Annotated in this window: 32 protein-coding genes, 6 tRNA genes and 1 rRNA gene (1 of these 39 cut by a window edge); 23 read left to right on the top strand and 16 right to left on the bottom strand. The window is 40.0% G+C overall.

What is annotated here, in order from left to right; all coding sequences use genetic code 11:
• Positions 1–53 precede the first annotated feature (53 nt).
• Together F8B77_RS13320 and rrf are read left to right on the top strand one after the other, a co-directional pair.
• Positions 54–130 (top strand) — tRNA-Thr (locus tag F8B77_RS13320).
• Positions 131–147: 17 nt separating this feature from the next.
• Positions 148–263: ribosomal RNA gene (rrf, locus tag F8B77_RS13315) — 5S ribosomal RNA — on the top strand.
• Between the two features lie 49 nt (positions 264–312).
• On the opposite strand, the gene ilvY is transcribed toward rrf, so the two are convergent.
• Positions 313–1,197: an HTH-type transcriptional activator IlvY gene (gene ilvY / locus F8B77_RS13310; protein ID WP_151655733.1), complete on the bottom strand. Its 885-nt coding sequence runs from the start codon at positions 1,195–1,197 to the stop codon at positions 313–315.
• 127 nt (positions 1,198–1,324) lie between these two features.
• On the opposite strand from ilvY, the gene ilvC reads away from it, so the two are divergent.
• The gene (gene ilvC, locus F8B77_RS13305) at positions 1,325–2,809 is read left to right on the top strand and encodes a ketol-acid reductoisomerase (RefSeq protein ID WP_151655730.1); all 1,485 of its coding nucleotides are present in this window, start codon (positions 1,325–1,327) and stop codon (positions 2,807–2,809) included.
• A 61-nt stretch (positions 2,810–2,870) separates the two neighbouring features.
• Here ilvC and ubiK read toward each other — a convergent pair whose 3' ends face one another.
• The 4 genes from ubiK to F8B77_RS13285 form a co-directional block, all read right to left on the bottom strand.
• A complete protein-coding gene (gene ubiK / locus F8B77_RS13300) occupies positions 2,871–3,122 on the bottom strand; it encodes a ubiquinone biosynthesis accessory factor UbiK (RefSeq protein ID WP_151655728.1) in 252 nt (83 codons plus the stop codon).
• A gap of 111 nt (positions 3,123–3,233) precedes the next feature.
• On the bottom strand, positions 3,234–6,305 hold the full coding sequence (locus tag F8B77_RS13295) for a multidrug efflux RND transporter permease subunit (protein WP_151655726.1): 3,072 nt from the start codon (positions 6,303–6,305) through the stop codon (positions 3,234–3,236).
• An 11-nt stretch (positions 6,306–6,316) separates the two neighbouring features.
• Positions 6,317–7,423 (bottom strand): efflux RND transporter periplasmic adaptor subunit, encoded by a 1,107-nt coding sequence (locus F8B77_RS13290; RefSeq protein ID WP_151655724.1) that lies wholly within the window; start codon positions 7,421–7,423, stop codon positions 6,317–6,319.
• A gap of 18 nt (positions 7,424–7,441) precedes the next feature.
• On the bottom strand, positions 7,442–8,008 hold the full coding sequence (locus F8B77_RS13285) for a TetR/AcrR family transcriptional regulator (RefSeq protein ID WP_130048598.1): 567 nt from the start codon (positions 8,006–8,008) through the stop codon (positions 7,442–7,444).
• 186 nt (positions 8,009–8,194) lie between these two features.
• On the opposite strand from F8B77_RS13285, the gene rep reads away from it, so the two are divergent.
• Positions 8,195–10,210: a DNA helicase Rep gene (gene rep / locus F8B77_RS13280; RefSeq protein ID WP_130048597.1), complete on the top strand. Its 2,016-nt coding sequence runs from the start codon at positions 8,195–8,197 to the stop codon at positions 10,208–10,210.
• A 74-nt stretch (positions 10,211–10,284) separates the two neighbouring features.
• Here the strand turns inward: rep and F8B77_RS13275 are convergent, their stop codons facing one another.
• On the bottom strand, positions 10,285–10,692 hold the full coding sequence (locus tag F8B77_RS13275; RefSeq protein ID WP_151655722.1) for a c-type cytochrome: 408 nt from the start codon (positions 10,690–10,692) through the stop codon (positions 10,285–10,287).
• 277 nt (positions 10,693–10,969) lie between these two features.
• Between F8B77_RS13275 and F8B77_RS13270 the strand changes: the two genes are divergently transcribed.
• From F8B77_RS13270 to F8B77_RS13225, 10 genes are all read left to right on the top strand, one after another.
• Positions 10,970–11,046 (top strand) — tRNA-Arg (locus F8B77_RS13270).
• A 34-nt stretch (positions 11,047–11,080) separates the two neighbouring features.
• Positions 11,081–11,156 (top strand) — tRNA-His (locus F8B77_RS13265).
• Positions 11,157–11,227: 71 nt separating this feature from the next.
• Positions 11,228–11,304: transfer RNA gene (locus tag F8B77_RS13260), tRNA-Pro, on the top strand.
• Positions 11,305–11,347: 43 nt separating this feature from the next.
• Positions 11,348–11,423 (top strand) — tRNA-His (locus F8B77_RS13255).
• Between the two features lie 71 nt (positions 11,424–11,494).
• Positions 11,495–11,571, top strand: a tRNA-Pro gene (locus tag F8B77_RS13250).
• Positions 11,572–12,131: 560 nt separating this feature from the next.
• On the top strand, positions 12,132–13,847 hold the full coding sequence (locus F8B77_RS13245; RefSeq protein ID WP_165371230.1) for a dipeptide ABC transporter ATP-binding protein: 1,716 nt from the start codon (positions 12,132–12,134) through the stop codon (positions 13,845–13,847).
• Between the two features lie 64 nt (positions 13,848–13,911).
• Positions 13,912–15,465 carry an ABC transporter substrate-binding protein gene (locus F8B77_RS13240; RefSeq protein ID WP_151655718.1) on the top strand — a complete coding sequence of 518 codons (1,554 nt, stop codon included), beginning with the start codon at positions 13,912–13,914 and terminating at the stop codon, positions 15,463–15,465.
• A gap of 142 nt (positions 15,466–15,607) precedes the next feature.
• Positions 15,608–16,585 carry an ABC transporter permease gene (locus F8B77_RS13235; protein ID WP_130045646.1) on the top strand — a complete coding sequence of 326 codons (978 nt, stop codon included), beginning with the start codon at positions 15,608–15,610 and terminating at the stop codon, positions 16,583–16,585.
• Positions 16,586–16,587: 2 nt separating this feature from the next.
• On the top strand, positions 16,588–17,529 hold the full coding sequence (locus F8B77_RS13230; protein WP_130048593.1) for an ABC transporter permease: 942 nt from the start codon (positions 16,588–16,590) through the stop codon (positions 17,527–17,529).
• Between the two features lie 238 nt (positions 17,530–17,767).
• A complete protein-coding gene (locus F8B77_RS13225) occupies positions 17,768–19,354 on the top strand; it encodes a BCCT family transporter (protein ID WP_151655716.1) in 1,587 nt (528 codons plus the stop codon).
• Positions 19,355–19,411: 57 nt separating this feature from the next.
• Here the strand turns inward: F8B77_RS13225 and F8B77_RS13220 are convergent, their stop codons facing one another.
• Positions 19,412–20,128 (bottom strand): 3'-5' exonuclease, encoded by a 717-nt coding sequence (locus F8B77_RS13220; protein WP_130048606.1) that lies wholly within the window; start codon positions 20,126–20,128, stop codon positions 19,412–19,414.
• Positions 20,129–20,137: 9 nt separating this feature from the next.
• Complete coding sequence (locus F8B77_RS13215) at positions 20,138–22,018, bottom strand: DUF294 nucleotidyltransferase-like domain-containing protein (protein WP_151655714.1); 1,881 nt, start codon at positions 22,016–22,018, stop codon at positions 20,138–20,140.
• Between the two features lie 241 nt (positions 22,019–22,259).
• On the opposite strand from F8B77_RS13215, the gene F8B77_RS13210 reads away from it, so the two are divergent.
• The gene (locus F8B77_RS13210) at positions 22,260–22,523 is read left to right on the top strand and encodes a hypothetical protein (RefSeq protein ID WP_151655712.1); all 264 of its coding nucleotides are present in this window, start codon (positions 22,260–22,262) and stop codon (positions 22,521–22,523) included.
• An 81-nt stretch (positions 22,524–22,604) separates the two neighbouring features.
• Here the strand turns inward: F8B77_RS13210 and F8B77_RS13205 are convergent, their stop codons facing one another.
• A complete protein-coding gene (locus tag F8B77_RS13205; protein WP_151655710.1) occupies positions 22,605–25,388 on the bottom strand; it encodes a hypothetical protein in 2,784 nt (927 codons plus the stop codon).
• A gap of 220 nt (positions 25,389–25,608) precedes the next feature.
• On the opposite strand from F8B77_RS13205, the gene F8B77_RS13200 reads away from it, so the two are divergent.
• On the top strand, positions 25,609–26,472 hold the full coding sequence (locus F8B77_RS13200; protein ID WP_151655708.1) for a hypothetical protein: 864 nt from the start codon (positions 25,609–25,611) through the stop codon (positions 26,470–26,472).
• 84 nt (positions 26,473–26,556) lie between these two features.
• Here the strand turns inward: F8B77_RS13200 and F8B77_RS13195 are convergent, their stop codons facing one another.
• Genes F8B77_RS13195 through F8B77_RS13180 form a run of 4 tightly spaced genes read right to left on the bottom strand, consistent with a single transcriptional unit; the run spans position 26,557 to position 31,494 of the window.
• On the bottom strand, positions 26,557–28,131 hold the full coding sequence (locus F8B77_RS13195; protein ID WP_151655706.1) for a hypothetical protein: 1,575 nt from the start codon (positions 28,129–28,131) through the stop codon (positions 26,557–26,559).
• 6 nt (positions 28,132–28,137) lie between these two features.
• Positions 28,138–28,704 (bottom strand): ECF-type sigma factor, encoded by a 567-nt coding sequence (locus tag F8B77_RS13190; protein ID WP_151655704.1) that lies wholly within the window; start codon positions 28,702–28,704, stop codon positions 28,138–28,140.
• Between the two features lie 13 nt (positions 28,705–28,717).
• On the bottom strand, positions 28,718–30,145 hold the full coding sequence (locus F8B77_RS13185; RefSeq protein WP_151655702.1) for a chromosome partitioning protein ParA: 1,428 nt from the start codon (positions 30,143–30,145) through the stop codon (positions 28,718–28,720).
• Complete coding sequence (locus F8B77_RS13180) at positions 30,145–31,494, bottom strand: serine/threonine-protein kinase (protein ID WP_151655700.1); 1,350 nt, start codon at positions 31,492–31,494, stop codon at positions 30,145–30,147. Before F8B77_RS13180 ends, F8B77_RS13185 begins: the two co-directional genes overlap by 1 nt.
• Before the next feature lie 264 nt (positions 31,495–31,758).
• Here F8B77_RS13180 and F8B77_RS13175 point away from each other — a divergent pair, with 264 nt between their 5' ends.
• From F8B77_RS13175 to F8B77_RS13155, 4 genes are all read left to right on the top strand, one after another.
• On the top strand, positions 31,759–32,349 hold the full coding sequence (locus F8B77_RS13175; protein ID WP_151655698.1) for a hypothetical protein: 591 nt from the start codon (positions 31,759–31,761) through the stop codon (positions 32,347–32,349).
• 524 nt (positions 32,350–32,873) lie between these two features.
• Positions 32,874–34,970: a protein-disulfide reductase DsbD family protein gene (locus F8B77_RS13165; protein ID WP_151655694.1), complete on the top strand. Its 2,097-nt coding sequence runs from the start codon at positions 32,874–32,876 to the stop codon at positions 34,968–34,970.
• Positions 34,963–35,466, top strand: coding sequence for a protein disulfide oxidoreductase (locus F8B77_RS13160; RefSeq protein WP_167512820.1), 504 nt, complete (start codon positions 34,963–34,965; stop codon positions 35,464–35,466). The genes F8B77_RS13165 and F8B77_RS13160 overlap by 8 nt, the downstream gene beginning before the upstream one ends.
• A 24-nt stretch (positions 35,467–35,490) precedes the next feature.
• Entirely contained in the window at positions 35,491–36,219 is a 729-nt protein-coding gene (locus F8B77_RS13155; RefSeq protein WP_151655692.1) for a DsbA family protein, read from the top strand.
• Positions 36,220–36,321: 102 nt separating this feature from the next.
• On the opposite strand, the gene gorA is transcribed toward F8B77_RS13155, so the two are convergent.
• A complete protein-coding gene (gene gorA / locus F8B77_RS13150; protein ID WP_151655690.1) occupies positions 36,322–37,677 on the bottom strand; it encodes a glutathione-disulfide reductase in 1,356 nt (451 codons plus the stop codon).
• A gap of 230 nt (positions 37,678–37,907) precedes the next feature.
• Complete coding sequence (locus F8B77_RS13145) at positions 37,908–38,747, bottom strand: 23S rRNA (adenine(2030)-N(6))-methyltransferase RlmJ (protein WP_130048582.1); 840 nt, start codon at positions 38,745–38,747, stop codon at positions 37,908–37,910.
• A gap of 152 nt (positions 38,748–38,899) precedes the next feature.
• Between F8B77_RS13145 and prlC the strand changes: the two genes are divergently transcribed.
• On the top strand, positions 38,900–40,942 hold the full coding sequence (gene prlC, locus F8B77_RS13140; protein ID WP_151655688.1) for an oligopeptidase A: 2,043 nt from the start codon (positions 38,900–38,902) through the stop codon (positions 40,940–40,942).
• 173 nt (positions 40,943–41,115) lie between these two features.
• Here the strand turns inward: prlC and cyaY are convergent, their stop codons facing one another.
• Positions 41,116–41,430, bottom strand: coding sequence for an iron donor protein CyaY (gene cyaY / locus F8B77_RS13135; RefSeq protein WP_130045665.1), 315 nt, complete (start codon positions 41,428–41,430; stop codon positions 41,116–41,118).
• Between the two features lie 81 nt (positions 41,431–41,511).
• On the opposite strand from cyaY, the gene lptM reads away from it, so the two are divergent.
• Both lptM and lysA read left to right on the top strand, forming a co-directional pair.
• Positions 41,512–41,631, top strand: coding sequence for an LPS translocon maturation chaperone LptM (lptM, locus tag F8B77_RS13130; RefSeq protein ID WP_130087944.1), 120 nt, complete (start codon positions 41,512–41,514; stop codon positions 41,629–41,631).
• 69 nt (positions 41,632–41,700) lie between these two features.
• Positions 41,701–42,686 carry the 5' portion of a diaminopimelate decarboxylase gene (gene lysA, locus F8B77_RS13125; protein ID WP_130087943.1) on the top strand. It continues 268 nt past the right edge of the window, so 986 of the gene's 1,254 nt are visible here — the first part of the coding sequence; the start codon lies at positions 41,701–41,703; its stop codon lies beyond the right edge, outside the window.

Genomic DNA, 42,686 nt, shown 5'->3' with positions numbered 1-42,686 from the left:
TTAAAAAGCCATCTAAAGGATGGCTTTTTTCGATTACATAAGTAAATAATATTGCTGATATAGCTCAGCCCGGTAGAGCGCACCCTTGGTAAGGGTGAGGTCCCCAGTTCGAGTCTGGGTATCAGCACCATTTACTAACAGATTTTGCTTAGCGACCATAGCGTTATGGACCCACCTGATCCCATGCCGAACTCAGAAGTGAAACGTAATAGCGCCGATGGTAGTGTGGGGTTTCCCCATGTGAGAGTAGGACATCGCTAGGCTCAAATTCTAAAAGGCTTCCCATTGGGAAGCCTTTTTTCGTTTTAACCATCAAATAAATGTATTTTCGGCTACTTGCCATAGCGCCTGAATGACTGAGTCATTTAATTTTGACTTCTTACAGCATAAGCCCAATTTAAAAGGCGCTATTGGTGATATGTTTAAACGCTGAACCTTATCTTTTACTGGACTGTTATTGATTACTACGTCTGGTGCTATACCAATTCCACATCCTAATGCGACCATACTGACAATTGCTTCGTGTCCTGATACTTGTGCATAAATAGTTGGTTTAATCTTTTGATCTTTAAACCATTGATTTGCTCTATTTCTTGCAGTCCCTGATTCTGGAAGGATAAATGGCAATGATTTCCAGTTTGTTGTTTCTTTATTAATTTCACTAATAAAATGATTATTGCCTATTGGAGCGATGATGGAGAGTGGGATTTCACTAATAATTTCAAAAGCGAGTTTGTTTGATAGTTTTTCAGGTAGTGCAGAAATAGCAATATCAACCTCAGAGGATTCAATTTTATCAATTGCTTGAGCAGGATCTCCAGTAGATAACTTAATATCAATATGTGGATAGTTAACTTTAAAATCATTTAATAATTGAGGGAGGTGACTGTAGCTAGCTGTCACTGAACAGAATAAATTGAGTTGTCCTTTGAGGGTATTATTTACAAGATTGGAACTTGCTTTGTAGCCACTCCATTCTGAACAGATATTCAAAGCTACCGGAATGAGTTGTTTTGCCGCAGTAGTTAATTCAACACTTCGATTATCTCTAATAAATAAAGGGTGTCCAATTTCATCTTCTAGCTTTTGAACTTGTCGGCTTAATGCTGAAGGACTTAGGTGCATTGCTTTTGATGTCTGAGTAAAGCTATGACTTTCGCAAAGATGTAGGAATGTTTGTAAAAGTTTTATATTCATTTTGTGTTGTTATTTTTGCAATCATGTATTGCCAATATATCACTTTTGACAATGTTAATCTTTCGTTATTATCTTTTTATACACTAGATTATCCTAATGGATTAAATGATATTTATGGAGTTTTATCATGGCTAACTACTTTAATACGCTAAACTTACGTGAACAGCTGGATCAGCTAGGTCGTTGTCGCTTTATGGATCGCGCAGAATTTGCAACAGAGGCTGATTACCTTAAAGGTAAAAAGGTAGTTATTGTAGGTTGTGGCGCGCAAGGCCTTAACCAGGGTCTTAATATGCGAGATTCAGGTTTAGATGTAGCTTATGCATTGCGTCAAGCAGCAATTGATGAGCAGCGTCAGTCATATAAAAACGCGAAACAAAATAATTTTGTAGTAGATAGTTATGAAAATTTAATTCCTCAAGCGGATCTTGTTGTTAACCTAACTCCTGATAAGCAACATACAAATGTTGTTGAAACGGTTATGCCTTTAATGAAGGAGGGTGCTGCTCTGGGTTATTCTCATGGCTTTAATGTTGTTGAGGAGGGTATGCAAATCCGTAAAGACTTAACAGTAGTTATGGTGGCTCCTAAGTGTCCAGGAACAGAAGTTCGAGAAGAATATAAGCGTGGTTTTGGTGTTCCAACACTAATCGCTGTTCATCCTGAAAATGACCCTAAAGGTGAAGGTTGGGATATAGCGAAAGCTTGGGCTGCTGGTACTGGTGGTCACCGTGCAGGTTGTCTTGAGTCTTCTTTTGTTGCTGAAGTTAAGTCAGACTTAATGGGAGAGCAAACTATCCTGTGTGGTATGTTACAAGCTGGCTCTATCGTATCTTATGAAAAAATGATCGCTGATGGCATTGAACCAGGCTATGCCGGTAAACTTCTTCAGTACGGTTGGGAAACAATCACTGAAGCACTAAAGTTTGGTGGCGTAACTCATATGATGGATCGTTTATCAAACCCTGCAAAAGTAAAAGCATTTGAGCTTTCAGAAGAACTAAAAGACTTAATGCGTCCTCTTTATAACAAACACATGGATGACATCATCAAAGGTGAATTCTCTCGTACAATGATGGCTGATTGGGCTAATGATGACGTAAACCTACTAGGTTGGCGTGAAGAAACAGGCCAAACAGCATTTGAAAATTACCCAGAATCAGATGTGGAAATTTCAGAACAAGAATACTTTGATAATGGTATTCTTCTAGTTGCAATGGTTCGAGCTGGTGTTGAGCTTGCGTTCGAAGCAATGACAGCATCGGGTATTATTGATGAATCTGCTTACTATGAATCGCTACATGAATTGCCACTGATTGCAAATACAGTAGCACGTAAGCGTCTATATGAGATGAATGTTGTTATTTCGGATACTGCAGAATACGGTAACTATCTATTTGCTAATGTAGCGACACCATTACTTCGTGAGAAGTTCATGCCATCAGTGGAAACTAATGTAATTGGTCGTGGCTTAGGAGAGACATCAAATCAAGTTGATAATGCAACGCTAATCGCTGTTAATGAAGCAATTCGTAACCACCCTGTAGAATATATTGGTGAAGAGCTACGTAGTTATATGAGTGATATGAAGAGAATCGCAGTTGGCGGTTAATTAATACTAAATGAATATGAAAATGGCTTAACCATCACAGGTTAAGCCATTTTTTTATGTACTACTTTTCTGACAGTTTTTCTTCTAACTCAGCAAGCTTTTGTTCCATCACTGTTAGTTTTTGACGAGTGCGCAGTAGGACTTGGGTTTGAACATCAAATTCCTCTCTACTTACCACATCAAGTTTGTTTAGTTGCCCTTGGATAACCTGACGTACTTTTTGCTCAATATCGCTGCCTAGCTCTTTAACTGGTTGAGGCATTGAGTCATGAATTTGTTTTGCAACTTGCTCTAATTTTTTTGGATCAAACATCATTTACCCTTAATTGAATACTTTTCTTTATTCTAAGTAAAGCCTTGCCAATTGTCGCTAGTCAAATAAAAAAAAGGCTACAGAAGTAGCCTTTAATTTTTTAAATCGTCATTAAGACTCTTTAATGTCTTTACCTTCTTCAAAGACAGGTAATGGTTTATGTTCACTTGCTAAGTAGCTGTAGATGACAGGTAGTACGAATAATGTAAATAACGTACCAATTGCTAAGCCAGCAACGATAACAATACCTATACTGAAACGTTGAGCAGCGCCTGCACCTGAGGCATACATCAGTGGGATTAGACCTGCAATCATTGCCGCAGTCGTCATTAGGATTGGGCGTAGACGAACTTTAGCAGCTTCAGTTACGGCTTCCATTCGATTCTTGAGGTGATGAAGTTGTTCTTCTTTTGCTACTTCACAAATAAGAATACCATGCTTAGTAATCAATCCGACAAGAGTGATCAACCCAACCTGAGAGTAGATATTCATTGTCGCGGCACCCCACGCAAGAGCAATTAAAGCACCACAAATAGCGAGTGGAACAGAAACCATGATTACTAATGGATCTCGTACTGATTCAAATTGAATAGCAAGAACCAAGAAGATGATAGCTAATGCCAGACCAAACGTAGCGTACAGTGCGCTGCCTTCAGTTACGTATTGACGAGCTTCACCCATATAGTCATGGTTATAGCCACTTGGTAGTGTGCTAGTCGCCAAATCTTCAAACCATACAATCGCATCACCCATAGCGATACCTGGAGAGGGTACAGCACCAATAGTCGCTGAGTTTAATTGGTTGAAGTGAGGAAGTGACCTTGGTTCAGCCACAACATCAATAGAGATTAAACTGCCAAGAGGAACGGCTTCACCGCTGGTTGAACGGACATAGTAGTTGTTCATTGATTCAGGGTTAAGACGGTATTTACGCTCTACTTGAGGGATAACCTCATACGAACGTCCGCTAAGATCGATTCGGTTAACGTAACCATCTGCCATCATTGTACTTAGTGTAATACCAATGTCCTGCATGGTAATACCGTAAGCGCCCGCTTTATCTTTATCTATGTTGATCTTCATTGTTGCTGAATCAAAATTCAAATCAAGATCAGAGTAAACAAACAGTGGGCTACCTTTAACACTAGTCAGTACTTCTGTTGCTATTTGGAACAAGCTTTCAAAGCTATTTGGTGTCGTAATAACAAATTGAATTGGAAGACCAGAACCTGCACCTGGAAGTTCAGGCATTTGGAAAGCCGTTACTGCCATTCCTGGTACATCTTTAACTAGTTCACCAACACGTTTAGCAACCTCAGCTTGGCTTGTTGTTCGTTGGCTCCAAGGAACCATAGAAGCAATACCAAAGGCTTGGTTCGCATTAGGCACACCTGTAAATACCTGAGCAAAGGCAACTTCAGGTTGATTTGATAGGATCTTATTTACATCGTTCATCGTATTTTGCATATAATCAAGGTTTGCAGTTGAAGGGGCGGTACCCATCAACATGATTACACCTTTATCTTCTGATGGAGCAAGTTCACTTGGAATAAACTTAAACAGAAGCGGAAGAGTAGCAAAAACAATAACAGCAAAACCAATAATCACAGGGCGGCGAGTCATGATGGCATTTAGCATACGCTCATAACGATCACTCATATTATCTAAGATATGATGTACTTTTTTCTCAAAGCGATTTGGTTCTTCATTTGCAACGAGCATTTTTGAACACATCATTGGAGACAGTGTTAATGCTACGATACCGGAAACAAATACGGCACCAGCTAGCGTTAATGCAAACTCTTTAAATAGAGAACCGGTAATACCACCCATCATTGCAATTGGAGCATATACCGCACCAAGCGTTAATGTCATAGCAATAACAGGAACCGCAATTTCACGAGTACCTATAATAGCTGCTCGGAAAGGTGTTTCACCTAACTTGATATGACGGTCGACGTTTTCTAAAACAACGATAGCATCATCTACCACCAAGCCGATCGCAAGAACCATTGCTAATAGAGTCATCAAGTTCCAAGAGAATCCCATTACTTGCATTACCATTGCCACACCGATAAGTGATAATGGGATGGTTACAATTGGGATAATAACTGCTCGGAAAGAACCTAAGAATAAGGTAATTACGATCAGTACGATTAATGCTGCTTCAATGATGGTTTTGATTACTTCATGAATAGACTCATTAATCGCAATCGTAGAGTCATACATGATGTTCATCTTGATATTCGTTGGTAAGTTTTTCTCTAATTGAGGAAGAAGCTCAAGTACATCAGCGGCAATGTTAATCGGGTTAGCACTTGGAGCGGCATTTATCGCTGCAACAACGGCTTCTTGTCCGTTAGCACTTGCACGGTAAACGTCATGGCTCTTTTCAAGAGAAACTTTTGCTATATCGCTTAGGCGAACAATTTCTCCATCACTTGTTCTAATAACAAGGTTTTCTAATTCTTCAACATTAGAAACTTGAGTATCAGCACTGCCGTTATAAAGAACAAATTCGCCTGTAGCTTGACCTGCAGCAGATTGGAAGTTATTGGCACTTAAAACGCCCATAACATCCGTTGCTGTCATATCAATAGCAGCCATACGCGCAGGATCTAGCCAGATACGCAGTGCGTACTTCATACCACCATAAAGGTCTACTTTTGAAACGCCATTAACAGTAAATAGCTGAGGGTTAATGACTCGTTCTAAGTAATCGGTAATTTGGCTTGATACTAACTCATCACTCGTAAAACCAATGTAGAGAACAGCGGTTGTTGAGCCTGTAGACATAGTTACTGTTGGATCTTCAGATTCTTTTGGTAGCTGAGATCGTACAGAGTTTGTTTTAGCTAAAATATCAGACAAGGCTGCATTTGGGTCAGTATTTAACTTCATGGTGACTGTAATGGTAGATTTACCCATTACAGATTGTGACGTCATAAAGTCAATGTTATCGGCTTGAGCTACCGCTTGCTCTAAGGGTTGAGTAATGAAGCCTTGGATAAGGTCAGCACTCGCACCGTAATAGCTGGTTGTTACCGTTACAACGGTATTCGTCATTTCAGGGTATTCACGAACCTGCATTTTGAAAATTGCTTGAATACCAAGCAAAGCAATCAAAAAGCTGATCGATACCGCTAAAACTGGACGTTTAATAAAAACATCAGTAAAGCGCATAGTTCCTCCGATTACAGCATTGGTGTTTCAGCAGGTGGTGTTGTCGCGTCGCTTTCTACAATACGAACTTTCGCATCATTACTTAGACGAACCTGACCTGTAGTTACAACCACATCGCCAGCTTTAACACCTTCAAGAATATGAGCAATTGCTTCTGATCGCTCACCTACTCTTACAACGTGCTGTTGAACGCGTTTTATGCCATCTTTTTCAGTGACAAGATAAACGTTATCACCATAAAGCGTATAGGTAATTGCTGTTTGAGGAATTACCACTTGGTTTTCTAATGTAGGCAGAATAATTTCAGCGCGAGCAAACATACCACTACGTAGTTTCCCTCCGTTATTAGGAATATCAGCTTGAACTTCGATTAAACCACTTTGAATATTTACTGCAGGTTCAATAGCACTAATTGAGCCTTTGAAGATATCTGCAGGGTAAGAATCAATTGAAATATCGATTTCTTGTCCAATATTAATGCGTGAGATGTCTGTTTGAGGAACAGTAAAGCGTAAACGCATGATACTTGTGTCTTCTAAACGAACGATGTCAGTACTTGGTTGTAAATATTGGCCAAGGTATACATTACGAATACCAATTACACCGCTGAAAGGCGCTTTGATTTCACGACGATCAATCGATGCTTTCATGCCTTCAATATCAGCAGCAAGAGAGAAGTAATTTGCTTCTGCTTCATCGTATGCTTCTTTTGAAATAGAACCTTTCTTATATAGGCCCTTATAACGTTTATATTTAGCTTCAGCTGCAGGAAGGCGCGCTTCAGTACTCTTTAAATTTGCCTTTTCTACTTTAGAATCGAGAGAAACTAATACTTGGCCTTTTTTTACTTGGCTGCCAGAATCAAACGAAATTTTATCAATGATGCCATTAACTTCAGTTGTTAACGTGACACCTTGGTTAGGTTCAATAAAGCCGATAGCTTCAATAGTTGGAGTCCAATGAGATGAAGCAATGGTTTCAACCGTAACAGGGAACTCGGGCTCTGGTCGGTTAGCCATATACTCAGCGATTTTTTGTTGTTTAAACATGTTAAAACCAATCACACTACCGAAAAGAAGTAGTGCAAGAAGCAACATAAAGAAAGTCCACTTTTTCATTCTGATTAGAACTCCGAATTAGTGTTTGATAATGGCATCCCAGCTAGCTTCAATAGCCGCATCGAGATCATCGTTTGTTAAAGTAAAAAAACCTTGAGCATGCTTACGAGCTAAACAAACACTCGCTTCTAAGCTCAGGCCAGTTAATATTTCTACACTTAGAGGTTTAAATACGCCTTGCTCAAGTCCATCAATAAAGAGTTGGTTTACTTGGGCAAACATTTCTTCCTCTAGTTCCTTAAATTTTACTAGATCAGAAGAAGGGAGTGAGTCGTATTGATTACGATTCAAAAAAGTATTCTTCTCTGAAATAGCAAAGTGCCAAATGTTAAGCCACATAGTACGAAATCGGACTTTAATTGGGTCTGAATCTTGTACATTTTCTTGGATAGCAAATGCAACACGTCGCATAACATTCAATTTTATTTCTTCGATTAATGCTTCTTTATCATCAAAGTAGCGATATATCGTGCCAGCAGCAACACCGGCTTGGTTAGCGACCTTCTGCATGGATAAGCCACGAAACCCGTCTGTCGCTAATAATTGCTCAGCCGATTCAAGAATGAGCTGACGCTTTTCCTTCATAAACTGATCCTTATGAAATGAATGAACGTTCATTCATTATTTTAGGCTACGATGAATAAAATGTAATCTGTTTTTGTGTCAAGAAACGTAAAGATCACACTTTTTCCTCGATGGTTTACATGGTATTCCATCAACGACAGCTTTATCATAGGCGCAAATATTCATTAACGATTTAATAGGTGATTAATGAGACTTAATCCACAGCAAGATGAGGCCGTAAAGTTTGTCTCTGGACCATGTTTAGTATTGGCTGGTGCAGGCTCGGGTAAAACTCGCGTAATTACTAATAAAATTGCCTACTTAGTTCAACAGTGTGGCTATAAGGCGAGAAATATCGCTGCTGTGACGTTTACCAATAAAGCAGCTCGAGAGATGAAAGAGCGCGTAGGTCAAACCCTTAGTAAACAAGAGTCTCGTGGATTAATGGTTTCAACCTTTCACTCGCTTGGGTTGGATATTATTCGTCGTGAATACAAAATATTAGGTTTAAAAGCTGGTTTTTCATTATTTGATGATCAAGACCAGCTTGCTCTATTAAAAGAATTAACAGAAAAACAGATCGATGGAGATAAAGATTTATTACGTCAGTTATTGAGTAGTATCTCGAATTGGAAAAATGACATGCTGACACCAGCGCAAGTCAAAGGTTTTGCGCGTTCAGAGCAAGATCAGTTGTTTGCTTTTTGCTATGAAATGTACCTTACTCAAATGAAAGCGTATAACGCTCTTGATTTTGATGATTTAATTTCACTTCCCGTTCTTCTACTTCGTAATAACCAAGAGGTACGAGAGCGCTGGCAAATGAAGATCCGCTATCTTCTGGTTGATGAATATCAAGACACCAATACAAGCCAATATGAATTAGTTAAGTTATTGGTGGGTGAAAGAGGGCGATTAACCGTGGTGGGTGATGATGATCAGTCAATTTACTCATGGCGTGGAGCAAAGCCTCAAAACTTAGTACTTCTAAATGAAGATTACCCAGCTTTGCGTGTCATAAAGTTAGAGCAAAACTACCGTTCAACGAGCCGAATTTTGCGAGCGGCTAATATATTGATAGCCAATAATCCACACGTATTTGAAAAACGTCTATTCTCTGAAATCCCAGATGGAGAGCAGATTAAGGTTTTAACCGCTAAAGATGATGAGCATGAAGCGGAGCGAGTTGTTGGTGAGTTGATAGCACATCGCTTCTTGAATCGAACAGATTACAAAGATTATGCGGTGCTATATCGAGGTAATCATCAGTCACGTTTGATTGAAAAATCGTTAATGCAAAACCGAGTGCCCTATAAAATCTCAGGAGGCACTTCATTTTTTGCGCGTGCAGAGATTAAAGACATCATGGCTTATCTACGCTTACTGACAAACCCAGATGATGATAATGCTTTTTTACGAGTGGTGAATACGCCTCGTCGTGAAATTGGCCCTGTAACTCTAGAAAAATTGGGTACCTATGCCAATATGAGAGGAAAAAGCTTATTTGAAGCAAGTTTTGAATTGGGTTTAGAGCAAACGCTTTCTGGACGAGGTTTAGAATCTTTACGTCGATTCTCTCATTGGATAGTGTCTATTTCTGAAAATGCTGAGCGAGGTAATACAGTAGAAGCGGTGCGTTCGTTAGTAAAAGACATTCATTATGAAGATTGGTTGTATGAAACATCAACCAGTGCAAAAGCCGCTGAAATGAGAATGAAAAACGTCTCAGATCTCTATTCATGGATTGTTGCTGATTTAGAAGGTGATAATTACGATAATGAAGAGAAGACATTAAAAGAGGTGGTACAGCGCCTTACACTTCGGGACATGATGGAGCGAGGTGAAGACGAAGATGGTGCCGATCAAGTTCAGCTAATGACCTTGCATGCCTCTAAAGGTTTGGAATTTCCATACGTTTATTTAATTGGGGCAGAAGAGGGAATTTTACCTCACCAAGTAAGCATTGATGAAGATAATGTCGAAGAAGAGCGACGATTGGCCTATGTAGGGATCACTCGAGCCCAAAAAGAGCTCACCTTTACATTGTGTAAAGAACGTCGTCAGTATGGTGAATTGATTCGACCAGAACCAAGTCGATTCTTGGAAGAGCTTCCACACGATGATCTGGATTGGGAAATGAAAAAACCAAAGCCGACTCAAGAAGAAAGAATGGAAAGAGGAAAAGCAAACATCGCTAATCTTAGAGCCATGCTTAAGAAGTAAGCAGACACAAAAATGCCCACTGATGATGAAGTGGGCATTTTTCATGATTGAGCTAAATGAAGATAATAATCAGGTTATAAGCCTTTAATTAAATGCTCAACCGCCGCAATAACCTCATCATCAGAACAATTCATACATGTACCACGTGCTGGCATTGCATTAAATCCATTAATCGCGTGTTTATTCAGCACATCAATACCTTTAGCTATACGAGGAGCCCAATCGGCGGCATCTTGTGTTTTTGGAGCACCAGCTGCACCTGTGGCATGGCATGCAATACAAAAGGTATTGTAAACCTGTTCTCCTGAACGAGGGCCAGCAGGTTCTTCAATTATAATCACATCACTTGCTAAATAAACTTGACCAACTGGCTTGATTCGCTCAGCAATGGCATCGTCAGAGTTACCTGCTGCAAAAGAGGTAGTTGAAAAAGTTAATGCAGCAACCGTTGCAATAATGATGTTACGAATAGATTTTTCCATAAAGCTCACTTTACACTCCCAGTTATTATTGGCTTAAGCCCATTTTATTGTATTTACCGAGCAGAAAAACGAATTTAGATAAACAGCTTCGTTAACTTCGTGTAAACATTGAGTGATTATATCTGCTTAAATTGTTGCAATAAACCACTATACCCAAAGAAAATGAGGATAAATACCAAGGAATTGTTGAAAAAGAGACCAAACGATAAAAAAAGTAAAAAAAACACTAGACGAAGGTCACGCAGATCCGTATTATTCCTCTCCGCCGATAGGGTATACGCCCGTAGCTCAGTTGGATAGAGCGTTGGCCTCCGGAGCCAAAGGTCGAAGGTTCGAATCCTTTCGGGCGTGCCATCCGGATTAAAAATAAACGGCAAAAAAAGTAGTGGTGGCTATAGCTCAGTTGGTAGAGCCCTGGATTGTGATTCCGGTGGTCGCGAGTTCGAATCTCGTTAGCCACCCCATTATTTTGGTAACTTTTATAAGTTTCCAGTTTTGATTCAAGCAACATCCCAAGAATCGAGACGAAACAAGTCGGTGAATAGCGCAGCTTGGTAGCGCATCTGGTTTGGGACCAGAGGGTCGGGGGTTCGAATCCCTCTTCACCGACCACTATTTCAATAATCGCGATAAGCGGTTATATAAAAAATTAGTGGTGGCTATAGCTCAGTTGGTAGAGCCCTGGATTGTGATTCCGGTGGTCGCGAGTTCGAATCTCGTTAGCCACCCCATTAATTTATTGGTAGCTTTTGTAAGTTTCCAGTTTGATTTAAGCAACATCCCAGAAATCAAACAAAAACATCGGTGAATAGCGCAGCTTGGTAGCGCATCTGGTTTGGGACCAGAGGGTCGGGGGTTCGAATCCCTCTTCACCGACCACATTAAAAGCCTCGTCAGAAATGACGAGGCTTTTTTCATTTCTGATAGATAGAAAGTTCTCACCATCATCACATTATCGCTATTTTATTTTGCACTTCTCTTCTTCTTATTTAATACGATTAAAGTAGTTATACCATCTTCTTATGTATATAAAATCCATTATATATATCGACATATTGCACATTTGCAAAATGAATTATTGAATAGCTATCTCATATTAAAATATCACACTGTTAAAAATGTTAAGATTAATTATGTAAATCATGCTGATTTCCTGAATATTTTATTACTGTATGGGTATTTTTATTTTTGTTATTAAGCTCTTGTTTTAACTAGATCAATAATGAGCGTAAAGAGTGATATTGAATGGTTTACTTTTACGCCTCATGATTTTTTATTCATTTAATTAGCATTAAATAGGTTAAAGCTCTTTATTTGTTGCTTTTATGTGAATAATTGACTACATTGGTTTCCTAGTTAAGTTACAACATTTATTGTTGTTTCGAATGGAATCAATGTGCAGACAGGGCAGGATGCTGCCGAGTAGTCGGAGTCTGATAATGTCACTTTTAGAAGTTAAAAATTTACGTATTGAATACCCATCTCGTCATGGCGTTCATGCTGCGGTGAAGTCACTGTCATTTTCAATTGAGCGTGGTGAGATTGTTGGTGTTGTTGGTGAATCAGGAGCGGGTAAGTCGACAGTAGGTAATGCCGTTATTGATCTACTGAGCCCCCCAGGCGTTATCGCAGGAGGAGATGTTTTTCTTGATGGCGAAAAAGTATCAGGATTAACTTCTGAAGAAATGCGTAAAGTTAGAGGTTCTAAAATTGGTTTTATTTTTCAAGACCCAATGACCTCTCTCAATCCTTTATTCACCGTTGAACAACAGTTAACCGAAACGATCCACGCGAATTTAAAAGTATCAGCAGAAGAAGCTTATGCACGTGCACTTTCGTTAATGGAACAAGTTGGTATCCCACAACCAGAGAATCGCTTAAAACAATACCCACACCAATTTTCAGGTGGCATGCGCCAACGTGTTGTTATTGCGATAGCCTTAGCAGGTGAGCCCGATCTTATTATTGCTGATGAGCCAACGACTGCACTCGATGTATCGATTCAAGATCAGATCTTAAGTCTTATCCGTGATTTATGTGTTAAGAAAAACGTAGGTTGTATGCTAGTGACCCATGATATGGGTGTCGTATCGAACGTCACTGATAAAGTCGCAGTAATGTTCCGTGGCGACTTGGTTGAGTTTGGTAAGACAGAGAAAGTTCTGGGTGATCCTGACCATTCATACACACGCAGTCTTATCTCCGCGGTTCCTCGTTCAGACATCAAATTAGATCGTTTTCCTCTTGTTAGTTATATCGAAGAGGCGGTTGAGCATGAGCCGATTGATGTAAAAAACCATTGGCTAGGACAAAGCCAAGATCAGCGAGAATATACAGGCCCTCTATTAAAGGTTGAAAATGTAAACCTTCGCTTTATAACCAAAGATTCATTTTTTGAAAGCCGTCGTGAATACGTTCAGGCATCAAATAATGTCAGCTTTGAAATACATGAAGGTGAAACGTTTGGTCTTGTGGGAGAGTCTGGGTCAGGTAAATCTACCATTGCGCGTATTATCTCAGGATTATATCCGCCTAACTCTGGCTCGGTCACTTTTGAAGGGATTGATCTAACCGCATTAAAATCTGAAAAAGAACGTCGCCCAATGCGTCGTCAAATGCAGATGGTATTTCAAAACCCATACACCTCAATGAATCCACGCATGAAAATCTTCGATATCATCGCTGAGCCGATTCGCTTCCATAAATTAACGCGTTCAGAATCAGAAACGCAACAGATCGTTAATGATCTTTTGGATCACGTAGGTTTGGGTCGAATGGCGGCCTTGAAGTATCCACATGAGTTTTCAGGTGGTCAGCGCCAACGTATCTCTATTGCTCGTGCACTGGCAACACGACCGCGACTATTAATTTGTGATGAACCAACGTCAGCTTTGGATGTATCGGTACAAGCACAGATCCTCAACTTATTAAAAGATTTACAGGATGAGTTAAATCTAACCATGTTGTTTATCAGTCACGATTTACCTGTTATTCGTCAAATGTGTGATCGCGTTGGTGTGATGCAAATGGGAACCTTATTAGAAGTGGCTCCAACAGAAAACCTTTATACCAACCCTCAGCATGAATACAGCAAACAATTAATTTCACTTATGCCTGAGTTTAAAGGTTTAAGAGAGAACGCAACTGCGGTGTAAACCGTCTAATAATAAGTACAAATACAACAAACTAGGGAAACATTCCCGCATAAGGAGTTATGCAATGAAAACCATGAAGACAAAATTAGCTATCGCATTGATGGCAGCAGGCCTAAGTTTTAGTGCAGCAGCAGCAGATATTACCGTTGCTTATGATGCCGATCCTGTATCGCTTGACCCGCATGAGCAATTATCCGGTGGTACGCTACAGCTTTCTCATATGGTGTTTGATCCCCTAGTTCGTTATACGCAGTCATTCGACTTTGAACCGCGTCTTGCTGAAAAGTGGGAACGTATTGACGACAAAACCTTCCGCTTCAATCTACGTAAAGGCGTTAAGTTTCATTCAGGTAATGAAATGACAGCTGATGATGTTGTTTGGACTTTTGATCGCCTAAAAGACTCGCCTGATTTTAAAGCGATTTTTGAACCGTATGAAAAGCTAGTTAAAATTGATGATTATACCGTTGAACTTGTTTCTAAAGGCGCTTATCCGTTAGTTTTACAGACAGCAACATACCTTTTCCCAATGGACAGTAAGTTCTATTCTGGAAAAACAGAAGAGGGTAAAGATAAGTCTGAAATCGTAAAACACGGTAATTCATTCGCTTCAACGCACATCTCTGGTACCGGTCCATTTGTCGTTAAATCTCGTGAACAAGGCGTAAAAGTTGTTTTTGATCGTTTCGATGGTTACTGGGATACCAACTCACCTGGTAACGTAGATGAATTAACTCTTGTTCCAATAAAAGAAAATGCAACACGTGTTGCTGCTTTACTTTCAGGTGATGTAGATATTATCGCTCCAGTGGCTCCAAATGATCACAAACGAGTGAAAAATACCAAAGGTATTGAGTTAGTTACGCTACCTGGTACTCGTATTATTACTTTCCAAATGAACCAGAACAGTAATGAAGCACTAAAAGATGTCCGTGTTCGTCAGGCAATCGTTCATGCAATCAATAATGAAGGTATTGTTAAGAAGATCATGAAAGGTTTTGCAACAACCGCTGGTCAACAAGGCCCTTCTGGTTACTCAGGTTACGATGCTGATTTAGTGCCACGTTACGATCTTAAGAAAGCAAAACAACTAATGAAAGAAGCGGGTTACGAAGAAGGCTTCAAACTTAGCATGATGGCACCAAACAACCGTTATGTTAATGATGCAAAAATTGCTCAAGCAGCAGCAGCGATGCTATCGAAGATTGGTATCAAGGTTGATTTAAAAACATTACCAAAAGCGCAGTACTGGCCAGAGTTTGATTTGTGTTCTGCTGACATGATGATGATCGGTTGGCATTCAGATACTGAAGATTCAGCAAACTTCTCTGAGTTCCTAACAATGACTCGTAATGAAGAAACAGGTAAAGGTCAGTACAACTGTGGTCATTACTCAAACCCAGACATTGACCGTTTAGTTGAAGCGGCAAATGTGGAAACGGATCCTGCAAAACGTAGCGCAATGCTAAAAACAGTAGAAGATACATTGTATAACGATGCGGCGTTTGTTCCACTGCATTGGCAAAATCTTGCGTGGGGCGCGAAATCTAATATTGATATCAAACCAATCGTAAATGCAATGGAGTACCCATACTTTGGCGATTTAGTCGTTAAGTAACTGTCTGTAAAAAGGTTGTCCTGATATTCAGGGCAACCTTTATTCGTCATAAGAGATTCATTGATAAAAAAGTAATACCAACAATTTGTTAGATATGGATATATTTTCTATATCATTTTTAGGATTAAGAAGGGGACAAGGAATGTTTACGTTTCTGGTCAAGCGCCTGTTTCAGGCACTGATAGTGATGTTTGTGATCAGTCTGGTTGCGTTTTCCATCCAAGATAATTTGGGTGACCCGTTACGTGAATTGGTTGGGCAATCCGTTTCAGAAGCTGAGCGTCAAGCTCTGAGAGACGATTTAGGGTTAAATGACCCATTTATCACAAAGTACACTCGTTTTATTACTAATGCGGTTCAAGGTGACTTGGGCACGTCATATTTTTTCAAAAAACCAGCGGTAGAAGTGATTCTTGATAAATTAGTCGCGACCCTTGAATTAGTATTAGGGGCGGCAATTATTATTATATTTCTTTCGATACCTCTTGGTGTTTATTCGGCTATTCATCCAAAAAGTATTTTCACAAAAGCGATAATGGCGTTCAGTAGTATTGGTATATCGATACCTGTGTTCCTAACGGCAATTATGTTGATGTACGTATTCTCTATCGAATTAAATTGGCTACCGTCTTATGGACGCGGTGAAACCTATAATTTATTAGGTTGGGAATCAGGCTTTTTTACCATTGATGGATTGGCTCACTTGGTATTGCCTTGTATTTCCCTTGCTTCAATCATGCTTCCTCTTTTTATTCGTTTAGTTCGCTCTGAAATGCTAGAAGTGCTGAGCTCTGAATACATTAAATTTTCTAAAGCAAAAGGCATTGCAACAAATAAAATTTATTACCAACATGCTCTTAAAAATACCATGCTGCCAGTATTAACTGTAGGTGGTGTTCAAATTGGTACCATGGTGGCTTATACCATCCTTACTGAAACCGTATTCCAGTGGCCGGGAACAGGCTTCTTATTCTTAGAGGCGATTAACCGTGTAGATACGCCATTGATTACCGCTTACGTCATCTTTGTGGGCTTAATCTTTGTAGTAACAAACACTATTGTTGATCTGTTATATGGATTAATTAACCCAACGGTAGATATTACAGGGAAAGGAGCGTAATTATGGATACCACAACAAACCACGTTCCAACACGTTGGGAACGATTTAAGTCATCGGATTTTCTGTATTACTTCCTGCGCGATAAAGTCGCCATGTTTAGTTTTGCCGTATTTCTAACTTTTGTGCTTGGGGCGTTATTGTCCCCCGTCATTGCGCCAACCAATCCATACGATTTAAGCGCAATTGATATTATGGATTCAGAACTTCCACCGTCTTGGATGGAGGAGGGAGATGAACGTTTCCTTCTTGGAACGGATGACCAAGGTCGTGATGTTCTATCAACCATTTTATACGGTTCACGTTTATCATTGACGATTGGCTTCTTAGCGGTAGCGGTACAGTTAACTCTCGGTATTATTATTGGATTGTCTGCAGGCTATTTTGGTGGACGAATTGATAGCTTTTTAATGCGCTTTGCCGATGTGCAGTTATCATTTTCGACCATGATGGTGGCGATTATTGTTTCAGCTATCTTTAAGGCAAGTTTTGGAACCGAATTCTTCAGTCAATATGCTGTGATTATGTTGGTAGTGATCATTGGTGTTGCTGAATGGCCACAGTATGCACGTACAATCCGAGCATCGGTACTGGCAGAGAAAAAGAAAGAGTATGTAGAAGCGGCAAAAGTGATGGGGTTTCGTTCTCCACGCATTATGTTCCGTCATATTCTACCTAACTGTTTATCACCAATTTTGGTTATTTCAACGGTACAGATTGCGAATGCGATCATGTCAGAAGCGGCACTCTCTTTCTTAGGGTTAGGTTTGCCAGTTGATCAACCCTCGTTAGGATCACTAATTAGTATTGGATTTAATTACATCTTCTCTGGTTCGTGGTGGATTACTGCTTTCCCTGGGCTAGTTTTGGTTACATTGGTTTTGGTTATTAACTTACTTGGCGACTGGTTAAGAGATGTGTTTAACCCGAAAATTTATAAAGGCTAAATAGCATTAAATGAATAAAAAAGTGGTGGTTTACTCATCGCTTTTTTTTTGCCTGTAAAACACGCTTCATGTATTACAGTGACGATTTTAGGGCATATTTTGTTGTTTTTCTGACTAATTTCTCGCTTTTACTGGTAATAATTCACTCAGTTGTTAGGATCTAAGAGTGTGTTTAAATATTTACAGTGAGTATTTGAATTAAACCAAAACAGAGAGTATTGACTCGAAGTGAGGAATAATGAGTAGAAATAAGGACAAATACAGTATAGATAATACGGACTATACTGTTGGACAGGATAACGTTCAAAAATGGGGGTTTGATGTTCACAATCCCGTTTTCGGCATCAGCGCTGGTCTGATCGCCCTCTTTTTAGTTGCCGTTGCGGTAACCGATCCTGAAGCAGCAAAAACGGTTTTAGATGGCTTTAAATGGAAAATCATCAACGCATTTGATGGTTTATTTATGTGGTCAGCAAATATCTTTGTTATTTTTTGTTTAGCATTGATCGTATCACCATTTGGTAAGATTCGCCTTGGTGGAGATAAAGCAAAACCTGACTATTCTATGGTTTCTTGGTTAGCAATGCTATTTGCTGCAGGCATGGGTATTGGGCTTATGTTCTGGGGAGTAGCAGAGCCTGTTGCTTACTTTACTGGTTGGTTTGAAACGCCATTAGGTGTTGAAGCGAATACACCTGAAGCTGCAAAGCTTGCATTAGGTGCGACTATGTTCCATTGGGGTCTTCACCCTTGGGCTATTTATGGTGTTGTTGCTTTGTCGTTAGCATTCTTTGCTTATAACAAAGGTCTACCGCTTTCAATGCGTTCAATTTTCTATCCAATTCTTGGTGATAGAACCTGGGGTATCCCTGGGCATATCGTCGATATCTTAGCGGTATTAGCGACTTTATTTGGTCTGGCGACCTCATTAGGTTTAGGTGCTCAACAAGCAGCAAGTGGTTTCCACCATGTATTTGGTATTGATGGTGGTCTAGGGCTTCAAGTTGCGATTATTTTTGTTGTTACTTTATTAGCGGTTATCTCGGTAATGCGCGGTATTGATGGTGGCGTTAAAGTGATCAGTAACATTAATATGATTATTGCGATTGTATTGGTGGCTTTTGTTGCCCTAGTAACGTTTGCAGTATCTATGGGTACCATTCCAACAACCATCATGGGGTATGTTGAAAATATTATTCCTCTGAGTAATCCTCATGGTCGTGAAGATGAAGCGTGGATGCACGGTTGGACAGTATTTTACTGGGCGTGGTGGATTTCATGGTCCCCATTTGTAGGTATGTTTATCGCACGCGTATCTCGTGGTCGTACCGTTCGTGAATTCTTAACGGCAGTATTAATTGTTCCAACGATATTTACTGTGTTGTGGATGTCTATCTTTGGTGGTGTAGCGATTGATCAAGTTGTGAATAATATCGGTACGTTGGGCTCAGAAGGGTTAACTGACGTATCTTTAGCTATGTTCCAAATGTTTGATGCCTTACCAATGGGTAATATCCTTTCGATGATTGCTGTTGTTCTTGTTTTGGTGTTCTTTATTACGTCATCAGACTCAGGCTCATTGGTTATCGATAGCATTACTGCGGGTGGTAAAGTAGATGCGCCAATTCCACAGCGCGTATTCTGGGCCTTCATGGAAGGTGCTATTGCGGTAGCTCTGTTATGGGTTGGTGGTACTCAAGCAATTCAAGCATTACAAGCAGGTGCAATCTCAACAGCTCTACCATTCACCGTTATTTTATTAGTTATGTGTGTCAGCTTACTTATGGGTATGAGAACAGAGAAGCACAACAGTTCTTCATATTAAGTAAAAACGCAATAAAAAGCCGATGAAAAATAATTATCTTCATCGGCTTTTTTGTGTTTATAGCCATAGCTTTTTAATTGGGTCACCTGGTGAGAAGTGATAATGAACTTGTGCTTGAAACAGTTCGGCTGTTGCAATTGCATCTGTTAATGCATGATGAGGAGGGTAAGCCGGTAAGCCATAGCGTAAGCGAGTTGTTGCCAAGCGTATTGACTCTGGTCGTTTTCCTTTAAGCCAATTGATTAGGCCCTTTGATTGCTCTTGTTGGTAGTTACCTTCGATTTGCATCGTATCAACAACAGGGAAGACAATGCCCTCACCAATCAAATTTTTTAAGTTAATATCAAAGAAATCACGTTCAATTCGTCGATAATGTACCACGACGACTTTCCCAGCCAAGGCGTCGAGTACTTTAACTAAAATACGGCGTAAATCAGGGGCATCTTGTAAATCAGAATGAGTAATGCCGTGAATTACCACGGACTCTTCCTCTAAGCTATCTTGTGCTTTTACAAACCAATGTTGTGATTCACGACAACGAATACGCTTTAGGGTAAAAGGAACAAGACCAATACTAATAATACTATTTTGATTGGCATCTAATCCTGTGGTTTCAAAGTCCAGTGCCACAAAATCAATCTCATTGAGTGGTGTGTCTTCATCGTAAGTACCAGCCTTATAGAAGTTCTTCAGCCTTTTATCTTTACTAATTTGAAATTTGTGATCAAAAAAAGAAGACCAATTTAAAATTTCTTGAGGAGAATGGGGAAACATCATTAACTCCTAAAATTTATTCGCGCTATAGCGATATTTTAAAAAGTTTTGAGCATTACTCAGTACCTGAAACGCATCTTTTAAGTTTCGACGTTCAAAATCCGACATGTTTTCAGGCTCAATATTATTATCTGGCTCATTACCCGCTTCTACATCTAATGCTTGGTGTCGTAAACGGACTAACGAAATTAACTCCATGGCATGGTGAAGATCGCTGCCTTTTGATTTTGGTAAAATACCCGCTTCAATAATATCGTCTAAACGCTCAAATGAGTTTTGTGCTTGAGACCCAATAGCCAAGGCATGAACACGGATTAAATCCGCTAGCGGAGCAGTACCACGACGTTTTAGATTGATAGAGTTATTATGACGACCATCTTTCTCCATCACAAAATCTTTAAAGAATCCTAATGGTGGTGTTCGACGCAATCCATTTCTAGCAAGACAGGCAAGGAAGCGATTATTCTTTTTCGCTCGACGAACAATAAATCCATTAAGTTGCTCTGCCCATTTTGTACGACCATAAACACCATTTAAATCAAAGAAAATAGAGCTGTTTAATAAGGCTTGAGGATCTGGGTTATCAATCCAATCAGCAAAGCATTCTTCCCATTCTGATTGAGTTTTACGCCATTCAGGGTTGGTTGCCATGATATCGCCAGTGCAATAGGTGTAACCACAAGCCGCTAAGCCATCACAAACAAAAGCAGATAACGCTTTAAAGTAGTCACCATGTTCTTTTTCGTTGTAGTCATTATCTAAAATAATTGCGTTGTCTTGGTCTGTAACAATTAACTGCTCATCACGAGCCATAGAACCAAGTGCTAAGAAACAATAAGGCACTGGTGGTGGGCCAAGCTCCTCTTCTGCGAGTTCTAATAATCGTTGTTTAAAGCTTCGACCAATTTCAGACATTGCACTGCCAACCATGTGAGAGTTTGCGTCTTCATTCACCATTCGGATAAAGCAATCTTTAAGCTGAGTCGATAGAATAACCAAGTCTTCAATGGTTTGCTGTTGGAAGATGCTACTTACAAATAACAGGCTGTTTTGAGATTCATAGCGAACAATGTCGGACACCTCAAGGACACCAATAGGCTGCTTATTTCGTAATACAGGAAGGTGGTGGACGTTGTAGCGAAGCATCATTAGCATCGCTTCAAATACATAGGCATTATGATCGAGTGAGATAAGTTCGGTCGACATTACCTCAGAAACTGGCGTGTTAGAATCTAAACCACAGGCCAATACTTTTGTGCATAGATCTCGATCGGTAATGATACCGACAAAGTCATTATCTTCTTCTTCAGTATCGATTTCAGGATCGGTAATTAACACCGCAGAGACATTCTCTTCAGCCATGGTTTTTGCGGCAGATTGAATCGTTTCATATTTGGTGATCATTACTGCTTCACGGGTCAGTAATGTTTTTACTTTCGAAGTAGTTAAATCATTCGCATCATCATGGTTACTTTCTACTGCTTGCTTTAGGCGAGTAGCATCTTCAACTTCCACAAAGTCAGAGAATTCATCATAGCGCTCGCAAAAATCATCAAATACCGATTCAGGGATGCAATATAATAAAGAATCGTTTAAAGCCTTCGCTGGAAAACGCACTTTATTATTCATCAACAGCCCCATTTGGCCAAAGATGCTGCCTTCATCTAATCGATTGTAGAGCTCACCATTTCGGCGGTAGACCTCGATAATGCCACTGCGAACCATGTATAAATCTTTGATCTCATCACCAAAGCCAATCACCATGCTTTCTGCTCGATAATAAGAAATTTCGACACTTTGGGCCGCTTCTTTTATCGCCTCTTCAGGGAGTAAATTAAAAGGAGGGTATTGAGATAAAAAGTGTTGTATTTCTAACAGTTCAACTTCCATGACGATGCTCGATATCCATAAAGAAAATAGACATTAATAGTAGTTTATCAGCTTACAGATGGCTATCCTTATTCGAGGAGATAGCGTTATAGGGTAGTTTTTATTGTACCAATTCAGGTTTGATTCAACGATAATAACGCCAATTAAGAGGCTGAGAACGCAGCGTTATGGCGACCAAAATACACGATAAGCCTTAAGCTGTATTACTAAGAGTGGATAAAGAAAGTAGAGGAATGAAACGTTGGAAATCCAATTTAAAGGTCGCTGGGACAGTAAGTCTCTGGCGGAAAATCTACAAGAAGCATTAGAGACATTAGAAGATGAGTTTGGTGTTAAAGCGCTATCAAACATAACACTGAATATTTGTTTAGAAGATGAACATAAAGAAGAGTTAGCGTTATTAAGCCCAACCGGACGCGCACTAGATTTTTTGGTGATTAATAATCCAAAAGATGTGAATGACGGTGAGAAGGCTCCAGTGTTGGAGTTTAAGCCGCGCGGTTAATCATGGTTTAAACGTTTGAGTTTGCAGATAAAAGAAACCCCAGCGAATGCTGGGGTTGTTGTTTATTGAAACGATTTAAAGTTAGTCTTGTAGTAAAGGTAACTTGCTTACTACTTTTTCCATTGCTTCTTGAGAGTATGAGTACAAACCAAATTCGGGTGCAGATGTTCCGTAATTATCTTTACTCCATTTGATGCCAACATAGAAATCACCAAAATTATGGTTCACATAACGATAACGTGTTTTGAAATCCGATTGCTCACCCGTTTCCTTAAGAATCAACATTTCATGCTCACCAGTTGTGTCGACTTCAAGTTCACCTGGAGTGTAGAAACCTTCTGGCATGATTGATGTGTATTCGTATGTAGCATTAGCGTATTTAAATTTACCAGCAGCGTAGAATAGTTTAGTGTCTTCTTGAGCAACAGTATCGCTTTCAACCGTCATATCAAATTCGACGTTACCATCAGCTACTTTATCGCTTACAGGAAGAGATTGTGCAAATGCAGCATTAGTGGAGTCCATCCAGAATAGTTCGTCACCATCGATTTTTACGATGATTTGGAAATTGCCATCCGCTGTCTTATTTTGGTACAGCATTTCATAGGTTGATTCGCTGTCAGATAGCGTACCGTCAGCTTTTAGCGTAACGTCCCAACAATCTTTATCTTGGTAATTTACGTAGCTTGGTAGATTATCTAGCTGTGTTAGAGTCGTATACGGGCCGTAGCTTATAATTGAGGAGTACTGTTCTGTTGCATTTTTATTTGAGCCCCAGCAGAATTGTAGATTTTGGTCATTATTCAAAAGCATTGCGTGGCCAATTTCACCATCATTGCGAGCAAAACTACCCATCTTCCATGCTTTACCAGTATTGAAATGTGCTTCAGTGAAACCTAGTTCAGGCTCTACAGGTGGTAATGTTTCATCCGCTGGCTTAACATCAGGTAGCTTGATTTTTACATATTCAGAATGGATAGCGGTTCCATCCTCTGCATCAGAATTAATGCCTGCTGCAACATAAAAGTAACCACCCTTAGTTGCCGATGTTGGGGTACCTTCAATTTTGAAAAGACCATTTGGCTCATCTACTTCGGAAACTCTAACGCCAGCGATAGTTGTTTGCCCATCGGTATTAGAGCCATTTCCCCCTGCGAAATATCCATCAATTGCTTCTAAATTAGAAGTGAATAGCGGTGCAATATCGATGTTAGTAATGCTTAGAGGCTTACCGACAGTTAAATCAAGAATATTGATTTTATCTTGCAGTAATTTTACTTCGTGATCATTAATCTCGATTGCTTCAACAATGGCCGGAAGGTCAAGTTTAACTACGTCACTACTTAAGCCGTTATCCGCAGTTGCTCTTAGTTGAATAAAATATTCACCTGCTTTTGCTGTGCTTGTTGGGCGGCCTGAGATGCTAAAGGTGTAGCTATCTTCAGTGTTAGTTAATTCAACAGATAAACCAATTGAGTTTGTGTTTGATGATAATTCAATAGCTTTAATAGTTTCACTTTCAGGAAGGTCAAAAAATCCATCAGCACTCAAAGTGAGATTAGAGCTCTGACCGACAACTAATTTTAAGCCAGAAATAGAGGATTGTAGGTTTTCAATTTCTTCTTTATCTAGCGTTGGTTTTACAGCGCTAGCTTCTGCTTGTACATCAAATGAAAAGTTAGCTGTGGTATTATTATCACTATTAGCTGTGGTAAATATGACATTAACCTTACCAACGCTTGTGATCGATTGATCAGCCGTTTGATATAGTTCAAATTCATTTTTATCGTTAATGCGGCCATAAAATGATTGGTTTTTGTTATCTAATGCATAACCAACACTTACTTTAGATTTATCTATCTCAACAGTTTTACCATTATGCATAGTAAATAAGTTGGAGATATTAATGCTTCCTAGTAGAGTCCCTTTTGATCCCGCTACTTCTTTTGTCGTTTTAATATTAAGGTCATCAAAAGCATTTTGGACTTCATTGAATTTAGCAGCGGTTAGTAACGGTTTTGCGTCTGTAAATGCTGGAGGCGTATCTACTGTACCGCTATCGGTAATGGAAACATCAGTACGAACTGTTGGATCTTTGAGGTCATCAGGGGAAAGAGCTTCAACTGCTGCTACTGCAACCACTGTTGCTTTTAAAGCGGTTTCTGCAGTGTAGTTAGTATTTTTTGCTTTGGTGTCTGTTAAAATTTGAGCTGTTTTATGCAAAACAGGATCTGATTTAGTGAAGTCAGAGTACAGTTTAGTTGTACATTCCTCTCCTGTTACTACGTTTTCTCCGAATAATGAATCACATACTTTCTGCTCAGGCGTTACATCTGTTCGTAGTACTACTGGTGCTTGCAGTGCGACAAGGTCGGTGATTGGTGAGATAACAACATTATCGCCAGTTTGTTGAGAGCGGAATACAACCGAGTGCTCCATTGGTTGGCCCGGTAAATCCATATCTGTTGTATAGGTATCAGAGTATTCTAATGCAAATTTACTTTCAGCATCAGCTAAACGTTGAGCAAGTTGCTGATCAGAAAATTTCCCAGTCATATCACCAGGCTTTAATGTTTGTAGAGCGATAGTACCTGTTGATAGGTCAGTGCCTTTAGGTAATTTGATTTTACCATCGATATCAGTCAAGCCAAACACAGTATCAGTTTCATCAAGTTGGCCTTTAGTACCAGCAAGACTATCACTATCAAGGAACACAACCGCATTCTTAAAATAACCATCAAAACCCGTAATAACGATACCACCTGCTGAAGGTGTACCTGTATTAGTATCTGAACCACCATCTGAGCCGCCACAACCCACTAACGCTAATGCCACTGACGCTGCTAGTAAACTTACCTTTTTCATTTTTATCTTAATCCTTTGTAATGTCGGGTAGCCTAACCCAGCATGTTATTTATAAATTCAAAAAAAACAGGCTACTTGTACTCCTCCTTTTTGAGCTAAACAAGACACGAGAAATAGAAAAAAAACCGTAAAATTTATTTTTATTTATTTTCAATAACTACCTTGGTTTTTTGGAACAAATCACTCATATTTCGCCGCAAAAATAAGTGATGGATTAAAAATGAAACGATTAGTGTGGTTAGGATTACTTCCGTGCTTGGCAGTGGCACACGAAGGTGAGAAAAATTACGGTTATTCTTACTTTACGTTCGGATTAGAGAACGTTACCTATCAAGAATATTATGGTGGGACGCAATCGAAAGTGACGATCGCCAATCCTGTGTTAAACAGTGGGGGCCTGTATTACATCAACGATAAGTTTGATTTCTCGATAGATGCGTTAGCGTCATTCTCACCACAAAGCGCGGTTGAAGAGTGGGATTATCGTGGGCAACTAACCCAAACCAACCAATTTGAATACTTAAAAACGGCGACGAATATTCAATTACACTACAAGCTTACTGATGAATGGCGAGTGATTGGTGGTCCTGCTCTTACTTATCAAACCTACACTCGCTATGGCATGAGAAACCATAATGGTTTTATTAACAAAGCCTTCTATGGAACATGGGAAGAAACATCGACAGATATCTTTGTTGATCTTGGTGTCGCTTATGATAATGGATCTCTATTTAGTGATGATAAATGGAAAGTGAGTGGTCGTGCGATACTTGGAATGCCAATTTACAGTGTGACTAAAAACACCAAGTTCGAAGACAATACCTTTAATGATTTCGGCATGAGAGCATCCATTGAGGGGACGGTTAGTTACGAAGTAATGAAAGGATTGCACCTTGGTTGGTATGCCATGCTTAGTTACGAAAAACGTTTTGAGACAGACAAACAAGCAGTGCAATTTGAGACCTGTGTGACCATGGTTGATGGAGTGTGTACTGAGCGTGAGATGAACAGTGGATATGCGACACTACCAGAAGCCGATACTCATACATTCAGTACCGGCTTACAAGCTCTTTGGAGTTTTTAGCCTACCATAGGCCAAGTGATGGAAGGGGGTTTCTTTATTCCCCCTTCTGCATTTAACTTATTGATATTAAATGGCTTACTGTTTTTAATCGAATGCTGGGGCGTGATAAATTAAGTTCACCTTAAACTCTTCAACGAGATGAGCAAATTCTGGTTTTGGCTTGAGAACATAACTATAGATTTCCCCATCAACCAGCTCATCATAATAGGAGTAATCTAAATCTAAATAAGCAAAGCGCTTTTGGTTATTCGCGTTAATTCTTTCTTCGCATTCTATAGGGTCAATATTATTTGGTGCCGTTGAGCTTGTTGTGATGCTAGCGTATGCCCCTTGTCCACCTAATATTGAACTTTGATAGAAAGGCAAAACAAAGCTACACCTCATATCATGAGTATCAGAATTAATATTCAGATCAGAATCTAAGACAGCCCAGCTTGGATCTATTAACCTAGAATCCATCATGTACATTCCAGTCGTCCCTTTGATGTAGTTACCACTCTTATCGGTAGGAAAGAAATATTCAAATTTTTCCATTTGATAAGGATATTCACCAGTCACTACATTTAAACGGGATTCCATGGCCAGCTTATTTTTTAAAATGGTATAGGTTTCAAATTGCTTTCCATTATGAACAGTAGTGAGAAGGCTCTCTCCTTTTTCTTCACTGGATTCATAAGCAAGTTTAATTTGCCAGTGCTGATCGGCATCAAAAGAAGAATGAGTACTGGTTAAAATAAGCTGTTGTTCATCAGCTTGATAATTTCCTATTTGAGTCAATTGTTTTTCGGTAGGGCAGGTTTGTTTATTCGTCGATGAGGCATAGAAAGCGGTATCATTAATAAATTTAAACGCTTCACAATAAACAACTTCATAATCGTAATCTTGTCCAAGAAACGAGTTTGTTGTTTCTAAACGATAAATAATCTCTCCAACAAGTGCGTTTTCGTTGGTTGCTGTTGCATCCTCTATTGAAGGAAGCGTGAATTCAATGTGTGTCCAGGCTTCTTCTCCCTCTCCGTGATGATCATCTTTGGCTGAAATAATAAAGTACGTCTCTTTCTCATTTTTAATTGGCGAACCAACCAAGGTGAGGCCATTTTTGTTTATTAAAGATAAACCTGGATATGAAAAGTATATTCGAGTGGTAATAAAGTCATCTTCTTCATCATAAAATAGACCACTGATATTGAATGATAAATTAATCGGCGTTGATTGGGTTAAATCCAAAGCATATAGCATCGTTTGAAGTTTTTGATGTATTTCTTTGTTTGCTTTAGGTTTCTGATTACCAAGGTGGCCTAATTGTTCTTCTGCTTTTAATTTTGAACTGTCTTGATTGGTATATTCATCACTCTCTGTATTCAATGTATCTTGAGGGAGGTTTTGAATCATTGAAGTCTTATTTATTGTTGTCGAGTCTTCTTCTTTTGTTGTTTCTTTCTCACGTTGTTCTGGTTGGGTTTTATTCTCTATGGATGGATCAGTGCGGTGAAAACGAGTAAGAAAAGCGTCATGCTCCGAGCTATTTTTAGCTTTTGGCTGCGATAGATTTTTTATTGTCAATGTTTTATCTGATGGCGATGAGTGTACTGAGTATAGTCCGATGCCAGCCATCAATATTACGGCGACTGGCACTAATGGTAATGTGTATTTTTTCATGTGTTATTACATCATACGAGTTTGAAGCCAACTGCGAGAGAATTTTAAATCCTTTTCAATTAAGCTTGAGCTGCACTCTAAAAGCTGACAGATTTCGTTGTTTTTCATACCCATCAGATATTTTAATTTTAGAGCATTTGATTGACGAGGATAGCGAATACTAAAACTGTCTAATGCTTTATCCATAATAAGCAGCTGTTCAAATTTATCACTGTCATCCTGTATTGTCGTCAATGCTTGACGCTTTCTTGTTTGTAATGAGCGAGCGTTATCGATCAAAATTTGACGCATTACCTTAGTTGCCATTAAGAAAAAATCACGTTTAGTTTTTATATTATCTAGCTCTGAATTTGATAGCTTAAGATATGCATCGTGAATTAACGCCGTGGTGCTATTAACGCTATCAGACAATACATCGTTATCATCACCATACTTTTCGGCGTTACGTTTTCGTTCTTCTTGGGCTATATGACGCAGTTGTAAGTAAGCAAATTGATAGAGTTGGCTTTCTGCTTTTTTATCCCCAGATTGCCAGTCTTGAATTATTTGAGTTAATTGCGTTGTCGCTGTCATAAAAGATATTCCGTTAAATTTTACTAAATTCAGAGATCGAAAAAGTATGGAGCTCTTCAGTTCCATCAGGTTGTACTTGAAGCGTTTGGCGGTAGCGATAAAGAATACCCTGATGCCAATTTTTACCTGCAGGCAAATACTCCCAACTGGTGTGCTGAGCTTGGTTACCGTTGAGGTACCAACGTATTAATAAATTCATTTGGACCAAACGAGCGCTTTTGGTTTTATTTTTTATCCACCACATATCCGCATATTCTTTGCTTACATCTAATTGATAATCCTCTCTTTTCAAAGAGCAAGAGCGTGTTTCGTTAGGGCCTTTAAATACCGAGCCGTCTTTAATTAATAAGCAGGTCGTGTGTATCGTATTATCTTGATATTGAGTTTGACGCCAAAGACCTTCAAAAGGGATGTGTTTCTCTTTTTCTTTTGGATAGGTAAAGCTGATTTTTTCACTGCGATTCTCATGCTTAATGTACTCATTGGGTCCAAGCCCTTGTGATTTTTCCATGAATAGTTCAGTTTCAGGATCAAAGTTCATCGCAATGGTTCTGTACTTCCAATCTCCAGCGTCATTGTAATTATCTAAAGAAAAACCATTAAGATCATTACGAGTACATCCGGTTGTTGAGCAACCAATAAGACCACCAAAACCGTCAAACTCGGAAATAGGTTCTTTGATTTTTTCTACAGAGTTAGAGGGGTTTAATCGGCATCCATTAAAATAATCGCCAGAGCTTGGATATTGAGTAAGATGAGAAAGACTAACTTCATATTCAATATTTCCAAAAGAAGGGCGGAATTTTGGGTGATGCTGATACTTAATGTCATAAACACACACTCTTCCTTGCCAATCTTTTTTCTTAATCGTGGTATGTTCAAACCGCTTATTGAGTGGGCGGTAAATAATATTGTCTGATGTAAAGTTTTGCTCAATGTATTTCTGACTCTGGTTTAGATGTTGTACTGCTTCTTTGACAGAGACCAATTCCATATTAAGCGCCGCTGCTGAATCATCTAATATATTGAGATCAATTTTTTTGAGCTGTTGTTGGAAGCTCACGTCAGAAAGCATTTTGCTGGCAAGGGTGATCTCTTCGCGATTATTTGGGGTGCTATCAAGGGAAAGTAATAATCGCGTGAGATTAATGCTTTTGCTTGGTGTTGTCGTTGCTAAAGTCGGCGTTACCACTTCTTGGCCTGACAATGTACTAAGTAAATAACCACTATCATCGTTCCCTAAGAAAAAGCGTACGACATCACCAGAGCGATACTCAAAAGCACCTTTATTTGTTGTGCCAGAAAGCTGTGAGCTAGTTTGGTAATAAAGCCCTGTGACTGGTGAATCAATAAAATATCCGGTCTTAATTTCTGCAAAAGTAGGGGCAGAAATACTAAATAGTAATCCAGAGGACAGTAAAGATTTGAATATTGTTTTCATCATAGCGCTGCTTTTTTCTCTTGCTGTGTTGAGTCTTTAGGGGGAACCGCGGTTATTTTTTGTTTCGTTGGAATAGGCGTCATCATGGCCAGCAACATTTTTTGTTTTATGTGTGTAGGCAATTCTTGATTAGACAAAATTCGACGTCGAGTTAATTCAAGCATTGAGCCAATTGATGCTTGTGATGTGGAGGTTCCTTTTGAGTGAAAAAGCAATTGGGTTACTTCAAACATCATTTTTTCAGCAACGATTTTTTCTTGTTCTAATTGATGGTTTTTAATCGCTAGGAGCGTTGAAAAAGTGGCTCCAGATAGGATTAATAAAGCAAAAAGAAATGACTGGATCGGCTTTCGCTTTAATAAACATTGAGTTACATAAAGAGGTAAGTGTCGTTTAAAGGCGATTGGTCGAGAACCCAGTAGACATTCAATATCTAGGCGCAACTCAGCGACCGACTGATAACGCTCAGATAAATGGACTTGTGTCGCTTTATGTTGGATCTGTGCTATATCACTTTTATCAGTAAGATTTGGAAATAAAAAGCGTAATAGTTGCCCTAATGAGTAGATGTCACTTTGTGGTGTTAGGTTGCTCCCCAATTTTTGTTCTGGGCTCGCAAATTGTTCACTAAAAGCAAGTAAAGTATGCTGATTAGAGCATGGTTCATCATGTGTTTTTTGGGTTAAATTGAAATCTATTAACTTCGGTAACCCCTGCTTATCTATTAGAATATTTTCCGGTTTCAAATCGGCATGAAGCACATTATGTTGATGAGAGTGCTCTAATGCTTGGCAAATCTGACTAAATAAATGCAGTTTCTGATTTTTTGATAATGAAGTATTAGCGGTAAATTCATTAAGGGTTGTACCAATTACTTTTTCCATCACGATGTAAACGAGATCTTGATGCTCTCCGCCATCAAAAACTTTAGCTATATACGGATGATTTAGATTAGCCAATAGTTGAGCTTCTTTAAATAAAGCGTGTTTATCCAATAAATTATTAAAGCTTGGTTGGATAAATTTGATAGCGAGTTCTTGCTCGAAAGTATCATTAGCACGAACAGCAGAATACACGACCCCAATACCACCACGACCAAGTTCATGGGTTAGTTGGTACTTATCTACGGTTTGTCCGCTTAAATCATGGTCAAAAAGGCAGATTTGTTGCGCGTGAAAACCGAGCAGTTTAGTAAAGTGCTCTGAAGTGGAAGTAGTTAGTAAAGGGATTATCTCTTGATAGAGTGTTTGATGATTTTCTTTAAGCGTTTCGAGTGCTTTTTTTTGCTGCTTCTCATCTAAATCTAGTAAGCGATAAAACACTTGAGTGGTGGTCTTTCCTAGCTGCACGGAGTTATGAGTATAGTTATTTTTGCGTACTGTATTCACTAATGTGGTAAAAGGGAATTTATTTTCTAAAAAGTGAGAATATTTCAGTAAATTTATTGATCTTTGCATTATATGGTGAGTTTTTATCCTTCTTTATGCTGGCTTATCTTAGGTTATTATTACACTCACGTAATAGTCATTTGCTTTTTACTGGGATAGTCATTTTTCAAATAACGCTTACACTTAGTTTCATCAAATCGAGTTAATGCATAGAAGGTAATTATTATGGCTGAACACAACACTCCGCAATTTCAAGTTGGACACACGTTTACAGATCACCCGTTCCAAGAAGGTGATGGTGCAATGCTTGAGTTGTTCCGTAATGATTTACCAAATATGCTTTATGTTGGCCTTGGTAATATCACCGCTGATGAACAAGCGGTTTTAGGTCAAACTGACGCGCAACTTGGTGTCATTACCTCTGATAATGGGGGTTGCTTGGTTGTGGCAAGCTTTGGTGATTTAGCGTTTGAGATGCAATTAAACTCAGCCGCTATTCCTGAAGATTATTTCACACTGACAGAAGAGAAAGCTCTATCTGTTTCTATGATAGCGGTTGATAGTGCAACGAATTTACTCGTCGCTGTTCGAGAGTTTACGCTGCCAGAAGTATTAAGCCGTCAGTTTATTGAAGTGGTTAAGGCGCAGCGTGAGTTGGGTAATGTGGATGCGGTGAATATGGAAAATATGCAGTTAATTAACTCGTTAACGGCAGAAGCTCTGCAAGAAAAAATGGAGTTTCACCCCCTACAAAGTGTGATCGCTGCCCCGACTTGTGGTTGCGGTCATCACCATCACCATGATCACTCGCATTAAATTTAAATAGGTAAACTAGGAAACTATTTAAAGGAGTGTGTGTCCTAATTGCACTCGTTCCTTATTATTTGTAGTTAACCGGTTGATGAAATCTGCGTTTCACAGACATAAATCTTTTAGATGGCCCCTCATTCTCGTATGTTGGGTTATCTTCGTCTGTGCGGCAAATAATATTGGTTTCTTGAATTCATGTTCTTTGCCGTTAACTGATTCGGCGTCTGCTTCTGTTCAGCAGGGATCAAAAGTAGAGCAAGATACAAACGGATTAAGTGATAAATGCGAATTATCAGATCATTTAGTTCATTTTGAACCACATCAAGTTGGCGAGCATGTACTTATTGTACAAATATTTACAGTCCTTCTAGTGATAGGGCTGTTGCTATCCTTTAGTTATACCTCCTTATTTACAGAGCCAATCCTTCACAAAGGAAGGCGGCTTCATCTCAAGTTATGTGTCTTTAGAGAATAAATAATCGAATGTGTTATCGACATTCGACGTATATTTATTTTTAAAGGAAACACACATGCAAAAATCAGCAATGACAGCGCGTATAGTCTTATTTGGGCTATTCGCGGTATTGTGCAGCGTATTTATATCTGTTGCCCATGCAGAAACGCCAAATACTGGATGGATTAAAAACCCCAACCACACCCCAATAGAAACACGTTTTGTTCTTACTGGACAAATCAATAAAGTTGATCAAACCGTTGCCGGATTTTTAGAAGTTCGTCTTGCCGGTGATTGGAAAACCTATTGGAGAAGCCCTGGAGAAGGGGGAATTGCCCCGAGTATGACGTGGGAGGATTCTCAAAACATTCGCAGTATCGATTGGTATTGGCCATATCCGAAACGCTTCGATTTACTTGGGATTGAAACCCTAGGCTATAAGGGAAGTGTTATTTTCCCTATGACACTTCATATTGATGATCTCAATAAGCCTGTTACCTTTAAGGCTGATCTCACCTTGTCATCTTGTACCACTATCTGCGTACTGACTGACTATCCATTTGAACTTACGTTCACTCCTACCGATCTAACGCTGTCCAAAGAAGCGATGCACGTTTATGCCCAAGGGTTAAGTCAGGTTCCAAAGGAATCGGCATTGATCAGTGATGTGAAAGCGGTGTGGGATGCCACAAAAATGCAGCTTCAGGTGACAGCAACCAAAAAAATGGGGTGGATAGCGCCCGATGTATTGGTTGATGGTCCTTCCGATGAGATGCAGGACGATAACTTTTCTCGCCCAATGATTGATGTGGATGGTGATGATATCACCGCAACATTCGATGTCAGCAGTTGGATGGGAACTCCTAATCTAACCGGTGAAAATATCAGTGTTACCTTAAAAGATAAGGCGTTTATTGCTGAGCAACCCGCAAGTATTCGCGATGGAATGATCGCAAGCAGTATGCAGTCTATTGTACAAATGGTCCTGTTTGCTTTATTTGGTGGTTTTATTTTAAATATCATGCCATGTGTTTTCCCTGTACTGGGTATGAAATTAAGTAGTGTTATCTCAGCCCAAGGCCTTGAGAAAAAACAGATTAAATTGCAGTTTTTAGCCTCTGCAAGTGGGATTGTTTTTTCGTTTTGGCTTCTTGCTTCTTTCTTAGTGGTGCTCAAGTTATCGGGTAATGCAATTGGATGGGGGATTCAATTTCAAAGTGCGTGGTTTATTGGGGCAATGACACTCATTACCGTGTTGTTTGGTGCCAATATGCTGAGCTTATTTGAAATCCGATTATCATCAAACACCAACACTTGGATCGCATCAAAAGGGAACAACTCTTACTTTGGTCATTTCATTCAAGGTATGTTTGCCACCTTACTTGCCACACCTTGCTCCGCTCCTTTCTTAGGAACTGCGGTTGCCTTTGCTTTAGCGACAAATATCCCAACCATGTACGGCATTTTTACTGCGTTAGCGCTTGGTATGGCCTTACCGTGGATATTGGTTGCGATCTTCCCATCGATTGCTCTTTCGCTACCAAAACCTGGTCCATGGATGAGTAAGGTTAAGTCTCTTTTTGGTGCGATGATGCTTATCACCAGTATTTGGTTACTGAATTTACTTTCTAATCATTTATCAGAGCTTTGGATTTATGCCATTGCATTGATAGCAGGTGGTGCAATTTTGCTGCGAACGGTTCAAGTGCATAGTAAGAAAGCGGCGGGATGGTTGAGTATTTTGTTTGCGATCGCATTTGGTTTTGGCACCGTGATAGACAGCATGACGTCAACGGACCTTTTACCTGCAGAGCCCAACTGGGTTCCTTTATCGAGCGAATCTATTCAGCAACATGTCGATGAAGGAAAAGTGGTCTTTGTTGATGTTACCGCCGATTGGTGTGTGACCTGTAAGGCAAACAAGATTGGTGTGATGCTTCAAGAGCCGGTTTATAGCGAGTTAAACAGCGCCAATGTTGTTCCTATGGAGGGAGATTGGACGGTTCCGAATGAAGAGATTACTTCTTACCTACAAGACCATGGCCGATTTGGGGTGCCATTTAATGTGGTTTATGGCCCAGGAGCGCCAAACGGCATCGAACTTCCTGTGATTTTGAATGAAAAAGCCGTTATGGATGCGATTAAAAAAGCAGGGGGGAACAGTGATGGGTAAGAGTAAAAAAATGAAACGTTGGGGTAAAGAAGCGCTTATTTACCTGGTTATGATCATTATTCTTAGCTTTGCTGTTGATATGTGGAGAACCAAGGATATGCCTGTTAATGCAACTCCTGCAGTTGCAGGGATTAGCACTACAGGAGAGTCGATAGATGTTATTGCGATGAGCCAAGAAAAACCTGTGGTGGTCTATTTTTGGGCGACGTGGTGTGCAGCGTGTCGATTCGTAACACCAACAATTAATTGGTTCAGTGATTCTTATCAGGTTGTTGGAGTGAGTACGAGCTCTGGAGAGGATAGAAGAGTCTCCGGCTATATGAAATCCCACGATTATACCTTTAAAAATATTAATGATACGCGCGGCAATATTTCAAGAGAGTGGGGCATTAGAGTGACCCCAACGATCGTCATTATTGATAAAGGCGAGATAAAAAACATCACTACTGGGATAACAACTCCGATGGGATTACTTGCTCGCTTATGGCTTATCTAAACAAATATATACGGACAATAAAAAATGAAATTTAAAACGAAATTAATCACAACACTGGTAATGGCATGCTTATTTTCTCCCCTTGCTTCTGCAATGACTCAGTCGGAGAAAATTCAAGATATCAATGAGATGCTTAAAGGTAATCCTGCAATCATTGATAGTCTTCATGAAAGTTTAGCTATGTATATTGTTCAACAAGGTAACTACCAAAAAACATTGGCGGATTATCATGATTATATGTACAACAACCCGAACCTTCCGTCTTTTGGTGCCAAAGATCCTAAGTTAACTATTGTGGTGTTAACGGATTTAAGTTGCCCTTGGTGTAAAAAACTAGATCCAGTGTTAATGAGGTTGGTCGAAGAGAATCCTGATGATCTTAAAGTGATAAATATTTATGTACCACTTAAAGAGCACTTAAACCCGATTAACTCTGCCACCTTTGCAATGAGAGTATGGAAAGAAAGCCCTGAAAAATTTAATATAATTAACGAAACCTTATGGAGTAAACCCGGCATTCACAATGTGCGCTCTGTTATGAAGGTAGCAAAAGCGAATGATGCTGAAAAGTACGTATCAACGGATAAAGAAGTAGAAGATATGGTGGCGAAAAACCGCCAATTATTTACGGATTTAGGCGCAAGGGGAACACCTGCTATGTTGATCGATGGTCAACTTCTTCCAGGTTATTTACCTTATGAAAAGTTAGCACCAATGGTTGAAGATAAAATTGCAGAAAAGTCAGGCAAATAAACATCATATTTAATTGAATTAAACCTGATTAAATAAAACAAAAACGCCGCCAATATTAACCATTGGCGGCGTTTTTTATAGTCAAAACAGTCTAAAAATAGACTATCTCATCGTTACAAATTCTTCAGAACCTGTTGGGTGGATAGCGACAACTGCATCGAAATCAGCCTTAGTTGCGCCCATCTTCATTGCTACTGCAAAACCTTGGATCATTTCATCAACCGTGAAACCGATACCGTGTAGGCCAACAACTTTCTCGTCTTCGCCCGCACATACTAGCTTCATCTTGCAAGGCTGACGGTGCTTAGTTACCGCTGTGTACATCGCTGTGAAGCCAGATGTGTACACTTTTACGTTGTCTTTGCCGTATTGCTCGTCAGCTTCTTGCTCTGTTAAGCCAATCGTACCAATTGGTGGGTGGCTAAACACAACAGTAGGAACTAATGAATAGTCCATTTTTGCGTTTGTTTGACCGTTGAATAGACGCTCAGACAATAAACGACCCGCTTTAACGGCGATAGGCGTTAGCTCAATGCCGCCTTCCATGATATCACCTACACAGTAGATGCCTTTCACGTTAGTCTCTTGGTATTCATCCACTTTGATGTAACCGTGATCGTTAGTAGCTACGCCTGTTTTTTCTAGGTTGATAGCATCAGTTGCTGGGTGGCGACCAATTGCCCAAATTAGGGTATCAACGTTTTGAGTTTCCCCATTTTCTAGGTGAAGCGTTAGGCTACCATCGGCTTCTTTAACCACTTCTTTTGGTACCGAGTGAGTATGAAGTGTTGGACCTTCCGTGTTCATTACTTCAACCAACGTATCGATGATCATTGGATCAAAGCTACGAAGAGGAGATTCTTTACGGCAGAACAGGTGAGTTTCAGTGCCTAGAGAGTGAAGAACACCCGCGATTTCAACTGCGATGTAACCTGCGCCAATAACAGCAACACGTTTTGGTTGCTCCATCAGTTCAAAGAAACCGTTTGAATCGATACCGTGCTCAGCACCTGGAATATTTGGGATTGATGGACGGCCGCCAACAGCAATAAGGATATGATCTGCTGTGTAGTGTTCGCCATTAACTTCAACTGTGTTTGCATCAACAAACTTTGCAAAGCCTTTAATTACATTGATTTTATTGTTACCAAGAACGCGATCGTAAGATTCATGAATACGACCAATGTACGCTTGGCGGCTTTCAATCATTTTGCCCCAGTTGAATTTTTTCAGTTCAACATCAAAGCCGTAATCTTCAGCGTATAAATTAATTGCTTCAGCAACTTGAGCGCCGTGCCACATTACTTTTTTAGGAACACAACCTACGTTTACACACGTACCGCCAAGATCTTGTGCCTCGATAAGAGCAACTTTTGCGCCGTGCATAGCCGCACGATTTGCAGATGCGATACCGCCAGAACCACCGCCGATACAGATATAATCAAAATGCGTAGCCATTATTCTCTCCAATAAGTGTTATACCAATGCCAATCATTATCTAATTAATTACATTGGTGTTAATTTTTTTAATACTATGTATGAAATGCGACCAAATTTTATTTTTTCAAGGCCTGCGAGGTTTCAGGTCGCTTCGCTTGCAGGTTTCAGGAAGGAGATAAAACTGAGCAATGCTATCTTTTTCCTGAATCCTTTGAGGGAGCTTGCGACCGGCCTGAACCCTTATTTTTTTACTCTGGAACAATCCACTCGACTTTAAAGTGACCTGTTGCTGGTGCAATTGCTTCTTTCAAGAAAGGCAAAATTTCTTTCATTTGGCTTTCTAATTTCCACGGTGGGTTAATCACGATCATGCCAGATGCGGTCATACCACGCTCGTTAGTATCCGCAGAAACCCCCAACTCAATTTGTAGAATATTACGGATGTCTAATTTTTTAAGACCTTTAATCATATCGTCGATGTCATGACGGTTAACGACTGGATACCAAATCGCGTAAATACCTGTTGCCCAACGTTTGTGGCTTTGGCCAATAGCGTTAACGACATCGTAATATTCTTTTGCAAGCTCATAAGGTGGGTCGATTAAGACTAATCCTCTGCGCTCTTTTGGTGGAAGACTTGCTTTTAGTCGTGCAAAACCGTCTTCTTTATAAATAGACACTTGACGATCACGATGAAACTCTTGCTCAAGCAGAGGGTGATCGGCAGGGTGAAGCTCGGTTAATACCATGCGGTCTTGACGACGCAGGTGAGCACGACCAACACGAGGTGAACCTGGGTAGTAACGCAGTTCTTCACCGTCGTTTAATTCAGTGATGGCATTTAGGTAGCTTGTGATCTCTTCAGGAAGATCAGTTTGCTCCCAGATGCGAGCGATACCTTGCTTGTATTCGCCTGTCTTTTCAGACCATTCATGCGTTAAATCGTAACGACCAACCCCTGAGTGGGTGTCGTGATAAACAAATGGTTTATCTTTTTGCGTTAATGAATTAAGGATAAGACTTTGAACAATGTGCTTAACCACATCGGCATGGTTGCCTGCATGAAAACTGTGACGATAACTTAGCATGGATGAACTCTCACTATTGGAATCACATGATTATACCCAAGTTTATCGCTCAATGTGTGTACTCTTGCATCAGCCATTGAAATTTTATCCATTAAGCACCATCTTTAAGGGATAAGCCGATCCTAAAAACGAAAAATAGAAAAGGAATGAATATGTCTAACCCGTTACTCACCTTTACTGATTTACCGCTGTTTTCTCAAATTAAGCCTGAGCACATTCAGCCTGCGGTAGAGCAAGCCATTGCCGATTGTCGCGCAAAAATTGAAGAAGTATTAGCGTCTGATGCAGCCCCTACATGGGACAGCATTATTGTTCCTCTGGCTGAAACCGATGACCGCCTTAGTCGTATTTGGTCGCCAGTAAGTCATTTGAACTCAGTACAAAACAGTGAAGCACTGCGTGAAGCGTATGAAGCGTGTTTACCTGCGTTATCTGAATACGGTACGTGGGTTGGTCAAAACAAAGGACTGTACGAGGCGTATAAATCAATTAAAGAGAGCGAGTCGTTTGCAACTCTGTCTCAAGCTCAACAAAAAACAATCGTTGATGAGTTGCGTGATTTTGAGCTATCAGGCATTGGTTTACCTGCCGATCAACAAAAGCGCTACGGTGATATCAGTAAGCGTACGTCAGAATTAAGCTCAAACTTCAGCAATAACGTGCTTGATGCAACCATGGGTTGGTCAAAACACATTACCGATGAAGCGGAATTATCAGGCTTACCAGAATCAGCAATGGCAGCAGCAAAAGCCGCGGCAGAAGCAAAAGAGTTAGACGGTTGGTTATTGACACTAGAAATGCCATCGTACATTCCAATCATGACTTATGCTGATAATAAACCACTGCGTCGTGAAATTTACGAAGCGTTCGTGACTCGCGCATCGGATCGCGGTCCAAACGCCGGTAAGTGGGATAACACAGATTTAATCTCTGAAGAGCTGCAACTTCGTCATGAAGTCTCGCGTCTATTAGGTTTTGCTTCTTACAGTGAAAAGTCACTAACAACCAAAATGGCGGAAAGCCCAACGCAAGTACTGGGCTTTTTAAATGATTTAGCAGCAAAAGCGAAACCACAAGGTGAGCGCGAAGTTGAAGAGTTAAAAGCCTTTGTAAAAGAAGAATTTGATATTGATGAGTTAGATCTGTGGGATGTGACTTATTACTCTGAAAAACTAAAACAAAAGCTATACCAGATCTCTGATGAAGAATTGCGCCCTTATTTTCCTGAATCAAAAGCCGTTTCTGGTCTATTTGAAGTATTGAGCCGTGTATTTGGTATGACGGTAGTTGAGCGTGAGGGTGTTGATGTATGGCATGAGTCAGTGCGTTTCTTCGATATCTTTGATTCTAACAATATCTTACGTGGTAGTTTTTACTTAGATTTATACGCGCGTGAGCACAAACGTGGTGGCGCATGGATGGACGAGTGTCGTGTGCGTCGTATCACTGAAAATGGCGAACTGCAAACGCCAGTGGCGTACCTAACGTGTAACTTCAGTAAGCCTGTTGGTGGTAAACCAGCCCTATTTACTCATGATGAAGTGGTTACTTTATTCCACGAATTTGGTCACGGTATTCACCACATGCTAACGCAAATTGATGTGGCGTCAGTGTCTGGTATCAATGGTGTGCCTTGGGATGCGGTTGAATTGCCAAGCCAGTTCTTAGAAAACTGGTGTTATGAAGAAGAAGCATTGGCGTTTATTTCTGGTCACTATGAGACGGGTGAGCCACTACCAAAAGAGATGCTAGATAAAATGCTTGCGGCGAAAAACTTCCAATCAGCGATGTTTATTTTGCGTCAGTTAGAATTTGGTATGTTTGATTTCACGCTGCACACAAATTACGATCCTGATCTAGGTGCAAAAGTGTTAGAAACACTGGCTGAAGTAAAAGCGAAAGTCGCAGTATTACCAAGTGTTGAGTGGAACCGCTTTTCTCACAGTTTCAGTCATATTTTTGCAGGTGGTTACGGCGCGGGTTATTACAGCTACCTATGGGCAGAAGTATTATCAGCCGATGCGTTCTCTCGTTTTGAAGAAGAAGGCATTTTCAATACAGCAACAGGCCAAAGTTTCTTGAATAATATTCTTGAAATGGGCGGCAGTGAAGAGCCTATGGAATTATTCAAACGCTTCCGTGGCCGTGAGCCACAAGTGGATGCGATGCTGCGTCATGCGGGAATTGGAGCTTAAGGTTTCAGGCCGCTTCGCTTGCAGGATTCAGAAAGAGCAATAAAATCCTCCTGAATCCTGAATCCTGAATCCTGAATCCTGAATCCTGAATCCTGAATCCTGAATCCTGAATCCTGAATCTCAAGCTCCTCTGAACTCTTCAAGGGAGCTTGCGACCGATCTGAAGTCTGCTTTTAAGCCCACTCAATCTCTTCATCAGCGTGCTTTTGACACTCTTCTTTTACCATTTCGATAAATTCCATGCCCGTTTTAGAACATGTCCATTTCTCATCAGTATAAGCAAAATGGAAGCCGCCAGATTTTGACGCTAACCAGATCTCGTGCATTGGTTCTTGTTTGTTAATTACGATTTGGCTGCGGTTTTCAAACTCTAGTGTTAATACGTTTCCAGTAATAACCGGTTCAATATCAGCACCTGAATCATCGATCATATCTTCGATTAATTGCAGTTTTTCATCGACTAGTTCGTGAAATTCAGTGTTATTCATCTTGTTTATCCTATTGCTTTTCTTGGCTGTGGTGCGATTATAGAGAGCATAACCAGATATTAACACTAATGGTAAAATCTTATGCAAAAAAGAGTGATGGCGTTAATGCTATTGAGTGCCTTAACGCTGGCTGGCTGTGGTCAAACAGGATCGTTGTACATGCCAGCAGATGAAGCACCAAAAACAGAAGTAGCAGAATAATTTATTTGTAGTCAGTGTATTTGAATAATCACTGGCTAATAAACACTGAACTAGACAAGGAAGACGACATTGGATTATTTCAATTATAAGGATGATGGACAACTTTGGGCTGAAGAGTTACCCGTTGCACAATTAGCAGAACAGTATGGCACGCCATTGTATGTGTATTCTCGCGCGACATTAGAGCGTCATTGGAATGCATTTGATAGCTCTGTCGGTGAGCAACCTCACCTTGTGTGCTATGCGGTTAAAGCAAACTCAAATATTGGTGTGTTGAATGCACTTGCCCGTCTAGGCTCAGGTTTTGATATTGTGTCTCAAGGTGAGCTTGAGCGCGTTGTGGCAGCCGGTGGTGACCCAACAAAAGTCGTTTTCTCTGGTGTAGGTAAAACGGCTGACGAAATGCGTCGTGCGTTAGAACTTAATATTAAATGTTTTAATGTGGAATCAGAGCCAGAGCTTGAGCGCTTAAATGCCGTTGCTACTGAAATGGGGGTTATAGCGCCGATTTCATTACGTATTAATCCCGATGTGGATGCAAAAACACACCCGTATATTTCAACAGGTTTGCGTGATAATAAATTTGGTATCGCCTTTGATCGCGCACCTGAAGTATACAAATTTGCACAAACTTTATCGAACCTAGATATCCAAGGTATTGATTGCCATATTGGTTCTCAGCTGACTGATATTGCCCCATTTATCGACGCAACCGATCGTCTACTTACCTTAATTGATGATTTAAAAGCGCAAGGTGTCAATATTCGCCATCTTGATGTGGGTGGTGGTTTAGGTGTGGTTTATCGTGATGAATTACCGCCACAACCATCAGAGTACGCAACCGCATTATTAAGTCGCTTAGCGGGTCGTGAAGATCTTGAGCTGATTTTTGAACCGGGCCGTGCCATTGCTGCAAATGCTGGTATTTTAGTGACTAAAGTTGAGTTCCTAAAACACACAGAACATAAAAACTTTGCCATCATTGATGCGGCAATGAATGACTTAATGCGTCCTGCATTATATCAAGCGTGGCAAGATATTGTGCCGGTAACGCC

This window comes from Aliivibrio finisterrensis, from assembly GCF_008933155.1.
Taxonomy (GTDB): Bacteria; Pseudomonadota; Gammaproteobacteria; order Enterobacterales; family Vibrionaceae; genus Aliivibrio; species Aliivibrio finisterrensis.
Note: the sequence above shows the minus strand (reverse complement) of the source record. Positions and strands in the feature narration are given on the sequence as shown.

What these genes read in the sequence shown, in the direction of transcription:
- ilvY (WP_151655733.1), bottom strand. Translation starts at nt 1,197, where the DNA reads ATGAATATAAAACTTTTACAAACATTCCTACATCTTTGCGAAAGTCAT.
- ilvC (WP_151655730.1), top strand. Translation starts at nt 1,325, where the DNA reads ATGGCTAACTACTTTAATACGCTAAACTTACGTGAACAGCTGGATCAG.
- ubiK (WP_151655728.1), bottom strand. Translation starts at nt 3,122, where the DNA reads ATGTTTGATCCAAAAAAATTAGAGCAAGTTGCAAAACAAATTCATGAC.
- F8B77_RS13295 (WP_151655726.1), bottom strand. Translation starts at nt 6,305, where the DNA reads ATGCGCTTTACTGATGTTTTTATTAAACGTCCAGTTTTAGCGGTATCG.
- F8B77_RS13290 (WP_151655724.1), bottom strand. Translation starts at nt 7,423, where the DNA reads ATGAAAAAGTGGACTTTCTTTATGTTGCTTCTTGCACTACTTCTTTTC.
- F8B77_RS13285 (WP_130048598.1), bottom strand. Translation starts at nt 8,008, where the DNA reads ATGAAGGAAAAGCGTCAGCTCATTCTTGAATCGGCTGAGCAATTATTA.
- rep (WP_130048597.1), top strand. Translation starts at nt 8,195, where the DNA reads ATGAGACTTAATCCACAGCAAGATGAGGCCGTAAAGTTTGTCTCTGGA.
- F8B77_RS13275 (WP_151655722.1), bottom strand. Translation starts at nt 10,692, where the DNA reads ATGGAAAAATCTATTCGTAACATCATTATTGCAACGGTTGCTGCATTA.
- F8B77_RS13245 (WP_165371230.1), top strand. Translation starts at nt 12,132, where the DNA reads ATGTCACTTTTAGAAGTTAAAAATTTACGTATTGAATACCCATCTCGT.
- F8B77_RS13240 (WP_151655718.1), top strand. Translation starts at nt 13,912, where the DNA reads ATGAAAACCATGAAGACAAAATTAGCTATCGCATTGATGGCAGCAGGC.
- F8B77_RS13235 (WP_130045646.1), top strand. Translation starts at nt 15,608, where the DNA reads ATGTTTACGTTTCTGGTCAAGCGCCTGTTTCAGGCACTGATAGTGATG.
- F8B77_RS13230 (WP_130048593.1), top strand. Translation starts at nt 16,588, where the DNA reads ATGGATACCACAACAAACCACGTTCCAACACGTTGGGAACGATTTAAG.
- F8B77_RS13225 (WP_151655716.1), top strand. Translation starts at nt 17,768, where the DNA reads ATGAGTAGAAATAAGGACAAATACAGTATAGATAATACGGACTATACT.
- F8B77_RS13220 (WP_130048606.1), bottom strand. Translation starts at nt 20,128, where the DNA reads ATGTTTCCCCATTCTCCTCAAGAAATTTTAAATTGGTCTTCTTTTTTT.
- F8B77_RS13215 (WP_151655714.1), bottom strand. Translation starts at nt 22,018, where the DNA reads ATGGAAGTTGAACTGTTAGAAATACAACACTTTTTATCTCAATACCCT.
- F8B77_RS13205 (WP_151655710.1), bottom strand. Translation starts at nt 25,388, where the DNA reads ATGAAAAAGGTAAGTTTACTAGCAGCGTCAGTGGCATTAGCGTTAGTG.
- F8B77_RS13200 (WP_151655708.1), top strand. Translation starts at nt 25,609, where the DNA reads ATGAAACGATTAGTGTGGTTAGGATTACTTCCGTGCTTGGCAGTGGCA.
- F8B77_RS13195 (WP_151655706.1), bottom strand. Translation starts at nt 28,131, where the DNA reads ATGAAAAAATACACATTACCATTAGTGCCAGTCGCCGTAATATTGATG.
- F8B77_RS13190 (WP_151655704.1), bottom strand. Translation starts at nt 28,704, where the DNA reads ATGACAGCGACAACGCAATTAACTCAAATAATTCAAGACTGGCAATCT.
- F8B77_RS13185 (WP_151655702.1), bottom strand. Translation starts at nt 30,145, where the DNA reads ATGAAAACAATATTCAAATCTTTACTGTCCTCTGGATTACTATTTAGT.
- F8B77_RS13175 (WP_151655698.1), top strand. Translation starts at nt 31,759, where the DNA reads ATGGCTGAACACAACACTCCGCAATTTCAAGTTGGACACACGTTTACA.
- F8B77_RS13165 (WP_151655694.1), top strand. Translation starts at nt 32,874, where the DNA reads ATGCAAAAATCAGCAATGACAGCGCGTATAGTCTTATTTGGGCTATTC.
- F8B77_RS13160 (WP_167512820.1), top strand. Translation starts at nt 34,963, where the DNA reads ATGGGTAAGAGTAAAAAAATGAAACGTTGGGGTAAAGAAGCGCTTATT.
- F8B77_RS13155 (WP_151655692.1), top strand. Translation starts at nt 35,491, where the DNA reads ATGAAATTTAAAACGAAATTAATCACAACACTGGTAATGGCATGCTTA.
- gorA (WP_151655690.1), bottom strand. Translation starts at nt 37,677, where the DNA reads ATGGCTACGCATTTTGATTATATCTGTATCGGCGGTGGTTCTGGCGGT.
- F8B77_RS13145 (WP_130048582.1), bottom strand. Translation starts at nt 38,747, where the DNA reads ATGCTAAGTTATCGTCACAGTTTTCATGCAGGCAACCATGCCGATGTG.
- prlC (WP_151655688.1), top strand. Translation starts at nt 38,900, where the DNA reads ATGTCTAACCCGTTACTCACCTTTACTGATTTACCGCTGTTTTCTCAA.
- cyaY (WP_130045665.1), bottom strand. Translation starts at nt 41,430, where the DNA reads ATGAATAACACTGAATTTCACGAACTAGTCGATGAAAAACTGCAATTA.
- lptM (WP_130087944.1), top strand. Translation starts at nt 41,512, where the DNA reads ATGCAAAAAAGAGTGATGGCGTTAATGCTATTGAGTGCCTTAACGCTG.